Raw genomic sequence first — 56798 nt, forward strand, 5'->3', positions numbered from 1 at the left:
GTCGCGTTGTACGAACTGCCGTTCAACGACCTGATGTTCCGCGCGCAGCAAACCCATCGCGAACACTTCGACGCCAACACGGTGCAACTGTCGACGCTGCTGTCGATCAAGACGGGCGGTTGCGAAGAAGACTGCGCGTACTGTCCGCAGTCGGTGCACCACGACACCGGCCTGCAAGCCGACAAGCTGATGCCGGTCGATGAAGTATTGGCCGCCGCCAAGGTCGCGAAAGAAAACGGCGCGACGCGCTTCTGCATGGGTGCAGCGTGGCGCAATCCGAAGGACCGTCACCTCGAGCCGATCAAGGACATGATCCGCGGCGTGAAGGCAATGGGCCTCGAAACCTGCGTGACGCTCGGCATGCTGGAAACACATCAGGCGCAAGGTCTGCGCGAAGCGGGCCTCGACTACTACAACCACAACCTCGATACGTCGCCGGAGTTTTACGGCCAGATCATTTCGACGCGCACGTATCAGGACCGTCTCGACACGCTGGAACGCGTGCGCGATGCGGGCATCAACGTATGCTGCGGCGGGATTGTCGGTTTAGGCGAATCGCGCCGTGAGCGCGCCGGCCTGATCGCGCAACTGGCGAACATGGAGCCGTATCCGGAATCGGTGCCGATCAACAACCTGGTGCAAGTGGAAGGCACGCCGCTGACCGGCACCGAAGCGATCGATCCGTTCGAATTCGTCCGTACGATCGCGATTGCCCGCATCACGATGCCGCGCGCGATGGTGCGTCTGTCGGCAGGCCGTGAACAGATGGATGAAGCGTTGCAGGCGCTGTGTTTCCTCGCCGGCGCGAACTCGATTTTCTACGGCGACCAGTTGCTGACCACCAGCAACCCGCAAGCCGAAGCGGACCGCAAGTTGCTCGAGCGTCTTAGCATTCGGGCGGAAGCGGCACAGCAGATGCCGCTGGACCAGAGCGGTTGCGAGCATGGCTGCGATAAGCACGCTGCGCCGAACTAAAGCGCTATGCGAACCAGGCGTGTGTGATCGGGCATCATCACACACGCATAAAAAAGGCCACCTCGGAAATGAGCGGCACCCTGAATCGTCGGACGGATGTCCAACTTATTTGGGGGTGCCGTTCAGAAACGAGGCGGCCTTTTTACGTCTGACGCAGAGATTTACTTCTTATCCACAATGATCTGATCGAACGTTCCGCCGTCCGAGAAATGGGTCTGCTGCGCTTTCTGCCAGCTACCGAACATTTCTTCGACAGTGAAGGTCTTGATCGGCTTGAACTCGGCCGCATGCTTCGCGAGCACGTTCTTGTCACGCGGACGCAGGTGGTGTTGCGCAATGATTTCCTGCGCCGCCGGCGACCACAGGTAGTCGAGGTACGCCTGCGCTTCCTTGCGCGTGCCGCGCTTGTCGACCACCTTGTCGACGATCGACACCGGCGGCGCAGCCAGCAGGCTCACCGACGGATACACCGCTTCGAAATCGCCCGCGCCCACACCCGTGTCGATCAGCGACACTTCGTTTTCGAACGTCACCAGCACGTCGCCAATACCGCGTTGCGTGAAGGTGGTGGTCGCGCCGCGGCCGCCCGTGTCGAGCACTGGCACATTCTTGAAGATCGCCTTTTCGAAGTCGAGCGCCTGTGCATCGGTGCCGCCGTGTTGCTTGCGATAGCCCCACGCGGCCATATACGCATAGCGGCCGTTACCCGAGGTCTTCGGATTCGCGATCACCACTTGCACGCCGGGCTTGGCGAGATCGTCCCAGTCCTTGATGTGCTTCGGGTTGCCCTTGCGCACGAGGAACACCATCGTCGTGGTGTACGGGGCGCTGTCGTCCGGCAGACGGGCACGCCAGTTGGCGGGCACCAGTTGGCCCTTTTCGGCGAGCAGATCGATGTCGTTCGGCTGGTTCATCGTCACGACGTCAGCCTGCAGGCCTTGTAATACCGACAGCGCCTGCGCGCTCGATGCGCCATGCGACTGGCGAATCGACACGGTCTCACCGCTCTTCTGCTTGCATGCCGTGATGAAGCCGGCGTTGATGTCCTTGTACAACTCGCGTGTCACGTCGTACGACACGTTGAGTAGCGACACGTCCGCGTGCGCCGTCGAGACGCCGCCGAGCGCGAGCGTCATTGCCGTCATGCCGGCTGCCAGCCAGCGTGATGTCCCCGTCTTGCCTGCCATCTTGCCCCCGCCTATCGATGATAAAAACCTGTGGCCGCACAAACGTGCAGCAGGAAGCGGGATTCTAACGGATTGCTTACTGGTTCACTTGCAACACTCAAACGAACGCGTGCTGCGCGACCTCGAACGTCTCCTCGCGAAAGCGCAGCGGCGCCGCGCAATGCACCAGCGTATCGACGAAGTACTTCGCACGCGGCCACGGCCCGAATCCCGCCGCGGTGTTGATGTGACCCGCGTCGCCGAGATTGACGAACGCGCTGCCGAAACGCCGCGCGAGATCGCGCGAACCGGCGAGCGGCATCCATGGGTCGGTTTCGCTGCCGATCAGAATCGACGGCACGCCGAGACGCCGCGCGTCGAATGGTCCGGCGAAGGCGAATTTGTCCGGGCTCGCAGGCGCGACGAACAGCACGCCGACCACATCGTTCGCATACGAGGCCTGCTGCAACGCATGCGCTGTCGCGAGGCAACCGAAGCTGTGCGCGGCCAGCACGAACGGTCCGCGTTCACGCGCGAGCAGGTCGCGCAGTGACTTCGCCCAGACGGCGACGTCCGGGGCATCCCAGTCGGCCTGTTCGACGCGCAGCGAGCGCGCGAATTGTCGTTCGAGCCATGTTTGCCAGTGCGCGCCCTCGCTGCCGTGCAGGCCGGGAACGGTGACGAGCCGCGGCGGCCACGTCGATTTGGTGCATGAAAGCATGTAGTCCCTCGCTGCCGGAATCCGGGAAATGATTGTCCCGCCGGGCGCCGCAAGGGCGAACCAAGTTTTTGTGCTTTGTTTATGGGGCAAATGCGCGGCCCTGTCACTTCGCCCTGCCGCTCCCGGCCGTTGCCGTGGCTCGACGCGAGGCCACGCCGGGCATCTGGCCGAGTCCGGGCGTCAGGCCAAAACCGTACGCCCGTGCGCAAACGCGCGCGATCCGCGTCGAAAAAGTAGAATGAAGCCTATCCAGAAAAGGGGGAGGCTCATGCAGCAAGCGTCGTCTGAAGCACCGCGGGCGTTACAGCCGTACTTTCGGGCCTTTCCCGCCATCCGGCTCGACCACGCACGCGCCTTCCGGACCGTATGAAAATCCTCTTCTACATGCCGCACGCCGACGCCGCCGCGTGGCTTCACGACTTCGCCCGCGCGCTGCCGGAAGCCGAACTGCGCGAATGGCAGACGGGCGATAGCGAACCGGCCGATTTCGCGGTGGTCTGGCGCCCGCCGCGAGAGATGCTGGCCGGCCGCAACGATCTGCGCGCGATCTTCAATCTCGGCGCAGGCGTCGACGCGATTCTCGGGCTCGAACACGAGCAGCCCGGCACGCTGCCGCGCAGTGCCCAGTTGATCAGGCTCGAAGACACCGGCATGGCGCACCAGATGGCCGAGTATGTGACGCATGCGGTGCTGCGCTATCTGCGCCGTTTCGACGAATACCAGGCGCTGCAAAGCGAGCGCCGCTGGCAAGTGCTTGACCCGCATCCACGCGAGACCTTTACGGTCGGCGTGCTCGGTCTCGGCGTACTCGGTACGCACGTGGCGCAGGCAGTCGCGGCGTTCGGCATGCCGGTGCGCGGGTATAGCCGCAGTGCCCGGCAGGTCGACGGCATCACGACCTACGCGGGCGCCGCGCAGTTCGACGCGTTTCTCGACGGCGTGAAAGTGCTGGTGAATCTGCTGCCGCATACGCCGGATACGGGCGACGTGCTGAACCGGCGCACTTTTTCCCGGCTCGCGAGGGGCGCCTATCTGATCAACGTCGCACGCGGCGGGCATCTGGTCGAACCGGATCTGCTTGAAGCGCTCGCAAGCGGACAGCTCGCCGCCGCGACGCTGGACGTGTTCCGCGAAGAACCGTTGCCGCCCGATCATCTGTTCTGGCGGGAGCCACGCATCACGATCACGCCGCACATATCCGCGCTCACGTTACGCGAAGAGAGCGTCGCGCAGGTCGCACGGAAAATGGCGGCGCTGATACGCGGTGAAACGGTGAGCGGCGTGGTCGATATCGAGCGTGGGTATTGAGCGAAAATGTCGAGCATGGGTTTTTCTCACTAATGGGTCAAATTGAAGGAACGCCGCCAGGGGCGGGTTCATTGCATGGGACCAGAGTAAGCGCTAAAGCGCTAACTCCGGTCGACTGCGTTGCATGGGACCAGAGTAAGCGCTAAAGCGCTAACTCTGGTCGACCGCGTTGCATGGGACCGGAGTAAGCGCTAAAGCGCTAACTCCGGTCGACACAGGAGACAGATCATGGCTTTGCCGCAACACGTCAAAATCGTCGAAGTCGGTCCGCGTGACGGACTGCAGAACGAGAAAGAATTCGTCCCCACCGCGATCAAGATCGAGTTGATCAACCGCTTGTCGGCGGCGGGCTTTCGCAATGTCGAAGCCGCGTCGTTCGTGTCGCCGAAATGGGTGCCGCAAATGGCCGACGGCGCCGACGTGATGGCCGGTATCGAGCGCCGCGCCGGCACGATCTACTCGGTGCTGACGCCGAATCTGCGCGGTTTCGAAGGCGCACTCGCCGCGCGCGCGGATGAGATCGTGATCTTCGGCGCCGCCAGCGAAGCGTTCTCGCAGAAGAACATCAATTGCAGCATCGCGGAGAGCATCGACCGATTCGCGCCCGTCGCACAAGCGGCGAAGGATCACGGCCTGCGAATCCGCGGCAGCGTGTCGTGTGCGCTCGGCTGTCCGTATCAAGGCGAAGTGCCGGTGGCGTCCGTGGTCGATGTGGTCGAACGTTTTGCGGCGCTCGGCTGCGACGAAATCGATATCGCGGATACGATCGGTGTCGGCACGCCGAAGCGCACGCGCGAAGTGTTCGAGGCAGTCACCCAGGTGTTTCCGCGCGAACGTCTGTCGGGTCATTTCCACGACACCTACGGCCAGGCGCTCGCGAATATCTACGCGGCGTTGCAGGAAGGCATCGAGATCTATCACGCGTCGGTGGCGGGGCTCGGCGGCTGCCCCTATGCGAAGGGCGCAACCGGCAACGTCGCAACCGAAGACGTGCTGTATCTGATGAACGGCCTCGGCATCGAGACCGGCATCGACCTCGCGCAAGTCGTCGCGATCGGTGATTTCATTTCGACGTCGATCGGCCGGCCCAACGTCTCGCGCGCCGGCAAAGCGTTGCTTGCCAAAGCGCGCAGCGAACAGGCCAGCTGTGTTTGACGCTCGCCATGCATCTGACGATAAATCTGGCCACTCATTTCGCAGCACATTTCGGCCAATCATTCAGGACCTGAAACGATGACGGATCACACTTCCCCCGATTCCGACGATCTCGCCGCATTGCCCGACTCAGCACGCCGCGTCGCCCTGTTGTTGCGCGAACGCGGCCACGCCGGCCGGATCGTGATGCTGCCGGAAACCGGCAAGACATCCGCCGAAGCCGCAGCCGGCCTCGGCTGCTCCGTTGCACAGATCGCCAAGTCGATCCTGTTTCGCCGCCGTGAAGACGATGCGCCGGTGCTGGTCGTGGCGAGCGGCGCGAATCGCGTCGACGAAAAGAAGGTCGCGGCGCAAGTCGGTGAAATCGGCCGTGCGGACGCGAAATTCGTCCGCGAGAAAACAGGTTATGCGATCGGCGGTGTCTGCCCGATTGGCCACGCCACCGAACCCGTCACGCTGATCGATGCCGATCTGCTGGAACTCGACAGCCTGTGGGCCGCCGCAGGTCATCCGCATGCGGTGTTCAATCTGACGGCGCAGGAACTGATTGCGTTGACAGGTGCGCCGACGCTCGACGTGGCGCTGCGCGAGACGGCGTGAAACGATGACAGCGGCCATCGATAACGAAGACGACGAGGCTGCCGTGCCGTCACCGTGCATCAGCGTGTGCAGGATGGATGCGTCGACCGGTTGGTGCGAAGGCTGTTTGCGCACGATCGACGAAATCGCTAACTGGTCCGCGTTCGACGACGACGCCAAACGCGCCGTCTGGGACGCGATCGAGGAACGCCACGCGGCGTTCATGGCGAAGCAGGCAAAGGTGCCGCGATGAACGCCGCGCCGCGCATCGTGACGATCGGCGAGACGTTCAGTTCGACGCTCGCGCTATCGGCGGAATCGGTGAAATCGTTCGCCACGCTCGTCAACGATTTAAACCCCTTGCATCACGACGACGCATACGCCGCGCAAAGCCGCTTCGGCGGCCTGATCGCGTCCGGCACGCAACCGACCGCGCATTTCATGGCGCTGCTGGCAACCTACTTTTCGACGTACGCTCAGCCGCTCGGCCTCGAATTCGACATCAAGCTGAAGAAAGCGGTCCACGCGACCGATACGCTGACGATCACGTGGCGGGTGCGCGATGCCTTCTGGAAGCCGAGTCTGAACGGCGATCTGACGCATCTCGAAGGGACCGTGGTGAATCAGCGCGGCGACACCATGTTGACCGGCACGTCGACAATCCTGGTGATGCCGAAACCCGCTGCGACGGCGGACGCAACCGCGGACACAAAGGCATCATGATCAAGCTACCGGCATCGGTCCGGGTCTTCGAACGCGGCTGGCTATCGTCGAACAACGTGCTGCTGGTCGACGACACGTGTGCCGCACTCGTCGATACCGGCTACGCAACGCACGCCGCGCAGACTGTCGCGCTCGTGCAGCAAGCCCTCGGCGCGCGACCGCTCGATCTGATCGTCAACACGCATTTGCATTCGGATCACTGCGGCGGCAACGCGCTGTTGCAGTCGACGTGGCCGTGCCGCACCGCGATTCCCGCATCCGAAGCCGACGCGGTGCGCGAGTGGGATGAAAGCCGTCTGACGTTTCGCGCCACCGGTCAGACCTGCGAGCGCTTCACCTTCACCGAGACGATCGCACCCGGCGCGCAACTGCGGCTCGGCGCACCCGATTGGCAAGTACTCGGCGCGCCTGGCCACGATCCGCATTCGCTGATCCTGTATTGCCCGGACGAACGCATCCTGATCAGCGCGGACGCGCTGTGGGAAAACGGCTTTGGCGTGATCTTTCCCGAGCTGGAAGGTGAAAGCGGCTTCGCCGAAGAACAGGCGGTGCTCGAAGCCATTGCGAAGCTCGACGTGCGGCTCGTCATTCCCGGCCATGGCGCGCCCTTCACGAACGTCGAGCAGGCGCTGGAACGGGCGTTTTCGCGCGTCGCGTGGCTGCGGGCCGATCCGGCGCGTAATGCGAAGAATGCGTTGAAGGTATTGATCGTGTTCAAGCTGCTCGACGTCCGCGCGATGCGCTTCGAGACCTTATTGCGCATGCTTGACGATGCCGCCGCGATGCGCGCCGCCGCCACCATGCTCAAGCCGCGTGGCGAATGGCCCACATTGGTGCGCGCGATCGTCGAGGAACTGGCGGCCAAAAACGGGCCGTTGGAGATCGATGGCGAGCGCATCGTCGCGCGCCAGGCTTGACGCGTAGGGAGTCTGGCGGCCGGGCCGCTAATGGCGGGTGGCGGGTGGCGGGTGGCGGGTGGCGGGTGGCGGGTGGCGGGTGGCGGGTGGCGGGTGGCGGGTGGCGGATGCTAAGCGGGAAGCGGGAAGCAAAACACCAAAACCGTCGCCACAAAAAGAAAGCCGCTCGACCATCAAGGCGAGCGGCGGAAATTCTGTCGGACGTGATCAGCGTCGGTATGCATGATACGCGTGCCAGTTTTTTGACCGCATCAGTGATTTCCCTACAGAAGCTTGACACCGTCTTTTAAACCCGCATACAGACGACGCGTTACGAAGCTTCGTAGTCTCACGCGCTGGACGCCATGGGTCTGTCTATACGAACAAGGCAGCGCGCCGATTGCTCCGGAATCCGTACTATTTCCGGTTGATTCATCGGCGCCTCAACCTTTCCGTCAGGTCGAGGACAGGCGTTTCTGCGGCACGATCCGCCACCCGAGATTCACGCCGGCGGCCGCGAGCAGAATCAGCACGGCGCCGAGCACCTGAATCCACGCGAGTGTCTGCCCGAATGCAACCCGATCGACGATAATCGCCACCACCGGATAGATGAACGACAACGCGCCGGTCATGGAGGTCGGCAGCTTCTGGATCGCGCCGTAGAGCAGCACGTACATGAGCCCCGTATTGACGATCCCGAGCACGATCAATTCAAGCCACTGTACGCCGCTGGCCGGCAGCGCATCGAAGCGCACGAACGGCGCCAGCATCACGACGCCAAGCGACACCTGGATCAGCGCGATCAAATGGGGCGGTGTCCCCTTCAGGCGCTTCGTGATGATCGACGAGACCGCATACATCGCCGCCGCGCCCACGGCATAAGCGACCCCGACCAGATACTGGCCCGGCACCGCCAACACTGCCGGTTCGACCTTCACCACGAACACGAGGCCGATAAACGCAACCACCAGCCAGGCCACCGTCGACGCGCTGACGCGCTCGCGAAACACCAGCGCGCCGAGCGCGACCAACATGAAAGGCTGCGTGTTGTAGACGGCGGTTGCCATCGAGATCGAGGCGCGCGAATAGGCCGCGAACAGCAACACCCAGTTGATGACGATGGCCGCGCCGCCGAGCAGCGCGAGGCCGAGCATCTTCCACGAAAAGAGCTTGCGCCTGAAGAGGCCGAGCACGGCGCACACAAGCGCCAGCGTCGCGCCGCCGAAGATGCAGCGAAAGAACACCACATTGAACGGGCTCTGCTGCGACGACACCACCAGCCAGCCGATGGTGCCGGACATCAGCATGGCCATGGTCATTTCCGCCGCGCCGCGGCGAATCTCATTTGACGCCATGATCCGATCCTCGAATTGATTCCTGCATGAGAAGCAGTGTAATTAATCCGATTGCCGGAATACAGGGCTAAACTTAAGTCTTCCTGCGAAGGAACCTAATAATCGAAGGCCATCATGACCAAACGCCTTGCTCCCGCTGCACCTGCCACACTCGATGAAACCGATCGCGCGCTGCTCGCCGCGCTAGCGTTGGACGCGCGCCAGCCGGTCAGCGAACTGGCCCGCCTGGTCGGCCTTTCGGCGCCGAGTACGGCGGAGCGCGTTCGCAGGCTCGAAGCGCAAGGCGTGATCGAACGCTTCACCGTGCAGATCGATCCGCGCGCGCTCGGCTTCACGCTGCAGGCCATCGTGCGCGTGAAGCCCTTGCCCGGACAATTGCATCTGGTTGAAGACGTGATCCGACGGATTCCGGAATTTGTCGAATGCGACAAGGTGACGGGCGACGACTGCTTCATCTGCCGTCTGTATCTGCATTCAATCGAACAGCTCGACGAGATTCTGTCGAAGGTGACCGAGCGCGCGGAGACTAGCACCGCCATCGTCAAGTCGACGCCGGTCGCGCGCCGCTTGCCGCCGCTAGGTTGAGCGGAACGCGCGTGACCGCGTCGCTGTGCGCTGGCGTTCAAGCGAAACGATGGCCGCGTCGTCGGTGAACGAAACGGCCGCCGTGTCACGCATGCGCAAGCCGGCGGCCGCATTGCGCAAGGATAAAGTGGCTTACTGCTCGACCGCCTCGAAGAACGACAGCATCTCCGCGACCAGTTCGTCCGACGCCTCTTCGGGAATGTAATGCCCGCACGGCAATGAACGCCCGCTCACGTCCCGTGCGACGTGACGCCATTCCGCCAGCGCGTCGAAGCATTTCTCGATCACGCCCTTGTCGCCCCACAGCACACGCAACGGACAGCCGATCTTGTGGCCGCGCTCGATGTCGGCACGGTCATGCTCGAGGTCGATGCCCGCCGACGCCCGGTAGTCCTCGCACATTGCATGCACGGCGCCGGGTTGCGCCAGCGCGCGGCGATAGGCGTCAAGTGCATCGGGCGCGAACGGCGCGAGACCCGCGTGACGGCTGCCCATCACCGCATCGACATACGCGGCCGGGTTCGCGCCGATCAGCGTCTCCGGCAGCGGCTCCGGCTGGATCAGGAAGAACCAGTGAAAGTAATGCGTCGCGAAGGCACGGTCGGTGGCTTCGTACATTGCGAGCGTCGGCGCGATATCGAGCAGCATCAGGCGCTCGACGGCGTCGGGATGATCGAGCGCCATCCGGTGCGCAACGCGGGCGCCGCGATCATGTGCGCACACGAGGAATCGTTCGAAGCCGAAGTGGCGCATCACAGCGACCTGGTCGGCCGCCATCGCGCGTTTGGAATACGGTGTGTGGTTGGCATCGCTCGGCGGTTTGCCCGAGGCGCCGTAGCCGCGCAGGTCGGTCGCGATGACGGTGAAGTGCTCAGCCAATTGCGCGGCGCACCGCTGCCAGATCAGATGCGACTGCGGATGGCCATGCAGCAACAGAAGGGGTGGCCCTGCCCCGCCCTTCACTCCGAATATATCGACGTCGCCCACGGCGACACGAAAGGGCGTGAAATCCTCGAAGGCCATAGCGGGTCTCTTATCGTTTGGGTGTCAACGCATTGTAGGAGCGCAATGTGTCGATGCGGGGTGGGATAGCCCACGCAAGCATAGAACCTGAACACTCCTTCCAACTGTTCTAAACCGGCATGACGCAGCAGCTTCGCCTATAATCGAACGACCGTTCTTAAATTTTTGGGTGACTCTGGCAGATGCGGGGTGAGATCGCGGCGGCGGCGGCACAATGCCGGTCAGCCTCGGCGCACCCCAGCCCATGTGCCGCTAAACTCACAATCGCCGGGCGCTCTACTCCGCACCGGTCCGCTTATCAGGAGACTCGCACCATGGCCCTACCCGCCGTCCTGCAAAAACTCGCGCTGCCCGTCGTCGCTTCGCCGATGTTCATCGTCAGCTATCCCGAACTCGTGTTGGCTCAATGTAAGGCCGGCATCGTCGGCTCGTTCCCCGCGCTGAATGCTCGCCCGGCCGAACTGCTCGACGAATGGCTCACGCAGATTCAGGCGCAACTCGCCGAACACAAGGCGGCCAATCCCGACGCGATCATCGGACCGATCGCCGTCAACCAGATCGTCCATCAGTCGAATACGCGGCTTGAGCACGACGTGCGGGTATGCGTCGAACACAAGGTGCCGATTTTCATCACCAGCCTGCGCGCACCGGCGCGCGAGATCGTCGACGCGGTGCATAGCTATGGCGGCATCGTGCTGCACGACGTGATCAACCTGCGGCATGCGCAGAAGGCCCTGGAAGCGGGCGTCGATGGGCTGATCCTGGTAGCGTCGGGTGCCGGCGGCCATGCGGGCACGACTTCGCCGTTCGCGCTGGTCGGCGAAGTGCGGCGCATGTTCGACGGCCCGATCGTGCTGTCCGGCTCGATCGCCAATGGCGGCTCGATTCTCGCCGCGCAGGCCATGGGCGCGGACCTCGCCTACATGGGCACGCGTTTCATCGCGACCCAGGAAGCGCACGCGGTCGACAGCTACAAGCAGGCAATCGTCAATTCCACGGCGTCGGACATCATCTACACGAACCTGTTCACCGGCGTGCACGGCAACTACATCCGCGAAAGCATCGTGAACGCTGGGCTCGATCCGGACGCGCTGCCGGAATCGGACAAGACCGCGATGAACTTCGGCAGCGACAAGGCGAAGGCGTGGAAAGACATCTGGGGCGCAGGCCAGGGCGTGGGCCTGATGGACGATGTGCCGAGCGTCGGCGAACTGGTTCAGCGTTTGACGGCGGAATATAACGACGCAAAAGCGCGGCTGGGAATCGCGCGGTAGGTGTCTGGCTAAAACGTTCTGTTGCGGTTCGGGTTCGGGTTCGGGTTCGGGTTCGGGTTCGAGAGTCGCAGCATGTCCGCCATTCACACTGGGCGTGATACGCGGCCTCTTCAGTAGGCCTCGTATCACGCCCAAACTTCACATATTGCGGCGGTACTGCCCGCCTACTTCAAACAACGCGTGCGTGATTTGCCCAAGCGAGCAGACGCGCACGACGTCCATCAGCACCGCGAACACGTTTTCATCATCGATCACCGCGCGCTTCAGGCGCTCGAGCGCCGCGTGTGCGTCGTCACGGTGCCGCGCCTGAAAATCGCGCAGACGCTTCAACTGGCTCTGTTTTTCTTCGTCGGTGGAACGGGCCAGCGCGATCGGTTGCGGCGCTTCGTGCGGATGCGCGCTCAAAAACGTGTTCACACCGACAATCGGATATGAGCCGTCGTGCTTGCGATGCTCGTACAACATCGACTCGTCCTGAATCCGCCCACGCTGATAGCCCGTCTCCATTGCGCCCAGCACGCCGCCCCGCTCAGTGAGCCGATCGAATTCCGCCAGTACCGCTTCTTCCACCAGATCGGTCAGCTCCTCGATCACGAAGCTGCCCTGATTCGGATTCTGATTCTTCGCCAGCCCCCATTCGCGGTTGATGATCAGCTGGATCGCCACCGCGCGGCGCACCGAATCCTCGGTGGGCGTGGTGATCGCTTCGTCGAATGCATTGGTGTGCAGCGAATTGCAGTTGTCGTAGATCGCGATCAGCGCTTGCAGCGTGGTGCGGATATCGTTGAAGTCGATTTCCTGCGCATGCAGGCTGCGGCCCGAGGTTTGCACGTGGTACTTGAGCTTCTGGCTGCGTTCGTTCGCGCCGTAGCGTTCGCGCATTGCAATGGCCCAGATGCGTCGCGCGACACGGCCGAGCACTGTGTACTCTGGGTCCATGCCGTTGGAAAAGAAGAACGACAGATTTGGCGCAAAGTCGTCGATCGACATGCCGCGCGCGAGATAGGCCTCGACATAGGTAAAACCGTTCGCGAGCGTATAGGCCAACTGCGAGATCGGGTTCGCGCCCGCCTCGGCAATATGATAGCCGGAGATCGACACCGAATAGAAATTGCGCACACCGTGATCGACAAAGTACGCCTGAATATCGCCCATGACTTTCAGGCTGAACTCGGTCGCAAAGATGCATGTGTTCTGGCCTTGGTCTTCCTTCAGGATGTCGGCCTGTACGGTGCCGCGCACGTTTTCCAGCGCCGTGCGGCGAGCGGTGGCGAGCTCGTCGGCGGTGGGTTTGCGTCCTTCCTGCTGGAGTTTTTCGTTTAGACGTGCGATCTGCTGGTCGATCGCGACGTTGAAGAACATCGCGAGAATCGTCGGCGCCGGGCCGTTGATCGTCATCGATACCGACGTTTCCGGCGCGCACAGATCGAAGCCGTCGTAGAGCGTTTTCATGTCGTCGAGTGTGGCGACGGAGACGCCCGAGTTGCCTACCTTGCCGTAGATGTCGGGGCGCTCGTCCGGCTCTTCGCCGTAGAGCGTGACCGAATCGAAGGCTGTCGAAAGACGTTTGGCCGGCATGCCTTCGGAGAGCAATTTGAAGCGGCGGTTGGTGCGGAACGGATCGCCTTCGCCCGCGAACATCCGGGTCGGGTCTTCGTTTTCGCGGCGGAACGGAAACACGCCGGCGGTGAACGGAAAGTAGCCCGGGAGATTGTCGAGCATCAACCAGCGCAGGATTTCGCCATGGTCGACGAATTTCGGCAGTGCGACTTTGCTCACCCTGGATCCGGATAGCGTCGTGACGGTGAGCGCAGTGCGAATTTCGCGATCGCGTATGCGAACGATGTGTTCGTCGCCGGAATAGGCGAGCACGGTTTGCGGCCAGATGTCGAGCAGTTGGCGTTCGCGTTCGCCGAGGGCTGCGGTGCGTTGGGCGATGAGCGTTTCGAGTTGGGTTTGAGGCATGTTTGCGGAGTTTGCCGCGACATTTGAGGCTGAGCCTGCAGACGGGGCAACGCCGAAGGGCGTGCCTGTGCCTGTGCCTGTGCCTGTGCCTGTGCCTGTGCCGGTGCCGGTGCCGGTGCCGGTGCCGGTGCCGGTGCCGGTGCCGGTGCCGGTGCCGGCATCAGCTTCGCCGAGCATGCGACGCGCTTCTATAAGTTGCCAGCGCTCACGCGCCACCCGTGCTTGCGCATCAGCACGCTCGCGGTACGCATGAACGGTCTGCGCGACATCCGCCAGATAGCGAACGCGCGCAGGCGGCACGATGGCGTTGCGGCCGCTCGAAAAACGCAGGTTGTCGAGCACCGGCAAACGCCCGCCGCCTGAACGCAGGCCGTGCGTGCGCAGCGCTGCCGCGACATGCTGATACAACGCGGTCACGCCGTCGTCGTTAAAGCGCGAAGCGATCGTGCCGAACACCGGCATTGCGTCTGGCGCCTTCGCGAAATCGCCACGATTGCGCTGCACCTGCTTGGCAACATCGCGCAGTGCGTCCGGTGCACCTTTACGGTCGAACTTATTGATCGCGACGAAGCTGGCGAAGTCGAGCATGTCGATCTTTTCCAGCTGACTTGCCGCGCCGAATTCCGGCGTCATCACGTAGAGCGATTCGTCGACGAGCGGCACGATCGCCGCGTCGCCCTGCCCGATTCCAGACGTCTCGACGATGATCAGATCGAAGCCCGCGGCCTTGCACAGCGTCAGCACGTCTTCCAACGAAGTCGTGATTTCGCTCGATGCGTCACGCGTCGCCATCGAGCGCATATACACGCGCGCGCCGCCGCCCCAATCGCCGATTGCGTTCATGCGGATGCGGTCGCCGAGCAGCGCGCCGCCGGATTTGCGGCGCGACGGATCGATGGCCAGCACGGCGATGGTGAGGGCGTCGCCATAGTCGAGGCGAAACCGGCGGACCAGTTCGTCAGTGAGCGAGGACTTGCCCGCGCCGCCGGTGCCTGTGATGCCGAGAACGGGGATGTCCGCCGCCTCCGCGAGGACCGATAGTATTTCCTGCTCGGCCGATTGGACGCGGCCCGCTTCGTATGCGCTGACTAGTTGCGCAAGGCGGCGGAAGGTGAAGGCGGCAGGGTCTGGTTGTTCGGCGGTGTTGGCGGTGTTGGCAGTCCCGGTGAGCTTGCTAGCGTAGCGAGCCCCACCGGCCTGCCGCGTCTCGCCGGAAAGATCACACTCGTTGGCGTGATCACCACCACGCGTCTCGACGTGCAACGCTGCGCGCGGCTCGAAACGCGGCAGCCCACACGCCGACAGGTCGGCCACCCACCCGCCAACCGGGCTCTCCCGCACGGCGGCAGCGGCACGCGCCACTTCGGCGCAGCGCGTAATCATGTCGTCGATCATGCCTTGCAGGCCGAGTCGCTGGCCGTCATGCGGCGAATAGATCTTCTCGACGCCGTACCGTTCGAGTTCGGCAATTTCTTCAGGGACGATCACGCCTCCGCCGCCGCCGAATACCTTGATGCGCTCGCCGCCACGCGCGCGCAGCAGGTCGACCAGATAGCGGAAGTATTCGTTATGGCCGCCCTGATAGCTGGACACGGCGACGCCGTCAGCGTCTTCGTGCAGCGCGGCGGTGGCCACCTCGTCGACGGAGCGGTTGTGGCCGAGGTGGATCACCTCGACGCCGCTCGCTTGCAGGATGCGCCGCATGATGTTGATCGACGCATCGTGACCGTCGAACAAGGCGGCAGCAGTGACGAAACGCAGGCGCCGGCCCGCGGGCAGCTTGTGGCCACCGGCGCGCTGCGGCGTGGACAGATCGGTCATGTCTCCCCCAGATCGTTACGCGTATGGGTGCTGGCAACCAGTATAGCTAAACGGCCACGAGCGGCCTCGACCGGCCTGGCTGTGAAACTGGACGCGTTGGTGGTGCGGCGGGCCCGGCCGTGCCCGCTTGGCGGGTTGGTTGGTGACCCAAGCCGGCCACACCATCTGTCGGGCCGCCCGACCACCTGAACCCGCCACACCGTCCGTCAAGCCGCCCGACCACCTGAGCCCGCCACACCGTCCGTCAAGCCGCCCGACCACCTGAGCCCGCCACACCGTCTGTCAAGCCGCCCGACCACCTGAACCCACCACACCGTCCGTCGGGCCGCCCGCTCACCTGAGCTAGCCAAACCGTCTGTCGGGCCGCCCGCTCACCTGAGCTAGCCAAACCGTCTGTCGGGCCATCCGACCACCCGATTCAGCCACGCTTCCCGGCTTGCCTACCGCACCGCGAGCGCCTTGATCTGTTCGAGCGAAGGCCACAGCGATTCGTTCGCGAACCGCTCGGCCAGGAAGTCGACAAACGAGCGCACCTTCGCCGACAGATGCCGACGGCTCGCATAGACCACATGGATCGGCAACTCGCGCGGCGGCACGTCGTCTACCAGCAGCGGCACAAGACGCCCCGCGGCCAGATCCTCGCCGATCACCTCGGTGCCGAGCATCGCGATGCCCGCCCCTTGCAGCACGATCACGCGCTGCGCCTCCAGGTGGTTGACGATCAGATTGCCGGACAGACGCACGCGTGGCGAGCCATCGCCGGTCGCGGGCGCAATTTCGAGGGCGGACACGCCTGCATATTGCAGATAGTTGTGGCGCGCCAGATCGGCGACGGTCTTCGGCGTGCCATGCCGGCGCAGATAAGCCGGCGACGCGCATAGCACCAGATGGGCGGTCGCAATCTGCCGCGCGATCAGCGAGGACGACTTCAGCCCGCTCGGCGAAGCCCGGATCGCGACGTCGAAGCCTTCGTCGATCAGTTCGACCACGCGGTCGGACAGAGTCATGTCGACGGTGACCTGCGGATACTGCGCGGCGTAGTCGGCCACCGCGGCCATCACGTGGCTCAAACCGAATGCCGACAGTGACGACACCCGCAGGCGCCCTTGCGGCACGACACTCGCCGCGCCGACCACCTGCTCGGCTTCTTCGAGTTCGGTGAGCACCTGGCTCAAACGCTCGTAGTATTCGCGGCCCGCCTCGGTCGGCGCGACACGGCGCGTGGTGCGGTTCAGCAAACGCGCGCCGAGCTGCTGTTCGAGGTGCATCACATGCTTGCTCGCCATGGCCGCCGACATCTCCATCCGTTCAGCCGCGCCGACAAAACTGCCGACTTCGACCACATGGCGGAACACTTTCATGCTGACGAGGGTATCCATCTCAATCGCTCGCTTCAGGAATCAATCGACGCCATTCTGCCGGGTTTATCAAAAACTGGTCGGCAAATCGGGAATGCAGGCGCAAAAAGGACGCCAGAAGCGGCAAAGCCCACCTTCCGAAGAAGGTGGGCTTTGCAGATGTTGCCCGGCTGGGCACGGACGGTTGGCAGTACGCGGCAGCCGCTCGCAGGCGCCTGCCGCCTTGCCTCCCGACGACGCTTAGAACTTCGCGCGCAGGCCGACGCCGTACGTGTTGCCGCTCGACTGGCTGGTGATCTTGTCGTACATGTAAGCCGCGTAGATATCCGTGCGCTTGGACAGCGGATAGTCATAGCCAACCGCAGCCGTCTGACGGGTCTGATTGAGGCCGCCACCGTCGCGCGAATAGGCGTACGACGCCATCACCGTGCCCGGGCCGGCCGGTACCGACACGCCGCCCTGCCCCGTATTCACGTGCCAGCTCGAAATGGTCTGCTGGTTATACGTGTACATGTACTGGCCATAGAACTTCACGAACTTCAGGTCGTACGAGACGCCGGCTTGCGCCACGCTCTGGCTCTTCAGACCCGGCACGCCCGACGTATCGAAGCTGCCGAGGTCGCCCGGCACGCTGTTGAAGTTCACGTACTGGTACACCGCGGTCGCCGCGAACGGGCCGTGGAAATACAGCACCTGGCCGCTCCACTTCTTCGCGCCGTTCTCGCCCGCCGTATTACCCAGCGCGTACATCGCCGTCGCGGACAGGCCATTGAAGTTCGGCGACGAGTACGACACCGCGTTGCTCCAGCCCGAGTCGCCGGTCACACCCTGATCGGTCGTGTAGGTCGGGAACGTGCCGAGGCCGAGGTACACGTGGGCCACCATCGGCGAGAACACGTACGAGTCGATGAACGGGTTGAACAGAATCGTCGACACGAACAGCGGCGTGGTCAAACGGCCCGCCGTCACCGTACCGTACGGCGATTCGATACCGACATAGGCGTTACGCGAGAACATCGTGTCGCCCGTGAAGCGGCCGTACTGGCCGTTCTGCGCGAGGAAGAAGCCTTCCAGCGCGAAGATCGCCTTGTAGCCGTTACCCAGATCCTCAGCCCCCTTCAAGCCCCAGTACGACGTCGACATACCGCCACCGGACACCTGGACCGCCGTCTTGCCGCCCGGGAATTTCTGCGCACCCACCCATTCGTCGACCTGACCGTAGAGTTGCACGCTCGATTGCGCAAAAGCAGACGATGCACTGGCCAGCAGGGCGGCACACGCGGTTACCTTGAGGGTGGTCTTCAGCGCACTGCTGATGCTTGTTTTCATGGGTTCTCCTGTCTTTGTCAAAAGGGTGTGGCTGTGCGAAAGGGGGAGCTCGCGCGAATGATTGTTGTTGTCCGTTCGATCATCGAGCCAATCTGGGCGGGACCATCTTTGCGGACCATTTTTATGGACAAAAATATCGTGGGTTATTGCGGGTATAGCGATCTGATTAGTTTTGTCACTTATCGGCCTGATAAAGCGGCGTCCCTATACGTCGTCACTGCATCGCCGCGGACGTCGCCGTTCGGCGCAAAGCGTTACTGACATTGCACCCGACTGGGTGATAACGGTTCAGATGACATGCGGATGACGCGCCGCGGCGAAAACGATCAAATTTGACGACGGGAAGCGATTTGCTGCCGAATGTTTTCAAAAAAGTGTGGCGTCGAAACGTCACATTGACAGGGGGTTTTCTGGCGGGTTGCAAAGCGGAATGCCACGGTAAACCGGTTTAAGAACCGGCGAAGCGGATTCGGCGAAGCCTGGGAGGAATTCGGCGAGGCGTGGGAGGGAAATTCGGTGAAGGGGAATTCGGTGAGGCGGGCGGAAAGACGAGGAGCGGTGTTAGACCGCATTGGGCGGCAGCGAGACTCCCGCGCTGCCGTTAGTTACGGTACGGCGACCCTTCCTGCTGACGCGGGTCGTCCCCCTGGCGCTGCATGGCACGCGAGGCGCCGCGCTCTTCGTTGTAGCGGGCAACATCCGCGCGAATCGAACCTGTGCGAACCGGCGCGTTGGGCGGCGGCCGTGGTACCGCTCGCGATTCAGCGCTGACTGGGGTAATAGCGCCGGCGTACTGCATGCCGCCGCGGCTATCGTTAGGATATCCGCCCGATCCGGGAGCCCGACGCATGCCTTGGTTGTAACCGCCAAAGCCATTGACGTAGCTGCCTGTAGCGAAGTTCGCGCCGCCATGCGGCAAGCGCGCGTTGCTGTCGGTCATCGTATTGCGAGCCGGTCTTGAATTGGCTGCGCCGTAGTAATAGCCGCTGTTGCGCGCATCGCCACGCATTGCGTGGCTCCCGGCGGCATGCGAATAACCGCCGCCTCCGCCGCCGTGCGGCATGCCCGGCACTTTTGCATAGGCGAACGAGCACAGCGCAGCGATAACCGCGCCAAACGCCCAGTGCTTCGTTCTCGACAACCCGTCCACCCAATGACTCACACGCCCGAAGACCTGCCTGAAGTCCACCGTTCGAGCTGCGATGGACTTGTTCTGGGACCGGCACGAGCGCTGCGTATCTGTCGCGGCGCGGGGCATCCCGATGGCCTTTGAGCAGTAATTTATGGGTACCGGCAAAGGGTGTCGAGCCAAAAAGTGTTAGGCCTCGACGGCTGTTGTAACACCTTGTTACTGCGACGTTTTTCCGCGACAGAGTCCTTGCGCGAAAGCCCTGAAACAGCTTGGCTGAGCGGCTCTGGCGGGATCGGCCAGGGTACTTGCGTATGATGAATTTCCACTGGAATTTTTCGCCGAATTGTCAAAACGGCAGTGGACCAAACAGAGACGCTCGCCAATACTGGAATTGAGCGTGGGCATCGCAACAGTCGCTGCGAGAGTGATTTGATGCGCGATGCTCATTAATCGATTCGGCAAATGAATTTGCATATTTAATCGATTTTCAACAACAATAGCCGTTTCCCATAGCCTGAAGCGGGCACATGCGCGCCCTGCTTTCCGCATCACCGAATCGAGATTTCGCCATGGCTCGCCCGAAACTGCTTCCCGACAATTTCACCTTGTGCCTCGTGGGCACCGTGATCCTTGCCAGCTTCCTGCCGGTTCATGGACAGGCCGCCGTCGGGTTCAACTGGGTGACGAACATCGCGGTCGGCCTGCTGTTTTTCCTGCACGGCGCCAAGCTCTCACGCGAAGCGATCGTTGCGGGTGCGACGCATTGGCGTTTGCATGTGGTAGTGCTGCTCAGCACGTTCGCGCTGTTTCCGCTGCTCGGCCTCGCGCTGAAGCCGCTCCTTTCGCCACTTGTCACGCCGGCGCTCTACGCGGGGGTCCTCTTCCTCTGCACGCTGCCGTCGACGGTTCAATCGTCGATTGCGTTCACGTCCATTGCCAAAGGCAACGTGCCGGCCGCCGTATGCAGCGCGTCGGCCTCGAGCCTGCTGGGGATCTTCATCACCCCCGCACTCGTCAGCCTCGTCGTCACCAATCAGGCTGCGAGCGGCGGCGCCTCGCCGTGGCATACGGTAGGCAACATCGTTCTGCAACTGCTGGTGCCGTTCGTGGCCGGGCAGTTGCTGCGCCCGCTGATCGGCAAGTGGATCGAGCGCAATCGCGGCGTGCTGAAGTTCGTCGACCAGGGGTCGATCCTGCTGGTGGTGTACGGCGCGTTCAGCGAGGCCGTGGATGAGGGCCTGTGGCACCAGATCCCGCTGTCCGCGCTCGGCGGCCTGCTGTTGATCAGCGTGGTACTGCTCGCGCTCGCGCTGGCCGTGACGATCCTGGTCAGCAAGCGGCTCGGCTTCAACCGCGCCGACCAGATCACGATCATCTTCTGCGGCTCGAAGAAAAGCCTCGCCGCCGGCGTGCCGATGGCCAAGGTGATTTTCGCCTCGCATGCGGTGGGCGCCGTGGTCTTGCCGCTGATGCTGTTCCACCAGATCCAGCTGATGGTGTGCGCCGCGCTCGCGCAGCGCTGGGGGGCTCGCGACACCAGCGGCGAAACCCGCGCGGCTTCGCGCGAGCGGCCCGCCGCCGCTGTCGCGCGCCGTTGAGTACGCGCGCAATGCAAACAGGACATTCATAAGCGCCCTCCCTGAGCGTCATTTGAAGAAAGCCGCCTCGTGCGGCTTTTTTGTTATTTCACGCTCAAACGCGCTTGCTGTCGCCTCAGCCGGATGGCATAGGCAAACTCCTGGCCGCGGCAACACCGCCCTCATCGTGCCCGGAACCGCGACGCACCATCGCAGTGCAACGCTTCACTAAAAGTTCACTTAATTTCATGCAGGATGGGTCGATAAGTCATAGGTCGATCGCTACGCCTAACTGCCATGCAACCTCGTTCGCCCTCCCGATCCGCTACGCCGCGTATCGAGGAGTTGATCGCCCGGCGTGACTTGTCCGCCGTATTCCAGCCAATCGTCGATTTCGACGACGCCGCGATCCTAGGCTACGAAGGTCTGATCCGCGGCCCGGCCGGCACACCGCTCGAAGCGCCGTTCGCCCTGTTTTCGCAGGCGCTCGCCGAGGGTTGTGCGCTCGAACTCGAACAGGCCGCCGCGCGCACCTGCATCGCCGCGTTCGCGAGGCTCGATTTCGACGGCAAGCTGTTTCTCAACTTCAGCGCGGGCGCGATCCGTCAGCTAGCCGAAGCGCACGAGGACACGCTCGCGCTGCTCCGCCATCACGGCGTCGATCCGCGGCGGATCGTGATCGAACTGACCGAGCAAAGCGCGATTCTGGACATCGCCAGCTTCCTGCCGGTGATTTCGGCGCTGCGCACGGCCGGCGCGCAGTTCGCGCTCGACGATTACGGCACCGCGAACGCCAGCATGAATCTCTGGGTGCGGCTGCAGCCGGACGTCGTGAAGATCGACCGCTTCTTCATCCATGGCATTTCCAGCGATTCGCTCAAATTCGAGGCCGTGCGCGCGATGCAGCACTTCGCCAATGCAAGCGGCGCGCGGCTGGTCGCCGAAGGCATCGAAGACGAAGCGGATCTGATCGTGGTGCGCGACATGGGGATCGGCTGCGGGCAGGGGTTTTTCTTCGGCCGGCCGCATGCCCAGCCGGCCAGCAGCGTTACCGACGACGCCCGCGACGCACTGCGCGCCGGCCACATCGCCGTGTTCCCGGAGACCACCCGCACGGGGAGCAGCGCGTCGCCGTCCGGCGGCATGGCGTCGGCGAAAATGATGGTGCATGCGCCCGCGCTGCCGCGCCACGCGACCAACAACGACGTGCTCGAACTGTTCAACCGCCTGCCCGATCTGCACGCGGTGGCGGTGGTCGAACACGACGAGCCGGTTGCGCTCATCAACCGCCGCAGCTTCATGGACCGCTACGCGCTGCCTTACCACCGCGAACTGTTCGGCAAGCGGCCTTGCCTGCAATTTGCAAACGCGTCGCCGGTGATCATCGAGCAGTCGATGACCGTCGAACAGATGGCCAAGCTCCTCGCGAGCGACGACCAGCGTTATCTCGCCGACGGCTTCGTCATCACCGACAGCGACGGCAAATACGCCGGCCTCGGCACCGGCGAGAAACTGGTGCGCGCGGTGACCGAAGTGCGCATCGAAGCCGCACGCTACGCGAACCCGCTGACTTTCCTGCCGGGCAACATCCCGATCAGCTCGCACATTGCCCGCCTGTTGGGCAACGACGCCGGCTTTTACGCGTGCTACGTCGATCTGAACCACTTCAAGCCCTTCAACGACCAGTACGGCTACTGGCAGGGCGACGAAGTGCTGAAATTCGCGGCCGCCGTGCTCGCCGACGTCTGCGACCCGACCCGAGATTTCCTGGGCCACGTCGGCGGCGACGACTTCCTGATCCTGTTCCAGAGCGAGGACTGGCAGGACCGCGTATTGCGCGCGATTCACCTGTTCAACGAAGGCGCGCAGCGCTTCTACGCGCCCGCCGACCGGCTGGCCGGCGGCATTCACGGTGAAGACCGGCGCGGCAATCCGACCTTCTTCGGCTTCGTGACGATGGCGATCGGCTGCGTGCGCGTCGAGTCGGACGGCGGCCCGTCCTTTTACAGCAGTGAGGAAATTGCATCCGTCGCGGCGCTGGCGAAACGGCGCGCGAAGCACGAGACGAGCGGCTTCGTGCTGATCGATGCGGATGAGAGCGTGGCGCTGCTACGTGGACAGGCGGACGTGGCGGTTATGTCTTTCGATTGAGATGCAAGCGTGCCGAGGGCAGCACCAGCACCTTGTTTATCAGTTTTTACTAAACAACATAAATCAGGCCAGCGGCAATGCCTACGGGTATCTCCGGGTACATATCGCTCCCTCCGTAGACTGTTTTAGCCACGTTTTACTATACAATCGGCCGAACCCAAACACCGTGCGGCCGCCATGCTTGCGGCCGCCATCATTCGATGGCCACAACCATCCGCGACGTCGCCCGCGCGGCCAGCGTGTCGATCGGCACCGTCTCACGCGCTCTGAAGAATCAGCCCGGCCTTTCCGAGGCCACCCGCGAACGCGTGGTCGAAGCGGCGCGGCAGCTCGGCTATGACGCCGCTCAACTGCGCCCGCGCATCCGCCGCCTCACCTTTCTGCTGCACCGTCAGCACAACAACTTCGCCGTCAGCCCGTTCTTCTCGCACGTGCTGCACGGCGTGGAAGACGCGTGCCGTGAACGCGGTATCGTCCCCTCCGTACTGACCGCCGGTCCGACCGAAGACGTGATCCAGCAGATGCGCCTGCATGCACCTGATGCGGTGGCGATTGCCGGTTTCGTGGAGCCGGAAACGCTGACCACCCTGGTGGCGATGCAACGCCCGCTCGTACTGATCGACCTGTGGGCGCCCGGCTTGCGCTCGGTGAATCTCGACAACGCCACGGGCGCCACGCTCGCCATGCGGCACCTGTTCGAGCAGCAACGCAAGCGCGTCGCGTTCATCGGCGGCTCGCTTGCGCACTTCAGCATCGCCCAGCGCGCGCTCGGTTACCGGCGCGCGTTTTTCGAAGCGGGCTTGCTGTTCGACCCCTCGCAGGAAGTCACGATCGACGCCGGCCTCGATCCCGACAGCGGCGCCGCGCGCGCGATGCACCAATTGCTCGACGCACCCGGCCCGCGACCTGACGCCGTGTTCGCCTATAACGACGCCGCCGCGCTCGCCGCGCTGCGCGCGTGCCTCGCGCGCGGCATCCGCGTGCCCGAGGACATCGCGATCATCGGCTTCGACGACATTCCCGCCGCAGCTCACGCCACGCCGCCCTTATCGACCATTTCGGTCGACAAGGAGGCGCTCGGCCGGCGCGGCGTCGAGTTGCTGCTTGAAGATGCCCCCGCTGAACTCGAAGTCCGCTTGCCCGTCCATCTCATTGCCCGTGCCAGTACTTTGGTAAAAACGCCATGACGCAATCCGACCCGCTTCACCCCGCGAACGGCGCCATCGCCGCGCCGCCCGTCGACAGCTTCCGCAGCCGCGACTTCCTGCTCGCTCATGTGCAGGACACACTGCGCTTTTACGCGCCGAACGTGCTCGATCCGAGCGGCGGCTTCTTCCACTTCTTCCGCGACGACGGCTCGGTCTACGACAAGACCACGCGGCATCTGGTGAGCACGTGCCGCTACGTCTTCAACTACGCCATGGCGTATCGCCAGTTCGGCGACCCGCAGCATCTCGAATACGCGCGCCACGGCTTACGCTTCCTGCGCGAGGCGCATTGGGACGCCGAGCACGAAGGCTACGACTGGGAGCTCGAGTGGCGCGACGGCCGCAAGCACACGCTCGACGCAACGCGTCACTGCTACGGCCTCGCGTTCGTGCTGCTCGCTTATTCGCATGCGGCGATGGCCGGCATCGAGGAAGCCAAACCGATGATCGGCGCGACCTTCGAGTTGATGGAACATCGCTTCTGGGACGCCGCCGCCGGCCTCTATGCCGATGAAGCCACGCCCGACTGGCGAGTCAGCTCGTACCGCGGCCAGAACGCGAACATGCACACCACCGAGGCGCTGCTGGCCGCACACGAGGCGACCGGACACCTGGTCTATCTCGATCGTGCGGAACGGGTGGCATCCAACATCACGCTGCGTCAGGCGAAGCTCTCGCAGGGCCTCGTGTGGGAACACTTTCACGCGGACTGGTCGGTCGACTGGCATTACAACGAGGAAGACAGCTCGAACATCTTCCGTCCGTGGGGTTTCCAGCCCGGGCACCAAACCGAGTGGGCCAAGCTGCTGCTGATTCTCGAACGCTATCGTCCGTTGCCGTGGCTGCTGCCGCGCGCAATCGAGCTATTCGACGCCGCGATGACACACGCCTGGGACGAAGATCACGGCGGCCTGTACTACGGCTTCGGCCCGGATGGCACCGTGTGCGACCACGACAAGTATTTCTGGGTTCAGGCGGAGACGTTCGCCACTGCGGCGCTGCTCGGCAAGCGCACCGGCAACGAACGCTTCTGGGACTGGTACGACGAGATCTGGCGCTACAGCTGGGCGCATTTCGTCGATCACAAGTATGGCGCGTGGTACCGCATTCTCACATGCGACAACCGCAAGTACAGCGACGAAAAGAGTCCCGCCGGCAAGACCGACTATCACACGATGGGCGCGTGCTATGAGGTGCTGGCGCACGCGCTGCCTGACGGCGCGGCCGCTGCATCCGAATCCGCGGAGTAAGCAAAATGAGCAACTTGAACGCGAACACCGAATTCCCCTTCTTCGTCTCGGCCGGCGACATCCTCACCGATCTCGTGCGGACCGGCGCCTCGCAATGGCTCTCGCGTCCTGGCGGCGCCGGCTGGAACGTCGCGCGCTGCGTGGCGCGGCTCGGTTTGCCGACGGCGTGTGCCGGGTCGCTGGGCGTCGATAATTTCTCCGACGAACTGTGGAACGCGAGCATTGCCGCCGGGCTCGACATGCGCTTCATGCAGCGCGTGGAGCGTCCACCTTTGCTGGCGATCGTTCATCAGACCCATCCGCCGGCCTACTTTTTCATGGGTGAAAACGGCGCCGATCTGGCGTTCGACCCGGCGCGCTTGCCGGCCGGCTGGATCGAACAGGTAAAGTGGGCGCATTTTGGTTGCATCAGCCTGGTGCGTCAGCCGCTTGGCGACACGCTTGCCGCGTTGGCCGCCGAGTTGCGCGCGCGCGGCGTGAAAATCAGTTTCGATCCGAATTACCGGAACCTGATGGAGCACGGCTACGAGCCCACGTTGCGGAAGATGGCCGCGCTGGCCGATCTGATCAAGGTGTCGGACGAAGATTTGCGCATGCTGTTCAAGACGGACGACGAAGCCGGCGCGCTCGCCCAGTTGCGGGCGATGAACCCAGTTGCCACCGTGCTGGTCACGCGGGGGCCAGAGACGTCCATGCTGATCGACGGCGCCGTGGTTGTCGAGGCTCGGCCGCCACGGGTCGAAGTGGTCGATACGGTTGGCGCGGGAGATGCGTCTATCGGCGGTCTGCTGTTCAGCTTGATGACCGCACCGCAACGGGCATGGCCGGAACATCTGGCCTTCTCTCTGGCCGCCGGCGCCGCGGCTTGCCGCCATGCCGGCGCGCATGCCCCTTCTCTGGATGAGGTTGTGGCGCTGCTGTAGTTTTTTTGCCTTGTGCGGCGCGTATCGTTGCAGGCAGGTTGTAGACATCGGTTGCCGCCATCGCGCGCCGCACAGGCGAAAAACCGAAGCTCGATCATCGTGCTAGGATGAAAAAACCCAACCCTTTGGAACCAGGAGCGTCGCCATGGATGACATCACCTACACCAAAGGCATCTACACGGCCACTGCTTCGACAAGAGAAGTACAAAGCGACACGTGGCAAGGCCTGGTGACCCTTTCTCGCGACGACGGCGAAGCAGACACCGACCAGGAAACCACGGTCTACGAGGTCGAAGCCACCTCGTCCACGCCCGAGGAAGCCCTCGAGGAAGCCAAAGCGCTCGCCCACCGCATCCTCGGGGAGATCGAACTCTAGGCAACCCGGCGCCGCGCCCATCGCACTGCGCCACTCTGAATCAACCGGCTGGAGGCGAACATGGCTGAACAGCTCTTCCTCTACGGCGTGTACTCGATTCACGTCCGCCCTCTCGAACTCAACGGCGCACGCTGGGACGCGGAATACGAAATCCGGCATCGCGAGAAAGCCGTCAAGTCGTGGACCACCGTGGGCGGTGACAACGGCTATGCGGACGAAGCCGTCGCGGCAGCGCATCAGCAAGCCGTCGACGATATCGAACACGGGGCCGGCATCCCGAAACCACGGGCCTTTCCGTAGCCCCTGGCAGTCGCGTTTATCGACGGTGTGCGCGAGGCGAGCGCAATCGCAAAATCTCGAATACGCGCACCTGAAGTGCCACCCGCAGGCTCGCCCAAAGCACCGCGCTCGCATCGTCGCGGCATCACCTTCAACGCCTCTGCGGCACGCCGAAGATCACCTTTAGCACGCAAGGCGGCGTGCTACGCTTTGCGCGTTTTCACCTTCACGAGCACGCGATGGCTACCGAACAGTCAGACCGCTTTCCTGCCATCGGCGACACCGAAGCCGAAGCCGAGGCACGAGCGCGAAAACGCCGCCCGCGCGGTAGCCGCGAAATGCGTCTGGACGACCGCGTGGTCATCGCCCACGGTCTGCCCATGCCCTTCTGGCAGGATCTCTATCACCGCGCACTGATGATGCGGTGGCCGATGTTCTTCGCGACGCTCGGTGTTTTGTTCCTGCTGCTCAACACCGTGTTCGCATCGCTCTACATGCTCGGCAAGGCGCCGATTGCGAATCAGTATCCGGCCGGTTTCGGCGGCGCGTTTTTCTTCAGTGTCGAAACGCTCGCCACCGTCGGCTACGGCGACATGCATCCGCAAACCGTCTACGCGCACTGGATCGCGACGCTCGAAATTTTTGTCGGCATGTCCGGCATCGCATTGGCGACGGGGCTGATCTTCGCGCGCTTCTCGCGCCCGCACGCCAAGATCATGTTTGCCCGCTACGCGATCGTGCGGCCCCTCGAGGGCCGCATGACGCTGGTGGTGCGCGCGGCCAACGCACGTCAGAACGTGATCGCCGAAGCGCGTGCGAAGCTGCGCATCATGCGGCTCGAGACCACCGTCGAAGGCTATACGCTGCGCAAGCTCTACGATCTGACGCTGGTGCGCGACCAACATCCCGTGTTCAAGCTGGGCTGGAGCCTGATGCACGTCATCGACGAAAGCAGTCCGCTATTTGGCGAAACGGCGGAAACGCTCAAAGACCGTGACGCCTCGCTTTGGCTGACGCTCGAAGGGGTCGACGAGTCGACCTCGCAGACCATGCAGGCGCGTCACATGTGGCGTTGCGAGCAGATCCGCTGGCAGCACAAATACGTCGACATCATGCGCGAGGAAAACGGCGTGAGTCTCATCGACTATTCGCATTTCGACGAGGTCGTGCCGCTCGACTCGACGCCGATTGCGGCGTCTGTGGCGAAGGCATCCACGCCGTAGCGCAGAGAGGCGCGGCGTTGACCGTCTGGACTGAAAACCAAACCGTAGATCACCCGCGTCGAACCGTATTCACCCACCTGCGGCAAAACGGTCGGCGGGTCTCACGCCAAGGCTGATTTCACCTCGGGTCACGCACCAGGGCTTACCCGAATCCGCTCGCCGCGTGGCAGATCCATCTCAAAACTTCATTAAAACGCGCGACCCGTCGCGCTGTTTCGTTGAACGCCTCACCAAGTAGAAAAAATTCACTCCAATTGGCGCTAAAAAATAGAGTCTCTTTCGCCGCGTCGCCTTTTGTGGCCCCCACCCCACGGCGCGCGGATGCAAAAAAATGGAGACTCACCCATGACCGCTCGCCTGCCCATCGACGGCACGCCCGCTCTCGCCGACTACAAGCTGTCCGATAACCTCACCGCCACGCGCGGCCGAATCTTCCTGACCGGCACGCAGGCGCTGGTGCGCCTTGCGTTGATGCAGCGCGCGGTGGACCGTGCGCACGGCATGAACACCGCCGGCTTCATCAGCGGCTATCGCGGCTCGCCGCTCGGCATGGTCGACCAGCAATTGTGGAAAGCGAAGAAACTGCTCACGGCGAGTGATATTCGCTTTTTGCCGGCGATCAACGAAGAACTCGGCGGCACCGCCGTGCTCGGCACGCAGCGGGTGGAATCGGACCCGGAACGCACCGTCGAAGGCGTATTCGCGATGTGGTACGGCAAAGGCCCCGGCGTGGATCGCGCGGGCGACGCGCTGAAGCACGGCAACGCGTACGGCTCGTCGCCGCACGGTGGCGTGCTGGTGGTGGCGGGCGACGACCACGGCTGCGTGTCGTCGTCGATGCCACATCAGAGCGATTTCGCGCTGATGGCCTGGCACATGCCGGTAGTGAATCCGTCGAACATCGCCGACATGCTCGAGTTCGGCCTGTACGGCTGGGCGCTGTCGCGTTTCTCGGGCGCATGGGTCGGTTATAAGGCGATCTCGGAAACGGTCGAATCCGGTTCGACGGTGGACCTCGATGCGCTGCAAACCGAATGGGCGATGCCCCAAGGTTTCGAGGCACCGGCGGGCGGCCTGCACAATCGCTGGCCCGATCTGCCGAGCCTGACGATCGAATCGCGGATGCACGCGAAGCTCGACGCGGTTCGTCATTTCGCGCGCACCAACAGCATCGATAAATGGATTGCGCCGAGTCCGCATGCGAACGTCGGGATCGTCACGTGCGGCAAGGCCCATCTGGACTTGATGGAAACGCTGCGCCGGCTCGATCTGACGGTGGCCGATCTGGAAGCGGCCGGCGTGCGGATCTACAAGGTCGGCTTGTCGTTCCCGCTGGAAATGACGCGCATCGACGCCTTCGTCTCCGGCTTGTCCGAAGTGCTGGTGATCGAGGAAAAAGGCCCGGTCATCGAGCAGCAGATCAAAGACTATCTGTACAACCGCACGCAAGGCACGCGGCCGATCGTGGTCGGCAAGAACGCCGAAGACGGCACGTTGCTGCTGTCGTCGCTCGGTGAATTGCGGCCTTCGCGCATTCTGCCGGTGTTCGCGAACTGGCTCGCGAAGCACAAGCCGGCGCTGGACCGCCGCGAACGTGTGGTCGATCTGGTGGCGCCGCAAATCCTCTCGAATGCGGCGGATAGCGTGAAGCGTACGCCGTATTTCTGCTCGGGCTGCCCGCACAACACGTCGACCAAAGTGCCTGAAGGGTCGATCGCGCATGCGGGGATCGGCTGCCACTTCATGGCGTCGTGGATGGAACGCGACACCACGGGGCTGATCCAGATGGGCGGTGAAGGCGTCGATTGGGCTTCGCACTCGATGTTCACGAAAACGCGCCACGTGTTCCAGAATCTCGGCGACGGGACCTACTTTCACTCGGGCATTCTCGCGATCCGCCAGGCCGTGGCCGCGAAAGCCACGATCACGTACAAGATTCTCTATAACGACGCCGTCGCGATGACGGGTGGCCAACCGGTCGACGGCAGCATCTCGGTGCCGCAGATCGCGCGTCAGGTGGAAGCCGAAGGCGTATCGCGCTTCGTGGTGGTCAGCGACGAGCCGGAAAAATACGACGGCCACCACGATCTTTTCCCGAAAGGCACGACGTTCCATCACCGCAGCGAAATGGACACGGTGCAGCGCGAGCTTCGCGATACCGACGGCGTGACCGTGCTGATTTATGACCAGACCTGTGCCGCGGAAAAACGGCGTCGCAGGAAAAAAGGCGAGTTTCCCGATCCGGACAAGCGTCTGTTCATCAACGAGGAAGTCTGCGAAGGCTGCGGCGATTGCGGCGTGCAATCGAACTGTCTGTCGGTCGAGCCGGTTGAGACGGCGTTGGGGCGCAAGCGCCGCATCGATCAATCTTCGTGCAATAAAGACTACTCCTGCGTGAACGGTTTTTGCCCGAGCTTCGTCACGGTGGAAGGCGGCAAGCTGAAGAAAGCGGCGGGCGCCGCATTCGATCCGGCCGCGCTCGCCGCACGCGTCGACGCGTTGCCGATTCCCGCGACGCATCTCGATGCCGCGCCGTACGACATTCTGGTGACGGGCGTTGGTGGCACCGGCGTCGTGACGGTCGGCGCATTGATCAGCATGGCCGCGCATCTGGAGGGCAAGAGCGCGTCGGTGCTCGATTTCATGGGCTTCGCGCAAAAGGGCGGCTCGGTACTGTCGTTCGTGCGCTTCGCCGCGCGCGACGAGTGGCTCAATCAAGTGCGAATCGACACGCAACAGGCCGACGTGCTGCTCGCCTGCGACATGGTGGTGGGCGCGAGCGCCGATGCCTTGCAAACGGTACGTCATGGCCGCACGCGCATCGTCGTGAACACGCATGCCATTCCGAACGCGACCTTCGTGCAGAACCCGGACGCGACGCTGCATGCCGATGCGTTGATCGACAAGATGCGTCACGCGGCAGGTGAAGACCGTATGTCGACGTGCGACGCCCAGGCGCTCGCTACACGTTTTCTCGGCGACACCATCGGCGCGAACATTTTGATGCTCGGTTATGCCTGGCAACTCGGTCTCGTGCCGGTGTCGTTCGCCGCGATGATGCGCGCGATCGAATTGAACAACGTTGCGGTGCAGATGAATCAACTGGCGTTTTCGATCGGACGTGTTGCTGCGGAAGACCCCGCTGCGCTGGAATCGCTGTGGCAAGCACGGCATCTCGCGAAGCAGGCGGTGCGCGTCGATACGCTCGACGAACTGATCGCGCATCGCGAGAGCCGTCTACAAACCTACGGTGGCGCGAGCTATGTGAAGCGTTATCGTGCGCTGGTCGATGCCGCGCGCCGTGCCGAAACCGCGGCCGACGCAAAGAGCGAACGCATCACGCGCGCCGTGGCGACGACGTTCTATCGTCTGCTCGCGGTGAAGGACGAATACGAAGTTGCGCGTCTGCATACGGACGCGGCCTTCCGTGAAGCACTGGAAGCGCAATTCGAAGGTGTCGCGGGCAAGGACTTCGGCATCAAGTTCAACCTCGCGCCGCCGACGCTCACGCGTCCTCAACCGGGCGTCAATCCGACCAAGAAGACCTTCGGCCAATGGATGTGGCCGGTGCTCGGCGTGATGGCGAAATTCAGCAGCCTGCGTGGCACGATGCTCGATCCGTTCGGCCGCACGCTCGAACGCAAGATGGAGCGCGAACTCGCCGGCGACTACGAAACCACCTTGCAGCGCGCGTTCTCGAAACTCGACGTGAGCAATCTGGAAGACGTCGCGAAGCTGGCGGATCTGCATGCACGTGTACGCGGTTATGGTCACGTGAAGCTGGCGAATCTGGCGGGCGTGAAGCGCGGCGAGCGCGATCTCGCTACGCGCTTGCAGATCGAAGCGGCGACGAGCGTGTCGGTGAAGAAGTCGCTGGAAGAGGTGAAGGGTGCCGGGCAGTTGCGCGGAATTCCCGTGGTCGTCGCGAAGTAGTTTTTCCGCTAGTGAATGAGAAATGCCGCTTCGAAGTTCAACTTGAAGCGGCATTTTTTTGCCTGATGGATTTGTTACGCGTTGCCTTGGGTCGGGTTGCCGCTGCTCGCGTTGATTTTCTGTCTGCTCGTTTTGCTACGCACAGCGCGTCCAATAGCGCGGGTTATCTTCCCGATGACTCAGCCATGTTTTGCGTCCAGCAGCGCTCGCACCTGTGCGACTTTTGCCGCATCGACCGGCGCGAGACCGTTGCCGCCAACGCGCACGCCCGAACCGAAGTGAACCGCTTGAACTTGCGTCTCGCTCACGAATCCGGCGACCGCATCAACGGTCAAACCCGCCCCTGCCAGGACCGTGCAATGTGAACCGGATGCTTGCCGCACCAGGTCACGCACGATCGACCTGGCCTGCAGTACCGAAGGTTTTCCGCCCGAGGTCAGCACATTCGTCACGGCATCGAAACCGAGCAGCACGTCGAGCGCTTTTTGCAGATCACGCGTTTCGTCGAACGCTCGATGAAAGGTGATGGCCAGGCCATCGGCCGCATCGATTGCGCGCGCGAGGCCTTCGCGGTCGATCTCGCCGTCCGCCGTCAGCATGCCGATCACCACGCCGTTCGCACCCGCCGCCTTGGCGGCACGCACGTCGCGGAGCATCACGGCGTAGTCGTCGGCGTCGTACACGAACGAGCGGCTATGCGGCCGCACGATCACGTTGACGGGTATGCCGGCCGCCGGGACGCCGGCCGACGCGTTGGCCGCAGAACTATTCACTGCGGCCACCACCTTTTCGATCAACCCAAGGCTCGGCGTCAAACCGCCCTCGCCCATCGCGGTGACAAGTTCGAGGCGATTCGCCCCCGCCTGCGCGGCAAGCCGGGCGTCGGCGACGGTCGTGGCAATGACTTCGAGTAGGACTGACATAAGCGCGGCTGTGTGTCGTTGAAAGCGACATGATCGCAGAACCGCCGCACGCCCTCCGAATCCGGACCATGAAGACCGCCGCTCACCCTTTCAATCTGAGCCACCGCTGTCGCCACTCACGCTCTGGTCTAACCGACCCAAGCCGCGACTCGCCACGACCGTGACCGCAACTCACCTTCCCGAGCGACGCCTCCGAACCGCTTATTCTTCGACCCAATCGATATCGCCGCACAGCACACACGTCTGCTCGCCGACGCGTGTCGCCATCGACAGCGTCACGCACGGCAACGCCTCGTTGATCGACAGATACGGACGCGTCACGTGCACGCGTTCCGGCGCGTTGATCGCCGCGCGGAAATACGGACGACGCAGCCAGTTCGCCCCCTGCGCATCGGCAAGCGGCAAAAAGCGCGTCTCATGCGCCGCGCGATCGGCGCGCAGCACGACGTTGCGGCCCGCCTGTTTGCCCTTCGCATCAAGCAGAAAACAGCGTGCGGCATGGTCGAGCGCGAGGAAATTCCAGCACACTTCCTCGAGCGGTTCGCCGGCGGCGAGCCGCTCCGCAGCGCGCTCGAACGCTCGCAGGTACGGCGTGAGACGGCTCGCATTGCGGCGCTCGCGCGCTTCGGCCTGATCGCGATAGCGGTCGGTGACTTCGCTGATGCAGGTCGCGGCGTGCGCGGCGTCGGCGGCCCCTGGATTCGGCCGGCCGAAGAAAAACCCTTGCACGAAGTCTGCATCGCAGGCGAGCGCCATCTGTGCTTCATGTTCGGTTTCGACGCCTTCGATCAGCACGAGCTTGCCCGCTTCGTGCAGCAGCGCCACCAGCCCCGGCAGGATCGTCGCCATATCCGCACGATGCGCGGCGTGCGACAGCATGATGCGGTCGAGCTTCACAATGTCGGGATTCAACTGCCAGATCCGTTCGACGTTGGAATGGCCCGCGCCGAAGTCGTCGAGTGCGATCAGGAAACCACGCTCGCGGAACTGGCGCACGGCGTCGGCGAGACGTTCGAGATCTTCCGCGCGTTGCTCGAGCACTTCGAGCACGATTCGGCGTGGCGGCAGATCGAGCCGCTTGAGGTTGGCCAGCAAGGCGGCGGCGAGATACGGATCGGTGAGCGCGCCGGGATGCACGTTCAGGAACAGCCATTCGCGCTCGGCGCCGAGCACCTTGAAATTCTCCAGATGCAGGGTCTGAGCGAGCCGGTCGACTTGCAGCACGTCGCCCAGACGCGCCGCCTCGCCGAATACGTCGAGCGGCGACACGGGGCGGTCGAGCGCATCGTGCGCGCGCAGCAATCCCTCGTAGCCCACTGCCCGCATATGCGACAGGCTGAAAATGGGTTGAAACACGCTGGTCAACGTCAGCTCGCCATGCTGCGCCGAAAAACGTTCGAGCCCCGACGTCACCTCGACATTGAAGCCGTGCGGCGCGCTGGCCGTTCTTTCCTGTTGCGCAATCGTCATGCAATCCTCTCATGCGAGAGCTGGGCCGGTCCGAACGCGGAAGCGAACAACCTCGGCACCATTTCTCAAAATGTGCGTCATCGATATTCCTTAAGCAAGCTCCATGCGCACGCTGGCGCACATCCGAATGAAATTTGCATGGAAGATTGCACCGGCGGACAAGCCGATGCGCCGCACGTGGGCGCAAGATGCACCGTTAAGGTGCATTGCCTGACCGGGACGCTTACTGCTCGCGCTCGCGGGACCTGCCGGGTTGGCAATGACGTGAGGCAGCGTCGGGCTAAACTTCGGCCTTGTGCTTCATGCGCGCCTCACAACCGATATGCACGGCATCGTCGACGATCGCAGAGGAAGCGCTGCTATCTCTCCAGAAATAGACCCATGGATATTGTCTTTACCGTACTGATTCTTTTGCTCGCCGTCGCCGCTTCCGGCGTCGTTATACGGATACTGCCGCTCGCCTTGCCGCTGCCGCTGGTCCAGATCGCGATCGGCGCGTTGCTCGCATGGCCGAGGCTCGGGCTGCACGTCACCTTCGATCCGGAAATTTTCATGATGCTGTTCATTCCGCCGCTGCTGTTCGCGGATGGATGGAGAATCCCGAAGCGCGAATTGTTCATGGCGCGCCGCTCGATTCTGATGCTCGCGCTCGGCCTGGTTTTCATGACGGTGCTGGCGGTCGGCTATTTCATTCATGCGCTGGTGCCGTCGATCTCGCTGCCGGTCGCGTTCGCCCTTGCCGCGGTGCTGTCTCCAACCGATGCCGTGGCGCTGAGCGGCATCGTCGGCAAGGGCAAAATTTCTGGCCGGCTGATGCATATCCTCGAAGGCGAAGCGTTGATGAACGACGCGTCGGGCCTCGTCGCGTTGAAGTTCGCGATTGCCGCCGCGTTGACAGGCGTGTTTTCGCTGCGCGACGCGTCGATCAGCTTCGTGATCATCGCGGTGGGCGGTCTCGCGACGGGCGCGGCGGTAAGCTGGGCGTTCAGCTTTGTAGCGGCGCGTTTTCTGAGTCTCAACGAGGAAGGCGACCCGGCGCCCGGTGTGGTGATGACGCTGCTGATTCCGTTCGCCGCGTATCTGATCGCTGAGCGCTTCGAGTGGTCGGGCATTCTGGCCGCGGTCTCGGCCGGCATGATGATGAACTACGCGAGCATTGCAAACGCCGGGTCGGTGTCGTCGCGCGTACGCGCGAACAGCACGTGGACGATGATCGAATTCGTCTTCAACGGCATGGTGTTCATTCTGTTGGGACTGCAGTTTCCGCACATTCTTGGCCGCGCGCTGCTCGACGCGCACGAGACCAGCGATGCGGAGGTGGGGCGGCTGATCGGCTACATCGCGGCGGTGGCGGCGGCGCTCTACGCGCTGCGCTTCGTGTGGGTGTGGCTGCTGCGCTGGTTCGCGAGCCGCGGCGCGGCAAAGCACGGCGTGGCGAACGCTGTGCCGGGTCTGCGCACGGTCACGGTGATGACGGTGGCCGGCGTGCGTGGCGCGGTGACGCTGGCGGGTGTGTTGTCGTTGCCTGAGATGTTGCCCGGTGGTGCGCCGCTGCCGGGGCGGGACCTGGCGATTTTCATTGCGTCGGGAGTCATTCTGCTCTCGCTGCTGGTGGCGGTGGTCGCGTTGCCCTTGTTGCTGCGCGGCTGGCGGCGAGGCAAAGATCCGCATGCCGCCGAAGAGGCAATGGCGCGCATGACGGCAGCGCAAGCCGCGATTCGTGCGGTCGACGAGGTGCACGATACGGAGTGCTCGGATCTCGATGAGTCGGCCTCGGCCTACGCGGCGGATGTGACCGCGCGCGTCATGGACATATATCGGCGGCGGCTCGCCACGCTCGAAGAGGAACAGGCGCCACGCGAACTGGCGCGCCGTGCCGATGCGCTGGAGTTCCGGATGAAGCTGGCTGCCATGCGAGCGGAGCGGAAGGCATTGCTCGCGCTGCGCAATAGTCAGGCAATCAATGACGAGACGTTGAACAAGCTGATGCGCGAGGTGGATCTATCGGAGACAGCGCTAACCGTGCGGAAGCGATAGAGGTCGCGGTAGCTGTCACCGTCACGACGCGGCGATGGTCTTTCTCCTGATCGCTCGATCGCTCGATCACAAAGGAAAAAGCCATCGCCCAGGTCAATCAGGCCACCGGCCCCTGCGCCGGCTTCCTTCTCAGGAGCGCGTACAAAATGATCGCGCCAAAGGTCGCGGTACCGATTCCGCCGAGTCCGAACCCACCGAGCTTCAACGAAAAATCCCCCGCGCCCAGCACGAGCGTCACCGCCGCAACGATCAGATTCCGGTTGTCGGAGAAATCGACTTTATTCACGACCCAGATGCGCGCGCCGGTCACGGCAATCAGGCCGAACACGACGATCGACACACCGCCCAGCACCGGCCCCGGAATGGTCTGAATCACCGCGCCGAATTTCGGCGAGAAGCCCAACACCAGCGCAATCACCGCGGCGATCACAAACACCAGCGTCGAGTAAATCTTGGTCACCGCCATCACGCCGATGTTCTCGGCATATGTCGTCACCCCGGTGCCGCCGGCGAAACCGGAAACAATCGTCGCCAGTCCATCGCCGAGAAATGCGCGGCCGACATAACGGTCCAGGTTCTGACCGGTCATCGCGCTGACCGCCTTGATATGCCCGAGGTTTTCAGCAACCAGAATCACGGCGATCGGGGCGAGCAAGGTCATTGCCTGCATGTTGAAAACAGGCGCCGTGAAATGCGGCATGCCGAACCACGCGGCGTTCGCCACAATCGCGAAGTCGATCGGCTTACCCATGCCGAGGCCATTCGTGACGATCGCGTAAATCACGTACGCCATCAGCAAACCGACCAGAATCAGCAAACGCTGCAGCATGCCGCGTGCAAACACCGCGACCGCGCCGACGCATAGCACCGTCACCAGCGCCATCCACGAGTCGAAGTTGCTGCCGCTCACGCCATGCACCGCGATCGGCGCAAGATTCAGCCCGATCACGCAGACGATCGCCCCGGTTACGACCGGCGGCATCAGCGTTTCAATCCAGCGGGTGCCGACCGCCGACACAATCAGGCCAATGATCGCGTACACCACCCCGCACGCAATGATCCCGCCCAACGCCACCGGAATATTCATGTTCGGACCGTGGCCGCCATACCCCGTCACCGCGATCACGAGACCGATGAACGCGAAGCTCGAACCGAGATAGCTCGGTACGCGCCCACCCACGAGCACGAAGAACAGCAGCGTGCCGATCCCCGACATGAAGATGCACAGGTTCGGATCGAAGCCCATCAGCAACGGCGCAAGCACGGTGGAACCGAACATCGCGACAACGTGCTGGATACCCATTGCAAACATCTGCGGCCACGCCAGCCGCTCGTCGGTGCCGACAATGCGGCCTTCGGCAGCGTTCGGCTGGGTGCGCCAGCGTGGGAAATAGGAATCGGCCATGGCGGGGGTTCTCCTCTGTCGGCGTTTTAATGGACGGCGCAGCGAAACTGCGCCGTCTGGGAATTACGCGCGAGTGTACGGAGAGCCACCAGGCCTGGCAAGGGCGGACGAAAACGCGCAGAGAGCGCTACGCGCGCCGCGCATCCAGCGAGAACACCGTCACCGCTGCTTGCAACTGCCTCGCCTGGTCCGCCATCGATGCCGCCGCGGCCGCCGCCTGCTCGACCAGCGCCGCGTTTTGCTGGGTCACGTCGTCCATCTGCGCGACCGCGCGGTTCACTTCTTCGATGCCGGTGCTCTGCTCCTGCGACGCCGACGAGATCTCACCCATGATGTCGGTCACGCGCTTCACCGCATGCGTGACTTCCGCCATCGTCTGACCGGCGCGCTCGGCCAGTTCGGCGCCGCTGCCCACGCGCGCCGTCGAGCTTTCGATCAGTTCCTTGATCTCCTTGGCCGACACCGCGCTGCGCTGCGCGAGCGAACGCACTTCGCCCGCCACCACCGCAAAGCCGCGTCCCTGCTCACCGGCCCGTGCCGCTTCGACGGCTGCGTTCAGCGCAAGAATATTGGTCTGGAACGCGATCCCTTCGATCACCGCGATGATATCGGTCATGCGCTTCGAGCCGGCCGCCAGCTCGCGCATCGTTTCGACCACATCGCCGACCAGGCTGCTGCCACGCGCAGCCACTTCCGACGCGCCATGCGCGACACCGCCCGCCTGCTGCGCGTTCTCGGCATTCATCTTCACCGTCGACGTCAATTCCTGCATGCTCGATGCGGTTTCCTGCAGCGCGGCAGCCTGTTCTTCAGTGCGTTGCGACAGATCGGTGTTGCCCTGCGCGATCTCGCCCGAGGCCATCAGGATCGACTCGCTCGATTCGCTGATGCCCGAGACAATACCGGCCAGCCGCTCACGCATATTGCGCAGCGCGAACAGCATGCTGTCGGTGTCGCCCGCACGAGTATCGACACGCACGCTCAGGTCGCCATCGGCGATGCGGTTGGCGATGTGCATCGCGTAATCGGGCTCGCCGCCGAGCTGGCGCGCGAGGCGTCGCGCAATCACTGTCGCGAGCAGCGTGCCCGCCGCGATCGCGCCCAACACCAGCGCGAGCATGACGATGCGCATGTGCTGATAGTCGGCGCTCGCTTCCTGCTGCGCTTCATTGGCTTGCTGACGGCGATAGTCGATCAATGCCGTGATGCGATCGCGCAGCGCCTCGCTCGCGGCAATCGCGCGGCGCACGAGTTCATTGTTGTCGACACCGGCCGGAATCGGTTCGAGACCGATCTGCTGATGCACGATGCCCTCCCACACAGCCGACTTGCGCAACACTTCGTCGAACATTTCCTGACCCTTGCTGGTTGCAATGGTCGCGCGATACTGGTCGTAGCCGGCGTGCATCTCCTTGAGCGATGCGACGATGCTGTCCTTCAACTTTTGACGGCCGGCGTCGTCCGCGGCGTAGCCGAGATTCGCGGCGGCAAGATCGGAATCGATCTTGTGGCGGTTCGCCTCTTCCATCCAGTAGAGGCCGTTCATATGCTGATCGCCGATCGTGTCGGTAATGGCATGCATCGACGACAGCGTCTTCAGCGAGGTCCCGCCGATCACGACACAGAATCCGATCACGACGGCAAACGCCAGCAGCAGCTTCCTGAATACGGTCATACGGTCGAACCACTTCATCTCACCATCCTTCAAAAGTCCCAGGGACGCTCGCGCCGCTTCGCCATGGCGAATATCTCGCCATTTTTCAGATAAGTGACGACGCTGCCACCTCTTTTACGGCGGCCGTAACAGAGACTTGATGCGATAAATGGTGGACATAACCGCAACAGGATGATGTAAGGAATGCCTGGCATACGGGGCCGGATCGCTACATCAACGTGCTTTGCACGTCGGCACGCTAATTGGGATTTGTCTGATATATAGGGATGAGCCGAACTTTTAGACTTTGTTTGTTGCGTTCACCCCCATGAACGCACGCGATGTTGTTGTAACTCTCCGACTTTCCGCTCACGCTCCCCGGCGTGAGCGGCTTTTTTTTGTCCCTACGTTTCGTTGGCCGGCGCACTCACCAGCGCGTCAACGCGCTTCGTGGACCAGCATGTCTGTGAAATTGCCCGGCCTCATCACTGCGCCGGCGACGCCACGGCAGTCCGCCGATCCGCCCGCGCCGCCGGATAGCAAAGCACGCGGTTGCGGCCAGCGTCTTTGGCCTCGTAGAGCGCCTCATCCGCGGCGTTGACGAGTGCGCGGCTCGTCGCGAATTCATGGCTTCCAGTGCACGCAATGCCGATGCTAATGGTCAGCACGTGGTGCGAACTCGTGACATGGCGAAGTTCGAGCGCCTGAACCGCGGCGCGAATTTTCTCAGCGATGGACGCTGCTCCGGCTTCGTCGGTATCCGGCAGCAGCACCGCGAATTCTTCGCCGCCGTAGCGCGCCGCGGTATCGCCGGGGCGCCGCACGTTTTGCCCGATGCAACGCGCCACGGCGATGAGCGCATCGTCGCCGGCCGAATGGCCGTATAGATCGTTGAAGCCCTTGAACGTGTCGACATCGATTAGCAACATCGACAATGGCCACCCGTTGCGCTGCGCGCGGCGCCACTCCTCTTCCGCATGTTCCTCGAACGTGCGGCGATTGTTGAGGCCGGTCAGCCCGTCGGTGCGCGCGAGCACGCGCAACTCTTCTTCGGCTGCGCGGCGCTGCCGCAATTGCTGCGAGAACAGGACAGCGAGCGCAATGATCACCACGTCGAGCGCCGCGATCAGCGTGCCAATCATCCACGCGCGATGGCGCCACTCTACATAGATATCGCGCGTGGAGAGCGCTACGTCGAGAATCAGCGGATACATATCGATATGGCGGAACGCGTACCAGCGCTCGACGCCGTCGATCGCCGCCGTGCCGAAGAAGTCTCCGCTTGGCTGCTGGAGGAAGCGTGAATAGTTCGAGGTGCCAACCAGGCTCCGGCCGATGATGTTTGAATCGTACGGGCGGCGCATCAGCATCGTGCCGTCGCTCAGCATCAGTGCCATCGAGCCGCCGGCGCCGAGATTCATCCCGGCAAAAAGATGCCTGAAGTAAGTGAGTCGCATCGTGCCGACCACCACGCCGCCGAAACTGCCGTCCGGCCGCGAGATACGACGGCTCAACGCAATACTCACATCCTTGCCGGTCAGCTTGGGTATGAACGGATGGCTCACATACAGACCGACATTGGGAGAGTCGCGCTGAACCTGAAAATAGTCGCGCTCGGCGAGATTGACTGAACGCGGAGGCGTGGATTGCGAATCGAAGACCATGTTGCCGGCGGCGTCGAGGACGAAAATCGACCCCATGTCTTTTGCGCTGGCGGAGCCGTCGAACAGCACCATCTGGCGGATCGCCGGCGGCAGGTCCAGCACGCCGGGTTGTTTCAGGCCGTCGATTACCGCCCGCAGCGACAGATCGTAGATCTCGAGATTGCGCGACACGTCGCGTTCAACCAGCAGCGAGACGTTGAAGACCGAATCCTGCGCGCGCCGCAGCGCATCGTCACGCATCTCTGCCAATACCCACACCGCGATCGCGAGGATCGCGCTGGCCAGCACGATACTGATGGCAATCACGATGTTCGGTCGGCGCGTCACCATGAGCGGTTCATTCGAGCATGCGCGGACCTACGCGCGTGGAGGAATTGGACGCATCCGGAAGGCGCGTCCAGTAAAACCGGTAGCCTACCAGACGCTGGGGCGCGTCGAACGAGGGAAAAAGAAGGTTTTTGGCGGATTAAACGAAATTTTTCGACTGCGTGACATCACGGCGCATAGATACCGGCGCGGCGCCGATGGCCTGCTTCAGATAAAGCACGGGCGTTATATTTAGCGTCCGCGCGCATTTTCGCCCGGCTGGCTGCAGCTCGTAGCCGCCACAGCCAGCCGCGGGTGCTCAGCCGGCGTGCAGATCGAGTTCCGGCTCGGATGCGGGGCGGCTGAGCGCGCGGATATCGGCGACTTCGAGCACCGCGCTGGGCGCACCACGGCGCACGACCGCCAGCATCGCCTGACCGATGTCTTCGGTGCTCAGAATGTAGTTGGGCAACAGCGCGCGCAACGTCGACAGGAACGGCTTGGCCACCGTGTAGAACAACCGGTAGCCGCGGGTCTTGGAACGGGCGCCGTTCAAAGGCTCGATCACGCCGGGGCGGAACAGGTAGACGGCCTTGAACGGCAGCCGTTGGAGCGCATTCTCCGTCCGGCCCTTGACCCGCGCCCACATGCTGCGGCCCTTTTCAGTGCTGTCGGTACCCGCACCGGACACGTAGACAAAAGTCATCTGCGGATTGAGACGCGCAAGCGTCTGCGCCGCGGCCAGCGTCAGATCATAGGTGAGGCGCGCATACTCGGCCTCCCGCATGCCTGCCGACGAGACGCCTAAACAGAAAAAGCACGCGTCGAAGCCCTTCAGCGATGCTTCCACCGTCCGATAGTCCATCAGGTCCGGCTGAATCAGTTCGTTCAGACGCGGATCGAGCTGGCCAGTGCGGGTGCGGCCCACCGTCTGAATCACCTCGACGTCCGGCGCGCGCAGGCATTCGCGCAACACGCCCTGCCCGACCATGCCGGTCGCGCCAAATATCAGAATCTTCATGATGCATGCTCCATGATCGCGCTCGGCCCGTCATAGCCGGCGGGCGTGCTCAGGCTTTCGCCACGGCACCCGGAAAGGCCGGCAGCGCTGTTGGCGCGGAGAAATCGGTGGCGGCACTGACCGCCTGCCACGCCTCGGCGCTCGCAGCGCGCGCCTTCTCGCCTTCGCCGGCGTAATGCAATGCATCACTGCCCAGCAGGAGATGCGCCGGCAACGGAGTGTGATACGCGAGCTGCAGCACCACTTGCGCAACTTTCGCAGGATCGCTGGCTTCATGGCCAACGTACTGGGACAGCATATCCGCGATGGCGCCGACCGACGGCACATAGTCCGGCAGCAACTCCGGCATCGCGCCGCTCGCCTCGGTACCCCACTCCGTTTTCATGCCGCCGGGCTCGAGCGCAATGACGTGGACGCCGAACGGCGCGAGTTCCTGGCTAATCACCTCCGTGAACCCGCCGACCGCCCACTTCGCCGCCTGATAAGCGCTCAAACCCGCGATCCCGATACGACCGCCCACCGATGAGATCTGGATCACGTGACCCGCCCGCTGTTTCCGCAACACCGGAAGCGCCGCGCGCGTGACGTTAACCACACCATAGAAGTTGGTGTCGATCTGCGCACGGAAATCGTCTTCGGTGGTTTGCTCGAACGGCGCAAGGTGACCGAAACCCGCGTTGTTGACGACCACATCGAGCCTGCCGAAAGCATCGACGGCAGCCTGCACAGCCACGCGAGCCGCCGCCGGGTCCGTGACATCCAGCGCAACCGCCCGCACCTGTTCGCCATAGCGTGTCAGCAGATCCGCCAACTGGCGCGGATCGCGCGCTGTAGCAACCACCCGCTCACCGGCACGTAACGCCGCTTCGACAATTTCGCGCCCAAGCCCACGAGCACTTCCCGTAACCAGCCAGACCTTCGACATAGTGCGCTCCTTCCATTTAAAATGAGCAAGCAATCACTCATTAATTAGACAAAAAATTTAGTTCTGGGCAATCGCGTGCCAGAACGCTTCAAAGCCGGCCTTGCGATAACGGTCGGCATTGGCCGGTTCGCGAGCGATGAAATCCATGGTGGTTTCGGCCAGCGCCGCCATGATCGCCGACAGGAAAGCCGGCGGTTGATCGCGTAATGCACCACTCGCCACGCTTGCCTGAATCATTGTGTTGATGTCCGCGAAGGACTCCATGCCGGTTGCACGCGTACAGTCGGTCAGGCGCTCCGACACGGAGAGTTGCGCCATCGCCCGGCGTTTTTGCGGTTGCGCCACGCCCCAGTCGACAAATTTGTTCCACACGTGCTGGGCGCGCTCGCGCACGCTGGCTTGCTTCGGATAGGTCGTCATCATCACTTCGCGCAACTCCGCCTTGATGTCCAGGTAGAGCTGGTTCAGCAATGCGTCCTTATTGTCGAAGTACGTGAACAGCGTTCCTTCCGCCACGCCCGCAACTTTTGCGATGCGCGCGGTGGGCGCGCCCAAACCCTGCTCAGCAATGACCTCAGCGGCAGCTGCAAGGATGGCGTTACGTTTGTCTTCGCTTTTCGGACGGGCCATACGGATTGCTTCGACTACCGGCAATAAATGAGTGATTGCTCAATCATAGCTGGGAGCGTCCCTATGTTCAAGCCATTTTGTTGCTTGATGCTTTCTCGGGCAGTTCAAGAAAATTGAAATGAAAATGTAATACTAATGTTTTCATCACGCGCCTAAATATATTCAAGTCAGCGGCAAATGATGTTTTCTTCGCGCATCGTGTGCAAGCTTAGTAGAGAAATACCCGCTATGCCTTCAGTGCTTGAGAATCCGATCCGATAACCAATAGATGGGATGCCCATTTATGCCTGACATTTGCTGCGTTTGAGCGATACGTCTTATGGAAGGCATGAAGGGTAAACCGCGCGGGGCCGCCGCGATAACCGGCGGCCAGATAGACGCTCCCATGCCCGGACCTGAGAGTCCATTGCGAACGCTTTAACGTTTCGTTATTGGAGAATAAAAAATCGTGGCACTCAACAACCTCACCATCAAGACCAAACTCATTGCCGGTTTCGGCATGTTGTCGCTCATTGTCGTCGCAGTTTCCGGCCTTTCCTTGAAGGCGCTGAGCGATTCGACCGATGGGTTTTCCAACTTCATCCACGGCATCAACGCACGCGCCGATATGGCGGTGCAGGTGCGAACCGCCGTGGACCGCCGAGCGATCGCGGCGCGTAACCTTGTGCTCGTGACCAAACCCCAGGACCTCGACATAGAGAAAGCCGACGTGACGCGCGCGCACGAAGACGTGCAAGCCGATCTGAAAAAGCTGAACGACATGATCGCTAGCGCGACCGATACGTCGGAGAAAGCGCGCAGTCTCGTCGCCGAAATCAACCGGGTCGAAGCGGCTTATGGCCCGGTTGCCCTCAACATCGTCAATCTCGCGCTCACCAACAAGCGGGACGAAGCGATCGTCGAGATGGACGAGCATTGCCGGCCGCTGCTCGCCTCGCTGATTCGTGCGACCGATGCATACGCCGACTACACGCACACGCGGCAGGAACAGTTGGTCAACGAATACACGGAACACTACGAAAACCAGCGCAATCTGCTGATTGCGATCTGCCTTATCGCGCTAGGGCTCGCCGTCGGCGCCTGCGTGGTGATCACGCGCGCAGTGACCGGACCGCTGCGTTTTGCGATCGACGTCGCGCGCACGGTGTCGGAAGGCGATCTGCGCACGCGCATCACGGTCGAGGGCCGCGACGAAACCAGCAAACTGCTGACCGCGCTGCGCGAGATGAATGAACGGCTGACGGTGACCGTCGGACGGGTGCGCGACAGCAGCACCAGCATCGCCGGCGCGGCGCGTCAGATCGCGGCGGGCAATATGGACCTGAGCCAGCGTACCGAGCAGCAGGCGGCGTCGTTGCAGGAAACCGCGTCCAGCATGGAAGAGCTCACCTCCACGGTTAAGCAGAACGCGGACAACGCGCAGCAAGGGAGCATGCTGGCTGCGAATGCGTCGTCAGTGGCGCAGAAGGGTAGCGAGGTGGTCGGTCAGGTCGTGAACACGATGCACGACATCAGCGATAGCTCGACGAAGATCGCCGACATCACGGGCATCATCGAAGGCATTGCGTTCCAGACGAACATCCTCGCGCTGAACGCGGCGGTCGAAGCTGCTCGCGCGGGCGAACAGGGCCGGGGTTTCGCGGTGGTGGCAAGCGAAGTCAGAAGTCTGGCTCAACGCTCCTCGAGCGCCGCCAAGGAGATCAAGGACCTGATCGCCACGTCCGTGGACAAGATCCGCGACGGGTCCGCGCTTGCCGGCGAGGCGGGCAAGACGATGACCGAAGTGACTCAGGCCGTCGCGCGAGTGACGGACATCATGTCCGAAATCGCGGCGGCATCGATCGAGCAAAGCCGTGGGATCGAGCAGGTCAATCTCGCGATCACGCAGATGGATAACGTCACGCAGCAGAACGCGGCTTTGGTGGAAGAGGCGGCGGCGGCTTCGCGGTCGATGGAAGACCAGGGGGAACAGTTGACTGACGCGGTGGCGTTTTTTCAGGTGAAGGATGCGGCGGCTGCGGTAGTGGTCGCTGCGGCTCCGGCTCCGGTTCCGGCTCGGCGGGAGGCGCCGCGGCGCGAGGTGGCGGTTGCGGCTGCTCCTAAGCGCGTTGCACGGGCTACGGCTGTTGCGCCGGTTGCTGCGCTGGCTACGGCGGCTGTAGATGACGGGTGGGATAAGTTCTGAACGGTGTCTGTGCGATGGCGCGTCGCTTACCTTACGGGCGACGCGTTAGCAGAAGCCGCAAGCGATGCTGAACGTGGCAGGCGATACGAGAACTGTAGCGCCAGGTAAAAACCAGCGCTAGAAATGAGAAAACCGGCGCGTAGCCGGTTTTCTCATTGATGCTGAATAGTGCTGAATCCTCTTGGTGGAGAGGAGGAGGATCGAACTCCCGACCTTCGCATTGCGAACGCGACGCTCTCCCAGCTGAGCTACCCCCCCAACGTGCAAACGATTCTAGCACAGGCATTTTGCGTTTTGCCAAGCCCCGGCTGCGGTAAAACCCGGAGGCAAAACAGCGGCAAAACATCACTTCGACGGCGCGCCAGCCAGCACCCAATCGACCACCGTGCGAATGTCCGCATCGCTCATCGATTGATGCGCCGGCATCGGAATCATCCCCCATACGCCGGAGCCGCCGTCCTTCACCTTGCGCGACAATTTTGCCGGCGCTTGCGTATCGCCCTTGTACTTCGCGGCGATCTGCTGGAACGACGGGCCGACCAGTTTGCGGTCTACCGCGTGGCACCCCATGCAGGCATTCGAGTTAGCGACGATCTGACCACGCGGTGCATCGGCCGCACGCGCCGAAGAGGCAAAAGCACCGGCCAGCGCACTCACCGTCAACATCGCGGCAACGAAAGCAACACGCCGCTTCATGGGGCCGTCGCCTTCGGATTGCCCGGATGCACTGCGTTCGAATTGCTGACCGGCGCCGGCGCCTGCTGCTCGAGCGGACGCGAACTCACCGATGAATCGGGAATCGTACCAACGGTCGGCGCACTCGCATCCGGCTCCGAAGCGGCAACCGGTGCGGTCGCCGCCGCAGCGGCAGCCGCCGCGGCTTCCTGCGGCTGGATGTACTGGAACACCTTCACGACCTGCACCACGCCCGGCACCCGGCTCGCGACGTCGGCGCCACGATTGCCTTCGTCCATCGTGACAAGCCCCATCAGATACACCGAGCCGCGTTCGGCCACGACCTTGAAGTTGTTCGCCGAAATGTTCTTCTCGGCGATCAGCGCGGTTTTCACACGCGTTTCGAGGTAAGTGTCATTCGTGCGCGACGAGAACGAGCTGGCCGGCATGATCGCCAGTTCGTTGACGATAGTGTTGACGTTGTTCAAGCCACGCACGATGGTCTCCGCGCGCTGCTTCGAGACGTCTCCCGCCACTTCGCCGGTCAGCAGCACGCGGCGGTTGAACACCGACACGTTGACGTGCGCGTTGTCGGGCAAGTTCTGGCTGATCTGCGACAGCGCCTTCACCTGCAATTCGCGATCCTCGGTCTGCGCGCCGAGCGTGCGCCGGTCGGTCGCCACCAGCGCGCCGCCGCCCGCCGCGCCGGCAACGGCGAGAAAGCAACCCTGCAACGTCGCGGACAGTCCCGCGGCGAACCCGACCACCAGCACGGTTCTCACCAGTGTCTTCTTGACGCGGAATACGCTCATCAACTAGCTCTCCTTCGGAATCAATCTCAGTCTTCGCCCAGCAACATGGCATCAATGCCGTCGCACAGACAATGGATGGTCAGCAAATGCACTTCCTGAATACGCGCGGTGCGATCGGACGGCACACAAATGTGGATATCGGTATCGCTTAGTACGTCCTGCATCCGGCCTCCGCCCTTGCCGGTGAGCGCGACCACGATCATTTCGCGCTCGTGCGCGGCCTCGATCGCGGCCAGCACATTGGCGGAATTGCCGGACGTGGTGATGGCGAGCAGCACGTCGCCCGGCTGGCCGAGGGCCCACACCTGCTTGGAAAAAATCTGCTCGAATGAGTAATCGTTGGCGATGGCGGTGAGCACGGAGGTGTCGGTGGTCAACGCGATCGCCGGCAAGCCCGGGCGCTCACGTTCGAAGCGGCCGATCAGTTCGGCGGCGAAATGTTGTGCGTCGGCCGCAGAGCCGCCGTTGCCGCAAGCCAGAATGCGGCTGCCGTTGGCAAGCGCGGCGAACATCGTGTCGATCGCAGCAGCGATCGGCATCGACAGGATTTCGAGGGCTTCGAGTTTGACTGCCGCACTGTCGCGGAAGTGTTGTTGAATGCGTTCGACTGACATCAAGTCTCTATTTTCTACCGCGAATGGACCGCACTGCGCGGCCGTGTTGTGAAGTCGTATTGCGAAGTCGCGCCGCTCTGATGAACCTTGCCGGCAACCCGGTGCGAGCGCGCAAAATACATCGCGAAATGCGCTGCTTCGTCACCGCTTTCTCTATGCCGGGGTGGTTCACGAGGCCCGCACGCGAGCGCAAGTTTATCGCACTCACGCACGTTCTCCCCGCACTGCATCAGACTTCGTCGGCGCGAAACGCGTCGCGCAGCCACACGAGCCGGCCTGCTTCGAACGCAATCACGTCGAAACGGCACGCGGGCTCATCGTGCGAATACCTGCTGCGGGTTGCCAGGTAATGCCGCGCGGCACGCACGATGCGCTGCTTCTTTTGCCAGCCGATGCTCGCGGCCGCGCCGCCGTAGTGCTGCCGTGCACGCGCGCGAACTTCGACGAACACCAGCGCGCCATCACGGTCGCGCATCACCAGATCGATCTCACCGCCCCGGCACAGCACATTGCGCGCGACGAAACGCAAACGCTGCCGCTGCAAAAACGCCATCGCACGCGCTTCGAAGGCCGCGCCGACGAGTTTGGACCCGGCAGGTCCCGAAAAGTTGTGGCCATTGGCCCGCGCGCTCACTTGCCCACCACCCGGCTCACCCGCCGCTGCGTGGCACAATGGCGGCCTCGTTCCGTCTGTCTGCGTCTTCTGCCTCATGACTCCTCTCTCCGAACTCGCGCAAGGACAGCAGTACCCTGCCGCCGCGCTCTATGTGGTGGCCACGCCGATCGGCAACATCGCGGACGTCACGCTGCGCGCGTTGCATGTGCTCGGACTGGTGGACCGCATCGCCGCCGAAGACACCCGCAACACGGGTCAATTGCTCGCGCGCTACGGTATCTCGAAGCCACTCGTCGCGGTTCATCAGCACAACGAGCGTGCTGCGGCGCTGCGCCTGATCGAACATCTGCAAGCAGGCGAACGCGTGGCCTACGTATCCGATGCGGGCACGCCCGGCATCTCGGATCCCGGTGCGAAGCTCGTCGACGCGGTGCGCGAAGCCGGCTTTCCGGTCATTCCGCTGCCCGGTGCAAGCGCGCTCGCCACCGCGTTGAGCGCGGCCGGCGACTGGGTCGCGACGTTCTCGTTCCTCGGCTTCCTGCCGCCGAAGCCCAAAGCACGCGCTGCGGCACTACAACCGCTCGTGAACCATCCGCACGCAATGGTGTTCTACGAAGCGCCGCACCGGATCGTCGAAACGGTGCAGGCGTTGGCCGACGCATTCGGTGGCGAGCGGAAGTTGCTGATCGCACGGGAATTGACGAAGTTACACGAAGCGCTGCATTGCGGCACCCTGGCCGAAGGGCCAACGTGGCTCGCCGCCGATCCGAACCGGCAGCGCGGTGAGTTCGTTCTGGTGGTGGAAGGCGCGCAGCCGGAAGCCGCGGGCGAACACGATCACGACGCGTTGCTGGGCATCCTGCTGGAAGAGTTGACGGTGAGCAGCGCGGCGAAAATTGCGGCGACCCTCACCGGCGCGTCGCGCAACGCGCTCTACGCGCGCGCGTTGGCGTTGAAGAAAGACGAGGAATAAAGCGGACCAGGATGATGTCCGCCAGCGGCTCAAGCGCGCAGCGCGAGCCAATCTCGCAAGAAATGAGCGGGCAGCATTCAGCTACGGTTGATGAGTAAAAGAAAGGGGCCGCGTGAAGCGGCCCCTTTCTTTTGGCGAACACAGCGCAACCAACAACGCAAGTTAGCGCCGCGTTGTCCGGCCTCACGAGCGCGCCAGAGGCGCGCCCGCGGCCGCTACATTACTTCTCCGCGCCCGAACCCGAGTTCGACGCCAGCGTTTCATTCAGCTCAGCGCGCGCTTCCTGCCGCGTCAATCCTTCAATTTGCACGCGCGCGGTACCGGCATGGCGCATGTCGAGCGCGGCAGCGGCGGCCATCGACAGGTCGATCACGCGGCCACGCGCATACGGGCCACGGTCATTGATGCGGACGACGACCGAGCGCGACGTGGCCGGATTGGTCACGCGAACATACGAGCCGAGCGGCAGCGTACGATGTGCCGCGGTCAGCGCGTGCATGTCGAAACGTTCGCCGTTGGCGGTGCGGCGGCCATGGAAGCCGCGTCCGTACCACGAGGCGCGACCCGTCTGATGAAAGTCCGAAACGCTGGAACTGTCGTCAGTAAGCGGCTGCGCATCGGCCAGCGACGAGCCCTGGGCGGCTGCGCCAGATGCCGGCGCGCTACCGAAAGCTTGTGGGCCGAAAGAGCCTGCCTGCGCATTCTTCGTGCTCAGCGGCGCACCGCTGTCAGACGTGCTGCTCGCGCCCGGAGGCGTGGCACAGCCGGCCAGCACAAAAAAGGCAAAAAGAGTCCCCAGACCACGGGATAACCGAGTTTTCATAAGACGTGCAATCACATTGTCGAGCCGCATCACGCGAAAAGTTGAGCGTGTTGCCTGCGACTCCGGCGGCAATGGACGACAACGCGCCGCGCAGAAAAGCGCAGTACGTCAAAGCCCGCACGCGGCTTACCCAGCCGCTACCGCACGGTTAATTTTCACGTCTGGCGCAACCTGTCCCCGGCAGCCTGACCAGACCCCACATGCCGCCATCGAACGTGGCAAACACGTTCTTGTGCGCGCAACTCAGCGCACAGGAACAGCGGCGTAGGCCCCACCCAGCGTCACGGCATTTAAGTCCGTTGCAGGCGCGCGGCGCCTGGCTGGGTAAGACGTGTGCATCGAAAGCATCGATACGTGATGGCTGCCGACAAAACGCGACAGCCCATACTTGAGTGGCAATCCGCGTGCCCATTTTTGATGGGGACGCATCGCCGTGTGGCATGCACAATTCCTTGTGCATGGAGGGCATTATACCCAAAAGAAAAATTTGGGATGACAAGCGACTGAAAACCTTGATGAATTTTCACTTCTGCTGCAAAAATGAGCAGCCCAAAGCCCGCTCCGGCGGGGCCTCCGCGCCCTCGACGAACGTTGACGAGAGGCCGGTACAATCAACGTTTTTCCAGCGGCGCCGTCATCCATGAAAGTCACCTTGATCCCCGTTACGCCGTTTCAGCAGAACAGCTCGCTGCTCGTTTGCGAGGCGACCGGACGCGCGGCCGTCGTCGATCCGGGCGGCGACCTGGATGTCATCCAGGGTGAGATCGCGCGCCAGAACGTGACGGTCGAAAAAGTATTTCTCACGCATGGCCACATCGATCACTGTGCCGGCGCCAAGACGCTTGCCACGCATTACGGCGTGCCGATCGAAGGCCCGCATCGCGACGAAAGCTTCTGGCTCGACAAGCTGCCGGATCAAAGCACGCGCTTCGGCTTTCCTGCCGCCGAGGCGTTCGAGCCGGACCGTTGGCTGCAAGACGGCGAGACCGTGCAGTTCGGCGACGAAATCCTGGAGGTCTATCACTGCCCCGGCCACACGCCGGGCCACGTGGTGTTCTTCAGCCGCGCGCATCGGCTCGCGCTGGTGGGCGACGTGCTGTTCGCCGGCTCGATCGGCCGCACGGATTTTCCGCGCGGCAATCACGCCGACCTGATACGCGCGATCCGCGAAAAACTCTGGCCGCTCGGCGACGACGTCACCTTCGTTCCGGGCCACGGTCCCACCTCGACGTTCGGCGCGGAGCGTCGCACCAATCCGTATGTCGCCGACGGAGTCAAAGCATGAGCAGCGAAATCTACGTGAGCACCGATGTCGAAGCGGACGGCCCGATTCCCGGTCCGCATTCGATGCTCAGTTTCGCCTCCGCCGCTTACACGGAAGACAAGCGGCTGATCGCCACCTTCTCCGCGAATCTCGAATTGCTCGACGGCGCCAAGCCGCATCCGGTGCAGGAAGCCTGGTGGAAAACGCAGCCGGAAGCATGGGAAGCCTGCCGTAAGGATTTGCAGGATCCGCTGGCCGCGCTGACGGCGTATGTCGAATGGGTCGAGGCGTTGCCGGGCAAGCCGGTGTTCGTGGCGATGCCGGCCGGTTTCGACTTCACCTACATGTTCTGGTACATGATGCGGTTTGTCGGCCGCTGCCCGTTTTCGTGGTCGGCACTCGACATCAAGACGCTGGCATTCGCACTGACCGGACTGCCGTACCGCAAGAACATCAAGCCACGCTTTCCGAAACATTGGTTCGACGAACATCCCCATACGCATGTCGCGCTGGACGACGCAATCGAACAGGGCGCGCTCTTCTGCAACATGCTCAAGGATCTGCGCGCGGTCCAGGCAGCCACGCTGGAGGCAGGCAAAGATGGGGACGGCTCAGGACAAAACGCCGCTGAAGAACCGGCAAATTAGGTAATCTCCCTCCTCGAGGCCGTTTTACATTGCGTTTCGTTTTCGAGACCTCTACCATGCGTTGATAGGGCGACGCCAACGGAGGCGCAGTTGACACTCGATACGTTCTCTCAAAAAATCCTGCGCCTGCTGCAGCTCGACGCACGCCGGTCCGTTCAGGAAATTTCCGACCAGGTCGGCCTGTCGAGCACCCCGTGCTGGCGCCGTATCAAGGATATGGAGCAATCGGGGGTGATCCAGCGCTACACGGCATTGCTGGATCGCGAAAAGCTAGGGCTGCATGTCTGCGCGCTCGCGCATATCCATCTCACGCGCCACACCGAGGGCGGGGTCGAACAGTTCGAGCGGGAAATCGCCACGTGCCCCGAGGTCACCGAGTGCTACAGCACGACCGGCGAATCCGACTACATCCTCAAGATCGTCGCGCCGGACATCAAGGCGTACGACAGCTTTCTGCACGAGCGTATCTTCAAGATTCCCGCCGTCGCGCAAGTGCGCACGAGCGTCGTGCTGCGTGAGATCAAATTCGATACGCAATTGCCGCTGTGAGACTGTGAAGGCATAGAGACGTGAAACCGTCTCACCGTGACGCTGTGCCGCCTTGATTTCAAACCGCGTAGTCGTCACGCGGTAAGGTAAGCAACGGTTTGCGCGCGCCGGATGATTCGGCTTGCGTAACGGCACTCACGTGGCGCCATGCGCTTGCTCAGCCTTGGTACGGGCAATCGCCTCGCCGGGTTCTGTTCCCGTCGAGACGTCGCCTTCGGCCGCCAGTGCGGTCACGCCCTGCAGCACGTTCAGTTTGCGGGCGCCGAGGCGGCGCCTGAGTGCGTCCAGATCGACATGGCCAAGATGTGCCGCAGCGCTTTCAGCAGTGCGCGAATCCGGCGCCGCCAAAACCACTTCGACATCGAGCCCCGTGCTCAGGTAGTGCATATTGACCGACGCGGCCTTCATGCCCCCGCTGGCGAACGCCGCATTGACTTCGGCGACGACCCGCTCGCGGGTCGGCAGATTGACGGGCGGGCGCGCAATCGCGTCGTTCTCCGGGTCGACATGGATTAGCGCGTCAAGCACGCGGTTGTCGGCCAGCACGCGCAAGCGCGCTGATTCCGCGATGTAGTGTCCTTCCGATACCGAAATCAGCGGGTCGACCAGAATGTGCGCGTCGACGAGAGCGAAATCACCCATCTTGCGGGTGCGCAGTTCATGCACGTCGCGTACGCCAGGCGTCGCGAGCAACAGCGCGCGCATGTCGGCGGAGGCGGCTTTGTCGAGCGCGCGGTCGGAAAGATCTTGCAGCGCGTCCCAGCCGAACATCCAGCCCATGCGCGCCACCATGAAACCGACAATCGCCGCAGCGATCGGATCGAGCAGGCGCACGCCTGCAAGGCTGCCGACAATGCCGAGCGCGACCACCAACGACGAGGCGGCATCCGAGCGTGCGTGCCATGCATTCGCAATCAGCAGGGCTGAACGCACGCGTTGCGCTTCGCGCAGCATGTAGCGAAACAGGCTTTCTTTGGAAATCAGCACCAGCATCGCGACCGCAAGCGCGCTCATATGCACGGCGGGGATACTTCGCAAATCGGCAAGACGCGTCCCGGCGCGCCACAACATACCGACGCCAACCACAATCAGCAGCGCACCCAAAAACAATGACGCCACCGTTTCATAGCGGCTGTGTCCGTAATTGTGATCCGCGTCAGGCTCGACGCCGCTATGCCGATTGGCGATTAGCACGACAAAATCGGAAATCAGATCGGCTAACGAATGGATACCATCCGCGACCAGCGCTTGCGAATGAGCAAACACGCCGATGACGATTTGCAGCGCCATCAGCACTGTATTGAGCGCAATACTGACAAAGGTACTTTTGCGCGCAACGCGATGCTTCTCGACGGACTGGACGGCGGCAGTGGAAGGCATCTCTGAAACGAAGTGAAAAGTTCAATGCCTGCATTCTACCCGGCGCATCTCGATATACGCCGGATAAACCCACAAAAAACCTTTTTAAATCAGACGCTTATCTAAACGAAAAGCATTCGCGTTCCAGTTTCATGGAGTGCATGCGACAAAGTGGCATCGCAATTTCCTGTCGGCAATAAAAAACCGCGCCCTTGACGGTACGCGGTTTTTTTCCAGCGACAGCGTGCGCTTTAGCGCTCCGCTGATTGACCGTATTACGATTACTTGATCAGAAACTTCTCGCGATCCAGACCTGCGATCCAGCGCGGCGGTTTGCCACGGCCCGACCACGTGCTGCCGCTATCCGGATCACGATACTTCGGCGCGACGCCTGCACGCGGGCGACCGGCTTTAGCAGCCTTGGCACCACGGCCACCACCGAGTTCAGTCAGCGAAATGCCGTAATCGGCCATTTTCTGCTTGATCTCATTCAGCACTTCTGCATATTCACGCGACTTTGCTTCTTCGATCTGCTTTTCGAGCTTCTCGCGCTGTGCGAGTAGTTCCTTGTAGGAAGACATAGGTTCCCTTGTGGTTTGGATAAATGACTGCCAGTCTTAAGCCGGCTTGCCCTTTGAAGTGATCATGCCTCGGAATTTGATGGCGAGATTAACACAAAATAGAAAGACTACAAAAGCGCCGTCGTAAAATTAATCCCAATCCGTTTCAAAAAATTTCACTCCGGCGCGAGGGGCGCGCAGATTCTTTCAAATAGCTAATTTCGCATTCCGCTGAAAAACAGCGTCGTGCATCAGTCATTATTGAATTAACTATCAAAAAATGAAATTTAAGATGAGAAAATCGCCCCAACATTTCACGCCATGAAAGCTTCAACATGAAACATCGGAACATATTACGCTCCCTACTCCGCCCGGTTATTGCGGCATGAGTGTTTTCCCGAAACGGCAATCAGAACTTAATTAGCGTGGCGCTGCAGGCAATCTTCGAGCGCCGCATGCAAGGTTTCGGTATTGCGTTTCGCATCGTCGAAGACGAAACGGGTGCGGACACCGTCCAGCTTCAAATCGGCGCCATATCGATCGACGCCGAGCAATTGAAGTCCGCTCGCAGCCGACGAATAACCGGCGAAGTGTTCGATTAGCGCGTCTTCTTCATCGAAGCCGAGTGGCGGCAATGGATCGAGTTCGGCACCGCCCAGCCAGCCCATCGCGCCAAAGCCGCCGATGTACCGCAGCCGTTCGAGCTTCATCGCCCAGAACGTGAAATCGCCGAGCACCAGGTACCGTTCCGCGTCCGGGTGATAACGCAGATAACGCCGCACGACTTCCGGGCTCGAGTCGACCGGCTCGAACGTGCCGAGCAAGGTGACGCGCTGGCCGCTCAGCACATCGCCGTCGGGCGCGTCGACGACCAGGAAACCGGCGCGCGGGTCGGCGTGCAGGTTATGTGTATGCTCAGCGAGCCGGCTCACCAGGATCGTCGGACGATGTTGCGGGTCCGGCGCGAACGGCAGCACCGAAGGATAAGGAAAGCCTTCCGGCTGACGCGCGTGAGTGGCGAGCGTACCGATAGCGGCCCTATGCAGCAGATGCAGCGGGGCGTGAGCGGGAATGTTCAAGTGCGTGTTCCTCGATGACTGGATATTGGATCGATCCACTCCAAGCATAAGACAGCGCGCTTCGTTAGAATCGGAATTTCGCTTTCAACGCGCTTTCTTACGCGTTCCCCTCCACGAGACTTCCGTGTCCGACCGCCCCTCCGAATTCGCAGCCCTCCCCGCAGCTCATCGCGATCTCTCAGACACCGCACGGCAGCGCGCCCGTATCGCCACGATGGCGGTGTTCTTCATCGCCGGCATGATGTACGCGTCGTGGGGGGTGCACGTGCCGACTGTGCGCGACCGCTTCCATCTGAACGCGGCAATGCTTTCGTTCGCACTG

At 62.7% G+C, this 56798-nt stretch carries 50 protein-coding genes and 1 tRNA gene (2 of these 51 running past the window's edge); 26 read left to right on the top strand and 25 right to left on the bottom strand.

Features of this window, described 5'->3' with window-relative positions; all coding sequences use genetic code 11:
- Positions 1-975, top strand: the 3' portion of a protein-coding gene (bioB, locus tag PQQ95_RS21630; RefSeq protein ID WP_408440422.1) for a biotin synthase BioB. 114 nt of this gene lie to the left of the window's left edge; 975 of the gene's 1089 nt are visible here — the last part of the coding sequence; its start codon lies beyond the left edge, outside the window; the stop codon is at positions 973-975.
- A 161-nt stretch (positions 976-1136) separates the two neighbouring features.
- Here the strand turns inward: bioB and PQQ95_RS21635 are convergent, their stop codons facing one another.
- Both PQQ95_RS21635 and PQQ95_RS21640 read right to left on the bottom strand, forming a co-directional pair.
- Positions 1137-2162 (bottom strand): sulfate ABC transporter substrate-binding protein, encoded by a 1026-nt coding sequence (locus PQQ95_RS21635; RefSeq protein WP_408440423.1) that lies wholly within the window; start codon positions 2160-2162, stop codon positions 1137-1139.
- 97 nt (positions 2163-2259) lie between these two features.
- Positions 2260-2862 (bottom strand): RBBP9/YdeN family alpha/beta hydrolase, encoded by a 603-nt coding sequence (locus PQQ95_RS21640; protein ID WP_408440426.1) that lies wholly within the window; start codon positions 2860-2862, stop codon positions 2260-2262.
- Between the two features lie 366 nt (positions 2863-3228).
- Here PQQ95_RS21640 and PQQ95_RS21645 point away from each other — a divergent pair, with 366 nt between their 5' ends.
- From PQQ95_RS21645 to PQQ95_RS21670, 6 genes are all read left to right on the top strand, one after another.
- Positions 3229-4170 (top strand): 2-hydroxyacid dehydrogenase, encoded by a 942-nt coding sequence (locus PQQ95_RS21645; RefSeq protein WP_408440429.1) that lies wholly within the window; start codon positions 3229-3231, stop codon positions 4168-4170.
- A 228-nt stretch (positions 4171-4398) separates the two neighbouring features.
- Entirely contained in the window at positions 4399-5325 is a 927-nt protein-coding gene (locus tag PQQ95_RS21650; protein WP_408440432.1) for a hydroxymethylglutaryl-CoA lyase, read from the top strand.
- Positions 5326-5403: 78 nt separating this feature from the next.
- On the top strand, positions 5404-5925 hold the full coding sequence (locus PQQ95_RS21655) for a YbaK/EbsC family protein (RefSeq protein ID WP_408440435.1): 522 nt from the start codon (positions 5404-5406) through the stop codon (positions 5923-5925).
- A 4-nt stretch (positions 5926-5929) separates the two neighbouring features.
- Complete coding sequence (locus PQQ95_RS21660; protein ID WP_408440437.1) at positions 5930-6157, top strand: DUF1289 domain-containing protein; 228 nt, start codon at positions 5930-5932, stop codon at positions 6155-6157.
- Positions 6154-6627 (top strand): MaoC family dehydratase, encoded by a 474-nt coding sequence (locus tag PQQ95_RS21665; RefSeq protein WP_408440440.1) that lies wholly within the window; start codon positions 6154-6156, stop codon positions 6625-6627. Before PQQ95_RS21660 ends, PQQ95_RS21665 begins: the two co-directional genes overlap by 4 nt.
- Positions 6624-7544 carry an MBL fold metallo-hydrolase gene (locus PQQ95_RS21670; protein ID WP_408440443.1) on the top strand — a complete coding sequence of 307 codons (921 nt, stop codon included), beginning with the start codon at positions 6624-6626 and terminating at the stop codon, positions 7542-7544. The genes PQQ95_RS21665 and PQQ95_RS21670 overlap by 4 nt, the downstream gene beginning before the upstream one ends.
- A 434-nt stretch (positions 7545-7978) precedes the next feature.
- Here the strand turns inward: PQQ95_RS21670 and PQQ95_RS21675 are convergent, their stop codons facing one another.
- Positions 7979-8878 carry a DMT family transporter gene (locus tag PQQ95_RS21675; RefSeq protein ID WP_408440445.1) on the bottom strand — a complete coding sequence of 300 codons (900 nt, stop codon included), beginning with the start codon at positions 8876-8878 and terminating at the stop codon, positions 7979-7981.
- Between the two features lie 114 nt (positions 8879-8992).
- On the opposite strand from PQQ95_RS21675, the gene PQQ95_RS21680 reads away from it, so the two are divergent.
- On the top strand, positions 8993-9463 hold the full coding sequence (locus PQQ95_RS21680; protein WP_408440448.1) for an Lrp/AsnC family transcriptional regulator: 471 nt from the start codon (positions 8993-8995) through the stop codon (positions 9461-9463).
- A 132-nt stretch (positions 9464-9595) separates the two neighbouring features.
- Here the strand turns inward: PQQ95_RS21680 and PQQ95_RS21685 are convergent, their stop codons facing one another.
- Positions 9596-10486: an alpha/beta fold hydrolase gene (locus PQQ95_RS21685; RefSeq protein WP_408440451.1), complete on the bottom strand. Its 891-nt coding sequence runs from the start codon at positions 10484-10486 to the stop codon at positions 9596-9598.
- Between the two features lie 314 nt (positions 10487-10800).
- Here PQQ95_RS21685 and PQQ95_RS21690 point away from each other — a divergent pair, with 314 nt between their 5' ends.
- Positions 10801-11760 (top strand): NAD(P)H-dependent flavin oxidoreductase, encoded by a 960-nt coding sequence (locus PQQ95_RS21690; protein ID WP_408440454.1) that lies wholly within the window; start codon positions 10801-10803, stop codon positions 11758-11760.
- 138 nt (positions 11761-11898) lie between these two features.
- Here the strand turns inward: PQQ95_RS21690 and PQQ95_RS21695 are convergent, their stop codons facing one another.
- From PQQ95_RS21695 to PQQ95_RS21710, 4 genes are all read right to left on the bottom strand, one after another.
- Entirely contained in the window at positions 11899-15546 is a 3648-nt protein-coding gene (locus PQQ95_RS21695) for a methylmalonyl-CoA mutase family protein (RefSeq protein WP_408440457.1), read from the bottom strand.
- Positions 15547-15986: 440 nt separating this feature from the next.
- Positions 15987-16925 (bottom strand): LysR family transcriptional regulator, encoded by a 939-nt coding sequence (locus PQQ95_RS21700; protein WP_408440460.1) that lies wholly within the window; start codon positions 16923-16925, stop codon positions 15987-15989.
- Positions 16926-17144: 219 nt separating this feature from the next.
- Positions 17145-18233 carry a porin gene (locus PQQ95_RS21705; protein ID WP_408440462.1) on the bottom strand — a complete coding sequence of 363 codons (1089 nt, stop codon included), beginning with the start codon at positions 18231-18233 and terminating at the stop codon, positions 17145-17147.
- A 601-nt stretch (positions 18234-18834) separates the two neighbouring features.
- On the bottom strand, positions 18835-19383 hold the full coding sequence (locus PQQ95_RS21710) for a hypothetical protein (protein ID WP_408440566.1): 549 nt from the start codon (positions 19381-19383) through the stop codon (positions 18835-18837).
- A gap of 551 nt (positions 19384-19934) precedes the next feature.
- Between PQQ95_RS21710 and PQQ95_RS21715 the strand changes: the two genes are divergently transcribed.
- The 9 genes from PQQ95_RS21715 (at position 19935) to PQQ95_RS21755 (ending at position 32285) form a co-directional block, all read left to right on the top strand.
- Positions 19935-20963, top strand: a complete 1029-nt coding sequence (locus PQQ95_RS21715; RefSeq protein ID WP_408440464.1) for a bile acid:sodium symporter family protein — start codon at positions 19935-19937, stop codon at positions 20961-20963.
- 276 nt (positions 20964-21239) lie between these two features.
- Entirely contained in the window at positions 21240-23093 is a 1854-nt protein-coding gene (locus tag PQQ95_RS21720) for an EAL domain-containing protein (RefSeq protein ID WP_408440467.1), read from the top strand.
- Positions 23094-23293: 200 nt separating this feature from the next.
- Positions 23294-24280, top strand: coding sequence for a LacI family DNA-binding transcriptional regulator (locus PQQ95_RS21725; protein ID WP_408440470.1), 987 nt, complete (start codon positions 23294-23296; stop codon positions 24278-24280).
- On the top strand, positions 24277-25551 hold the full coding sequence (locus PQQ95_RS21730; protein ID WP_408440473.1) for an AGE family epimerase/isomerase: 1275 nt from the start codon (positions 24277-24279) through the stop codon (positions 25549-25551). Before PQQ95_RS21725 ends, PQQ95_RS21730 begins: the two co-directional genes overlap by 4 nt.
- Before the next feature lie 5 nt (positions 25552-25556).
- A complete protein-coding gene (locus PQQ95_RS21735; RefSeq protein ID WP_408440476.1) occupies positions 25557-26474 on the top strand; it encodes a carbohydrate kinase family protein in 918 nt (305 codons plus the stop codon).
- 145 nt (positions 26475-26619) lie between these two features.
- Entirely contained in the window at positions 26620-26850 is a 231-nt protein-coding gene (locus tag PQQ95_RS21740) for a hypothetical protein (protein ID WP_408440479.1), read from the top strand.
- Between the two features lie 60 nt (positions 26851-26910).
- Positions 26911-27150 carry a hypothetical protein gene (locus PQQ95_RS21745; RefSeq protein WP_408440481.1) on the top strand — a complete coding sequence of 80 codons (240 nt, stop codon included), beginning with the start codon at positions 26911-26913 and terminating at the stop codon, positions 27148-27150.
- Between the two features lie 218 nt (positions 27151-27368).
- Complete coding sequence (locus tag PQQ95_RS21750; protein WP_408440483.1) at positions 27369-28352, top strand: ion channel; 984 nt, start codon at positions 27369-27371, stop codon at positions 28350-28352.
- A 345-nt stretch (positions 28353-28697) separates the two neighbouring features.
- Positions 28698-32285, top strand: a complete 3588-nt coding sequence (locus PQQ95_RS21755) for an indolepyruvate ferredoxin oxidoreductase family protein (RefSeq protein WP_408440485.1) — start codon at positions 28698-28700, stop codon at positions 32283-32285.
- A gap of 179 nt (positions 32286-32464) precedes the next feature.
- Here PQQ95_RS21755 and PQQ95_RS21760 read toward each other — a convergent pair whose 3' ends face one another.
- Both PQQ95_RS21760 and PQQ95_RS21765 read right to left on the bottom strand, forming a co-directional pair.
- Positions 32465-33208: a copper homeostasis protein CutC gene (locus tag PQQ95_RS21760; RefSeq protein WP_408440488.1), complete on the bottom strand. Its 744-nt coding sequence runs from the start codon at positions 33206-33208 to the stop codon at positions 32465-32467.
- A gap of 201 nt (positions 33209-33409) precedes the next feature.
- Positions 33410-34678: a sensor domain-containing phosphodiesterase gene (locus PQQ95_RS21765; RefSeq protein ID WP_408440490.1), complete on the bottom strand. Its 1269-nt coding sequence runs from the start codon at positions 34676-34678 to the stop codon at positions 33410-33412.
- A 381-nt stretch (positions 34679-35059) separates the two neighbouring features.
- Here PQQ95_RS21765 and PQQ95_RS21770 point away from each other — a divergent pair, with 381 nt between their 5' ends.
- Positions 35060-36715, top strand: a complete 1656-nt coding sequence (locus PQQ95_RS21770) for a Na+/H+ antiporter (protein ID WP_408440493.1) — start codon at positions 35060-35062, stop codon at positions 36713-36715.
- 97 nt (positions 36716-36812) lie between these two features.
- Here the strand turns inward: PQQ95_RS21770 and PQQ95_RS21775 are convergent, their stop codons facing one another.
- The 3 genes from PQQ95_RS21775 to PQQ95_RS21785 all read right to left on the bottom strand — a co-directional run bounded on the left by PQQ95_RS21775 (position 36813) and on the right by PQQ95_RS21785 (position 41768).
- Positions 36813-38120, bottom strand: coding sequence for a solute carrier family 23 protein (locus PQQ95_RS21775; protein ID WP_408440496.1), 1308 nt, complete (start codon positions 38118-38120; stop codon positions 36813-36815).
- A gap of 127 nt (positions 38121-38247) precedes the next feature.
- Positions 38248-39813, bottom strand: a complete 1566-nt coding sequence (locus PQQ95_RS21780; protein WP_408440498.1) for a methyl-accepting chemotaxis protein — start codon at positions 39811-39813, stop codon at positions 38248-38250.
- Positions 39814-40259: 446 nt separating this feature from the next.
- A complete protein-coding gene (locus PQQ95_RS21785) occupies positions 40260-41768 on the bottom strand; it encodes a sensor domain-containing diguanylate cyclase (protein WP_408440501.1) in 1509 nt (502 codons plus the stop codon).
- Here PQQ95_RS21785 and PQQ95_RS21790 point away from each other — a divergent pair.
- Positions 41767-42000 (top strand): hypothetical protein, encoded by a 234-nt coding sequence (locus PQQ95_RS21790; protein WP_408440504.1) that lies wholly within the window; start codon positions 41767-41769, stop codon positions 41998-42000. The genes PQQ95_RS21785 and PQQ95_RS21790 overlap by 2 nt on opposite strands.
- 63 nt (positions 42001-42063) lie before the next feature.
- Here the strand turns inward: PQQ95_RS21790 and PQQ95_RS21795 are convergent, their stop codons facing one another.
- Genes PQQ95_RS21795 through PQQ95_RS21805 form a run of 3 tightly spaced genes read right to left on the bottom strand, consistent with a single transcriptional unit; the run spans position 42064 to position 44320 of the window.
- Complete coding sequence (locus PQQ95_RS21795; protein ID WP_408440507.1) at positions 42064-42765, bottom strand: NAD(P)H-binding protein; 702 nt, start codon at positions 42763-42765, stop codon at positions 42064-42066.
- A gap of 49 nt (positions 42766-42814) precedes the next feature.
- Positions 42815-43690 carry an SDR family NAD(P)-dependent oxidoreductase gene (locus PQQ95_RS21800; RefSeq protein WP_408440510.1) on the bottom strand — a complete coding sequence of 292 codons (876 nt, stop codon included), beginning with the start codon at positions 43688-43690 and terminating at the stop codon, positions 42815-42817.
- Positions 43691-43747: 57 nt separating this feature from the next.
- Entirely contained in the window at positions 43748-44320 is a 573-nt protein-coding gene (locus tag PQQ95_RS21805; protein WP_408440513.1) for a TetR/AcrR family transcriptional regulator, read from the bottom strand.
- Positions 44321-44768: 448 nt separating this feature from the next.
- Between PQQ95_RS21805 and PQQ95_RS21810 the strand changes: the two genes are divergently transcribed.
- Positions 44769-46505 (top strand): methyl-accepting chemotaxis protein, encoded by a 1737-nt coding sequence (locus PQQ95_RS21810; protein ID WP_408440515.1) that lies wholly within the window; start codon positions 44769-44771, stop codon positions 46503-46505.
- Positions 46506-46687: 182 nt separating this feature from the next.
- On the opposite strand, the gene PQQ95_RS21815 is transcribed toward PQQ95_RS21810, so the two are convergent.
- The 5 genes from PQQ95_RS21815 to PQQ95_RS21835 form a co-directional block, all read right to left on the bottom strand.
- Positions 46688-46763: transfer RNA gene (locus PQQ95_RS21815), tRNA-Ala, on the bottom strand.
- Positions 46764-46850: 87 nt separating this feature from the next.
- A complete protein-coding gene (locus PQQ95_RS21820; RefSeq protein WP_408440517.1) occupies positions 46851-47201 on the bottom strand; it encodes a c-type cytochrome in 351 nt (116 codons plus the stop codon).
- Positions 47198-47992: a BON domain-containing protein gene (locus PQQ95_RS21825; RefSeq protein ID WP_408440520.1), complete on the bottom strand. Its 795-nt coding sequence runs from the start codon at positions 47990-47992 to the stop codon at positions 47198-47200. The genes PQQ95_RS21820 and PQQ95_RS21825 overlap by 4 nt, the downstream gene beginning before the upstream one ends.
- Positions 47993-48018: 26 nt before the next feature.
- Positions 48019-48606 carry a phosphoheptose isomerase gene (locus PQQ95_RS21830; RefSeq protein WP_408440523.1) on the bottom strand — a complete coding sequence of 196 codons (588 nt, stop codon included), beginning with the start codon at positions 48604-48606 and terminating at the stop codon, positions 48019-48021.
- 229 nt (positions 48607-48835) lie between these two features.
- Positions 48836-49318 carry a YraN family protein gene (locus tag PQQ95_RS21835; protein WP_408440525.1) on the bottom strand — a complete coding sequence of 161 codons (483 nt, stop codon included), beginning with the start codon at positions 49316-49318 and terminating at the stop codon, positions 48836-48838.
- Here PQQ95_RS21835 and rsmI point away from each other — a divergent pair.
- Complete coding sequence (rsmI, locus tag PQQ95_RS21840; protein WP_408440528.1) at positions 49317-50195, top strand: 16S rRNA (cytidine(1402)-2'-O)-methyltransferase; 879 nt, start codon at positions 49317-49319, stop codon at positions 50193-50195. The genes PQQ95_RS21835 and rsmI overlap by 2 nt on opposite strands.
- Positions 50196-50415: 220 nt before the next feature.
- Here the strand turns inward: rsmI and PQQ95_RS21845 are convergent, their stop codons facing one another.
- Positions 50416-51018, bottom strand: a complete 603-nt coding sequence (locus PQQ95_RS21845) for a septal ring lytic transglycosylase RlpA family protein (RefSeq protein WP_408440531.1) — start codon at positions 51016-51018, stop codon at positions 50416-50418.
- Between the two features lie 640 nt (positions 51019-51658).
- On the opposite strand from PQQ95_RS21845, the gene PQQ95_RS21850 reads away from it, so the two are divergent.
- The 3 genes from PQQ95_RS21850 (at position 51659) to PQQ95_RS21860 (ending at position 53478) form a co-directional block, all read left to right on the top strand.
- On the top strand, positions 51659-52303 hold the full coding sequence (locus tag PQQ95_RS21850; protein ID WP_408440534.1) for an MBL fold metallo-hydrolase: 645 nt from the start codon (positions 51659-51661) through the stop codon (positions 52301-52303).
- On the top strand, positions 52300-52929 hold the full coding sequence (locus PQQ95_RS21855; RefSeq protein ID WP_408440537.1) for a 3'-5' exonuclease family protein: 630 nt from the start codon (positions 52300-52302) through the stop codon (positions 52927-52929). Before PQQ95_RS21850 ends, PQQ95_RS21855 begins: the two co-directional genes overlap by 4 nt.
- A gap of 90 nt (positions 52930-53019) precedes the next feature.
- Positions 53020-53478 carry an Lrp/AsnC family transcriptional regulator gene (locus PQQ95_RS21860; RefSeq protein ID WP_012431468.1) on the top strand — a complete coding sequence of 153 codons (459 nt, stop codon included), beginning with the start codon at positions 53020-53022 and terminating at the stop codon, positions 53476-53478.
- Between the two features lie 135 nt (positions 53479-53613).
- On the opposite strand, the gene PQQ95_RS21865 is transcribed toward PQQ95_RS21860, so the two are convergent.
- The 3 genes from PQQ95_RS21865 to PQQ95_RS21875 all read right to left on the bottom strand — a co-directional run bounded on the left by PQQ95_RS21865 (position 53614) and on the right by PQQ95_RS21875 (position 56476).
- Positions 53614-54858, bottom strand: a complete 1245-nt coding sequence (locus PQQ95_RS21865) for a cation diffusion facilitator family transporter (protein ID WP_408440540.1) — start codon at positions 54856-54858, stop codon at positions 53614-53616.
- Positions 54859-55118: 260 nt separating this feature from the next.
- Complete coding sequence (locus PQQ95_RS21870; protein ID WP_408440543.1) at positions 55119-55418, bottom strand: H-NS histone family protein; 300 nt, start codon at positions 55416-55418, stop codon at positions 55119-55121.
- Between the two features lie 395 nt (positions 55419-55813).
- Positions 55814-56476 (bottom strand): HugZ family pyridoxamine 5'-phosphate oxidase, encoded by a 663-nt coding sequence (locus PQQ95_RS21875; RefSeq protein WP_408440546.1) that lies wholly within the window; start codon positions 56474-56476, stop codon positions 55814-55816.
- Between the two features lie 124 nt (positions 56477-56600).
- Between PQQ95_RS21875 and PQQ95_RS21880 the strand changes: the two genes are divergently transcribed.
- On the top strand, positions 56601-56798 hold the 5' portion of the coding sequence (locus tag PQQ95_RS21880) for an MFS transporter (RefSeq protein ID WP_408440549.1). The gene runs 1014 nt beyond the window's last position; only the first 198 of its 1212 coding nucleotides appear in the window; it begins with the start codon at positions 56601-56603; the stop codon falls past the right edge of the window.

This window comes from Paraburkholderia caffeinilytica, from assembly GCF_046030355.1.
Classification (GTDB): domain Bacteria; phylum Pseudomonadota; class Gammaproteobacteria; order Burkholderiales; family Burkholderiaceae; genus Paraburkholderia; species Paraburkholderia caffeinilytica_B.

What these genes read in the sequence shown, in the direction of transcription:
- PQQ95_RS21635 (WP_408440423.1), bottom strand. Translation starts at nt 2,162, where the DNA reads ATGGCAGGCAAGACGGGGACATCACGCTGGCTGGCAGCCGGCATGACG.
- PQQ95_RS21640 (WP_408440426.1), bottom strand. Translation starts at nt 2,862, where the DNA reads ATGCTTTCATGCACCAAATCGACGTGGCCGCCGCGGCTCGTCACCGTT.
- PQQ95_RS21645 (WP_408440429.1), top strand. Translation starts at nt 3,229, where the DNA reads ATGAAAATCCTCTTCTACATGCCGCACGCCGACGCCGCCGCGTGGCTT.
- PQQ95_RS21650 (WP_408440432.1), top strand. Translation starts at nt 4,399, where the DNA reads ATGGCTTTGCCGCAACACGTCAAAATCGTCGAAGTCGGTCCGCGTGAC.
- PQQ95_RS21655 (WP_408440435.1), top strand. Translation starts at nt 5,404, where the DNA reads ATGACGGATCACACTTCCCCCGATTCCGACGATCTCGCCGCATTGCCC.
- PQQ95_RS21660 (WP_408440437.1), top strand. Translation starts at nt 5,930, where the DNA reads ATGACAGCGGCCATCGATAACGAAGACGACGAGGCTGCCGTGCCGTCA.
- PQQ95_RS21665 (WP_408440440.1), top strand. Translation starts at nt 6,154, where the DNA reads ATGAACGCCGCGCCGCGCATCGTGACGATCGGCGAGACGTTCAGTTCG.
- PQQ95_RS21670 (WP_408440443.1), top strand. Translation starts at nt 6,624, where the DNA reads ATGATCAAGCTACCGGCATCGGTCCGGGTCTTCGAACGCGGCTGGCTA.
- PQQ95_RS21675 (WP_408440445.1), bottom strand. Translation starts at nt 8,878, where the DNA reads ATGGCGTCAAATGAGATTCGCCGCGGCGCGGCGGAAATGACCATGGCC.
- PQQ95_RS21680 (WP_408440448.1), top strand. Translation starts at nt 8,993, where the DNA reads ATGACCAAACGCCTTGCTCCCGCTGCACCTGCCACACTCGATGAAACC.
- PQQ95_RS21685 (WP_408440451.1), bottom strand. Translation starts at nt 10,486, where the DNA reads ATGGCCTTCGAGGATTTCACGCCCTTTCGTGTCGCCGTGGGCGACGTC.
- PQQ95_RS21690 (WP_408440454.1), top strand. Translation starts at nt 10,801, where the DNA reads ATGGCCCTACCCGCCGTCCTGCAAAAACTCGCGCTGCCCGTCGTCGCT.
- PQQ95_RS21695 (WP_408440457.1), bottom strand. Translation starts at nt 15,546, where the DNA reads ATGACCGATCTGTCCACGCCGCAGCGCGCCGGTGGCCACAAGCTGCCC.
- PQQ95_RS21700 (WP_408440460.1), bottom strand. Translation starts at nt 16,925, where the DNA reads ATGGATACCCTCGTCAGCATGAAAGTGTTCCGCCATGTGGTCGAAGTC.
- PQQ95_RS21705 (WP_408440462.1), bottom strand. Translation starts at nt 18,233, where the DNA reads ATGAAAACAAGCATCAGCAGTGCGCTGAAGACCACCCTCAAGGTAACC.
- PQQ95_RS21715 (WP_408440464.1), top strand. Translation starts at nt 19,935, where the DNA reads ATGGCTCGCCCGAAACTGCTTCCCGACAATTTCACCTTGTGCCTCGTG.
- PQQ95_RS21720 (WP_408440467.1), top strand. Translation starts at nt 21,240, where the DNA reads ATGCAACCTCGTTCGCCCTCCCGATCCGCTACGCCGCGTATCGAGGAG.
- PQQ95_RS21725 (WP_408440470.1), top strand. Translation starts at nt 23,294, where the DNA reads ATGGCCACAACCATCCGCGACGTCGCCCGCGCGGCCAGCGTGTCGATC.
- PQQ95_RS21730 (WP_408440473.1), top strand. Translation starts at nt 24,277, where the DNA reads ATGACGCAATCCGACCCGCTTCACCCCGCGAACGGCGCCATCGCCGCG.
- PQQ95_RS21735 (WP_408440476.1), top strand. Translation starts at nt 25,557, where the DNA reads ATGAGCAACTTGAACGCGAACACCGAATTCCCCTTCTTCGTCTCGGCC.
- PQQ95_RS21740 (WP_408440479.1), top strand. Translation starts at nt 26,620, where the DNA reads ATGGATGACATCACCTACACCAAAGGCATCTACACGGCCACTGCTTCG.
- PQQ95_RS21745 (WP_408440481.1), top strand. Translation starts at nt 26,911, where the DNA reads ATGGCTGAACAGCTCTTCCTCTACGGCGTGTACTCGATTCACGTCCGC.
- PQQ95_RS21750 (WP_408440483.1), top strand. Translation starts at nt 27,369, where the DNA reads ATGGCTACCGAACAGTCAGACCGCTTTCCTGCCATCGGCGACACCGAA.
- PQQ95_RS21755 (WP_408440485.1), top strand. Translation starts at nt 28,698, where the DNA reads ATGACCGCTCGCCTGCCCATCGACGGCACGCCCGCTCTCGCCGACTAC.
- PQQ95_RS21760 (WP_408440488.1), bottom strand. Translation starts at nt 33,208, where the DNA reads ATGTCAGTCCTACTCGAAGTCATTGCCACGACCGTCGCCGACGCCCGG.
- PQQ95_RS21765 (WP_408440490.1), bottom strand. Translation starts at nt 34,678, where the DNA reads ATGACGATTGCGCAACAGGAAAGAACGGCCAGCGCGCCGCACGGCTTC.
- PQQ95_RS21770 (WP_408440493.1), top strand. Translation starts at nt 35,060, where the DNA reads ATGGATATTGTCTTTACCGTACTGATTCTTTTGCTCGCCGTCGCCGCT.
- PQQ95_RS21775 (WP_408440496.1), bottom strand. Translation starts at nt 38,120, where the DNA reads ATGGCCGATTCCTATTTCCCACGCTGGCGCACCCAGCCGAACGCTGCC.
- PQQ95_RS21780 (WP_408440498.1), bottom strand. Translation starts at nt 39,813, where the DNA reads ATGAAGTGGTTCGACCGTATGACCGTATTCAGGAAGCTGCTGCTGGCG.
- PQQ95_RS21790 (WP_408440504.1), top strand. Translation starts at nt 41,767, where the DNA reads ATGAGCGGTTCATTCGAGCATGCGCGGACCTACGCGCGTGGAGGAATT.
- PQQ95_RS21785 (WP_408440501.1), bottom strand. Translation starts at nt 41,768, where the DNA reads ATGGTGACGCGCCGACCGAACATCGTGATTGCCATCAGTATCGTGCTG.
- PQQ95_RS21795 (WP_408440507.1), bottom strand. Translation starts at nt 42,765, where the DNA reads ATGAAGATTCTGATATTTGGCGCGACCGGCATGGTCGGGCAGGGCGTG.
- PQQ95_RS21800 (WP_408440510.1), bottom strand. Translation starts at nt 43,690, where the DNA reads ATGTCGAAGGTCTGGCTGGTTACGGGAAGTGCTCGTGGGCTTGGGCGC.
- PQQ95_RS21805 (WP_408440513.1), bottom strand. Translation starts at nt 44,320, where the DNA reads ATGGCCCGTCCGAAAAGCGAAGACAAACGTAACGCCATCCTTGCAGCT.
- PQQ95_RS21820 (WP_408440517.1), bottom strand. Translation starts at nt 47,201, where the DNA reads ATGAAGCGGCGTGTTGCTTTCGTTGCCGCGATGTTGACGGTGAGTGCG.
- PQQ95_RS21825 (WP_408440520.1), bottom strand. Translation starts at nt 47,992, where the DNA reads ATGAGCGTATTCCGCGTCAAGAAGACACTGGTGAGAACCGTGCTGGTG.
- PQQ95_RS21830 (WP_408440523.1), bottom strand. Translation starts at nt 48,606, where the DNA reads ATGTCAGTCGAACGCATTCAACAACACTTCCGCGACAGTGCGGCAGTC.
- rsmI (WP_408440528.1), top strand. Translation starts at nt 49,317, where the DNA reads ATGACTCCTCTCTCCGAACTCGCGCAAGGACAGCAGTACCCTGCCGCC.
- PQQ95_RS21835 (WP_408440525.1), bottom strand. Translation starts at nt 49,318, where the DNA reads ATGAGGCAGAAGACGCAGACAGACGGAACGAGGCCGCCATTGTGCCAC.
- PQQ95_RS21845 (WP_408440531.1), bottom strand. Translation starts at nt 51,018, where the DNA reads ATGAAAACTCGGTTATCCCGTGGTCTGGGGACTCTTTTTGCCTTTTTT.
- PQQ95_RS21850 (WP_408440534.1), top strand. Translation starts at nt 51,659, where the DNA reads ATGAAAGTCACCTTGATCCCCGTTACGCCGTTTCAGCAGAACAGCTCG.
- PQQ95_RS21855 (WP_408440537.1), top strand. Translation starts at nt 52,300, where the DNA reads ATGAGCAGCGAAATCTACGTGAGCACCGATGTCGAAGCGGACGGCCCG.
- PQQ95_RS21865 (WP_408440540.1), bottom strand. Translation starts at nt 54,858, where the DNA reads ATGCCTTCCACTGCCGCCGTCCAGTCCGTCGAGAAGCATCGCGTTGCG.
- PQQ95_RS21870 (WP_408440543.1), bottom strand. Translation starts at nt 55,418, where the DNA reads ATGTCTTCCTACAAGGAACTACTCGCACAGCGCGAGAAGCTCGAAAAG.